General features: G+C 68.9%; 47 protein-coding genes (2 of these 47 cut by a window edge). 22 read left to right on the top strand and 25 right to left on the bottom strand.

Going from position 1 to position 56,923, the window contains the following annotated elements:
• Window positions 1-1,761, bottom strand: partial view of a DUF1800 family protein gene (locus ACG00Y_RS19670; RefSeq protein ID WP_394481780.1) — the 5' end (the start) only. The gene continues 2,229 nt to the left of window position 1, outside the view; 1,761 of the gene's 3,990 nt are visible here — the first part of the coding sequence; it begins with the start codon at window positions 1,759-1,761; its stop codon lies beyond the left edge, outside the window.
• Window positions 1,762-2,111: 350 nt separating this feature from the next.
• Here ACG00Y_RS19670 and ACG00Y_RS19675 point away from each other — a divergent pair, with 350 nt between their 5' ends.
• From ACG00Y_RS19675 to ACG00Y_RS19695, 5 genes are all read left to right on the top strand, one after another.
• On the top strand, window positions 2,112-3,119 hold the full coding sequence (locus ACG00Y_RS19675; RefSeq protein ID WP_394481782.1) for an NAD-dependent epimerase: 1,008 nt from the start codon (window positions 2,112-2,114) through the stop codon (window positions 3,117-3,119).
• 69 nt (window positions 3,120-3,188) lie between these two features.
• Complete coding sequence (locus tag ACG00Y_RS19680) at window positions 3,189-4,523, top strand: UDP-glucose dehydrogenase family protein (RefSeq protein ID WP_394481784.1); 1,335 nt, start codon at window positions 3,189-3,191, stop codon at window positions 4,521-4,523.
• 63 nt (window positions 4,524-4,586) lie between these two features.
• Complete coding sequence (locus ACG00Y_RS19685; protein ID WP_394481785.1) at window positions 4,587-5,690, top strand: nucleotidyltransferase family protein; 1,104 nt, start codon at window positions 4,587-4,589, stop codon at window positions 5,688-5,690.
• 271 nt (window positions 5,691-5,961) lie between these two features.
• A complete protein-coding gene (locus tag ACG00Y_RS19690; RefSeq protein ID WP_394481786.1) occupies window positions 5,962-6,243 on the top strand; it encodes a helix-turn-helix domain-containing protein in 282 nt (93 codons plus the stop codon).
• Between the two features lie 2 nt (window positions 6,244-6,245).
• The gene (locus ACG00Y_RS19695; RefSeq protein WP_394481788.1) at window positions 6,246-7,577 is read left to right on the top strand and encodes a type II toxin-antitoxin system HipA family toxin; all 1,332 of its coding nucleotides are present in this window, start codon (window positions 6,246-6,248) and stop codon (window positions 7,575-7,577) included.
• A gap of 80 nt (window positions 7,578-7,657) precedes the next feature.
• On the opposite strand, the gene ACG00Y_RS19700 is transcribed toward ACG00Y_RS19695, so the two are convergent.
• From ACG00Y_RS19700 to ACG00Y_RS19725, 6 genes are read right to left on the bottom strand one after another with little or no spacing between them, the layout of a single operon-like run.
• Entirely contained in the window at window positions 7,658-8,788 is a 1,131-nt protein-coding gene (locus tag ACG00Y_RS19700; protein WP_394481789.1) for an ROK family protein, read from the bottom strand.
• Window positions 8,788-9,498, bottom strand: coding sequence for a ribonuclease activity regulator RraA (locus tag ACG00Y_RS19705; protein WP_394481791.1), 711 nt, complete (start codon window positions 9,496-9,498; stop codon window positions 8,788-8,790). The genes ACG00Y_RS19700 and ACG00Y_RS19705 overlap by 1 nt, the downstream gene beginning before the upstream one ends.
• Window positions 9,499-9,522: 24 nt before the next feature.
• On the bottom strand, window positions 9,523-9,999 hold the full coding sequence (locus tag ACG00Y_RS19710) for a hypothetical protein (RefSeq protein ID WP_394481793.1): 477 nt from the start codon (window positions 9,997-9,999) through the stop codon (window positions 9,523-9,525).
• 35 nt (window positions 10,000-10,034) lie between these two features.
• A complete protein-coding gene (araD, locus tag ACG00Y_RS19715; RefSeq protein ID WP_394481794.1) occupies window positions 10,035-11,765 on the bottom strand; it encodes an L-arabinonate dehydratase in 1,731 nt (576 codons plus the stop codon).
• Window positions 11,762-13,174 carry an aldehyde dehydrogenase (NADP(+)) gene (locus tag ACG00Y_RS19720; RefSeq protein ID WP_394481796.1) on the bottom strand — a complete coding sequence of 471 codons (1,413 nt, stop codon included), beginning with the start codon at window positions 13,172-13,174 and terminating at the stop codon, window positions 11,762-11,764. The genes araD and ACG00Y_RS19720 overlap by 4 nt, the downstream gene beginning before the upstream one ends.
• A 5-nt stretch (window positions 13,175-13,179) precedes the next feature.
• Entirely contained in the window at window positions 13,180-14,331 is a 1,152-nt protein-coding gene (locus ACG00Y_RS19725; RefSeq protein WP_394481798.1) for an endo-1,4-beta-xylanase, read from the bottom strand.
• A 247-nt stretch (window positions 14,332-14,578) separates the two neighbouring features.
• Here ACG00Y_RS19725 and ACG00Y_RS19730 point away from each other — a divergent pair, with 247 nt between their 5' ends.
• On the top strand, window positions 14,579-18,256 hold the full coding sequence (locus tag ACG00Y_RS19730; RefSeq protein WP_394481799.1) for a glycosyl hydrolase family 8: 3,678 nt from the start codon (window positions 14,579-14,581) through the stop codon (window positions 18,254-18,256).
• A gap of 492 nt (window positions 18,257-18,748) precedes the next feature.
• Here ACG00Y_RS19730 and ACG00Y_RS19735 read toward each other — a convergent pair whose 3' ends face one another.
• Window positions 18,749-19,108 carry a hypothetical protein gene (locus tag ACG00Y_RS19735; RefSeq protein ID WP_394481801.1) on the bottom strand — a complete coding sequence of 120 codons (360 nt, stop codon included), beginning with the start codon at window positions 19,106-19,108 and terminating at the stop codon, window positions 18,749-18,751.
• A 125-nt stretch (window positions 19,109-19,233) separates the two neighbouring features.
• Between ACG00Y_RS19735 and ACG00Y_RS19740 the strand changes: the two genes are divergently transcribed.
• The 3 genes from ACG00Y_RS19740 to ACG00Y_RS19750 all read left to right on the top strand — a co-directional run bounded on the left by ACG00Y_RS19740 (window position 19,234) and on the right by ACG00Y_RS19750 (window position 21,878).
• Entirely contained in the window at window positions 19,234-19,521 is a 288-nt protein-coding gene (locus ACG00Y_RS19740) for a M57 family metalloprotease (protein ID WP_394481950.1), read from the top strand.
• A gap of 86 nt (window positions 19,522-19,607) precedes the next feature.
• Window positions 19,608-20,237, top strand: a complete 630-nt coding sequence (locus ACG00Y_RS19745) for a zinc-dependent metalloprotease (RefSeq protein ID WP_394481803.1) — start codon at window positions 19,608-19,610, stop codon at window positions 20,235-20,237.
• An 81-nt stretch (window positions 20,238-20,318) separates the two neighbouring features.
• On the top strand, window positions 20,319-21,878 hold the full coding sequence (locus ACG00Y_RS19750; RefSeq protein ID WP_394481805.1) for a TonB family protein: 1,560 nt from the start codon (window positions 20,319-20,321) through the stop codon (window positions 21,876-21,878).
• A 40-nt stretch (window positions 21,879-21,918) separates the two neighbouring features.
• Here ACG00Y_RS19750 and ACG00Y_RS19755 read toward each other — a convergent pair whose 3' ends face one another.
• The 9 genes from ACG00Y_RS19755 to ACG00Y_RS19795 all read right to left on the bottom strand — a co-directional run bounded on the left by ACG00Y_RS19755 (window position 21,919) and on the right by ACG00Y_RS19795 (window position 34,273).
• Entirely contained in the window at window positions 21,919-22,608 is a 690-nt protein-coding gene (locus tag ACG00Y_RS19755; protein ID WP_394481806.1) for a hypothetical protein, read from the bottom strand.
• Window positions 22,609-22,740: 132 nt separating this feature from the next.
• On the bottom strand, window positions 22,741-23,391 hold the full coding sequence (locus ACG00Y_RS19760; RefSeq protein WP_394481807.1) for a hypothetical protein: 651 nt from the start codon (window positions 23,389-23,391) through the stop codon (window positions 22,741-22,743).
• Window positions 23,392-23,494: 103 nt separating this feature from the next.
• The gene (gene tkt, locus ACG00Y_RS19765; RefSeq protein ID WP_394481809.1) at window positions 23,495-25,486 is read right to left on the bottom strand and encodes a transketolase; all 1,992 of its coding nucleotides are present in this window, start codon (window positions 25,484-25,486) and stop codon (window positions 23,495-23,497) included.
• Between the two features lie 6 nt (window positions 25,487-25,492).
• Window positions 25,493-26,443, bottom strand: coding sequence for a transaldolase (tal, locus tag ACG00Y_RS19770; protein WP_394481811.1), 951 nt, complete (start codon window positions 26,441-26,443; stop codon window positions 25,493-25,495).
• A gap of 63 nt (window positions 26,444-26,506) precedes the next feature.
• On the bottom strand, window positions 26,507-27,973 hold the full coding sequence (gene xylB / locus ACG00Y_RS19775) for a xylulokinase (RefSeq protein ID WP_394481813.1): 1,467 nt from the start codon (window positions 27,971-27,973) through the stop codon (window positions 26,507-26,509).
• 169 nt (window positions 27,974-28,142) lie between these two features.
• The gene (gene xylA / locus ACG00Y_RS19780) at window positions 28,143-29,459 is read right to left on the bottom strand and encodes a xylose isomerase (protein WP_394481815.1); all 1,317 of its coding nucleotides are present in this window, start codon (window positions 29,457-29,459) and stop codon (window positions 28,143-28,145) included.
• 43 nt (window positions 29,460-29,502) lie between these two features.
• A complete protein-coding gene (locus ACG00Y_RS19785) occupies window positions 29,503-31,020 on the bottom strand; it encodes an MFS transporter (protein WP_394481817.1) in 1,518 nt (505 codons plus the stop codon).
• Window positions 31,021-31,075: 55 nt separating this feature from the next.
• Window positions 31,076-32,731 (bottom strand): glycoside hydrolase family 43 protein, encoded by a 1,656-nt coding sequence (locus ACG00Y_RS19790; RefSeq protein ID WP_394481819.1) that lies wholly within the window; start codon window positions 32,729-32,731, stop codon window positions 31,076-31,078.
• Window positions 32,732-32,746: 15 nt separating this feature from the next.
• Window positions 32,747-34,273 (bottom strand): MFS transporter, encoded by a 1,527-nt coding sequence (locus tag ACG00Y_RS19795; RefSeq protein WP_394481821.1) that lies wholly within the window; start codon window positions 34,271-34,273, stop codon window positions 32,747-32,749.
• 233 nt (window positions 34,274-34,506) lie between these two features.
• Between ACG00Y_RS19795 and ACG00Y_RS19800 the strand changes: the two genes are divergently transcribed.
• From ACG00Y_RS19800 to ACG00Y_RS19820, 5 genes are all read left to right on the top strand, one after another.
• A complete protein-coding gene (locus ACG00Y_RS19800) occupies window positions 34,507-36,645 on the top strand; it encodes an alpha-glucuronidase family glycosyl hydrolase (protein ID WP_394481822.1) in 2,139 nt (712 codons plus the stop codon).
• A gap of 86 nt (window positions 36,646-36,731) precedes the next feature.
• Complete coding sequence (locus ACG00Y_RS19805; RefSeq protein ID WP_394481824.1) at window positions 36,732-37,814, top strand: LacI family DNA-binding transcriptional regulator; 1,083 nt, start codon at window positions 36,732-36,734, stop codon at window positions 37,812-37,814.
• 51 nt (window positions 37,815-37,865) lie between these two features.
• Window positions 37,866-38,696 (top strand): NAD-dependent epimerase/dehydratase family protein, encoded by an 831-nt coding sequence (locus tag ACG00Y_RS19810; protein WP_394481825.1) that lies wholly within the window; start codon window positions 37,866-37,868, stop codon window positions 38,694-38,696.
• A complete protein-coding gene (locus tag ACG00Y_RS19815; protein ID WP_394481827.1) occupies window positions 38,696-39,667 on the top strand; it encodes an SMP-30/gluconolactonase/LRE family protein in 972 nt (323 codons plus the stop codon). The genes ACG00Y_RS19810 and ACG00Y_RS19815 overlap by 1 nt, the downstream gene beginning before the upstream one ends.
• A complete protein-coding gene (locus ACG00Y_RS19820; protein WP_394481828.1) occupies window positions 39,664-40,728 on the top strand; it encodes an aldose epimerase family protein in 1,065 nt (354 codons plus the stop codon). The genes ACG00Y_RS19815 and ACG00Y_RS19820 overlap by 4 nt, the downstream gene beginning before the upstream one ends.
• On the opposite strand, the gene ACG00Y_RS19825 is transcribed toward ACG00Y_RS19820, so the two are convergent.
• Both ACG00Y_RS19825 and ACG00Y_RS19830 read right to left on the bottom strand, forming a co-directional pair.
• Window positions 40,718-41,395, bottom strand: a complete 678-nt coding sequence (locus ACG00Y_RS19825) for a GntR family transcriptional regulator (protein ID WP_394481830.1) — start codon at window positions 41,393-41,395, stop codon at window positions 40,718-40,720. The two genes, ACG00Y_RS19820 and ACG00Y_RS19825, sit on opposite strands and share 11 nt — an antisense overlap.
• A gap of 206 nt (window positions 41,396-41,601) precedes the next feature.
• A complete protein-coding gene (locus ACG00Y_RS19830) occupies window positions 41,602-42,786 on the bottom strand; it encodes a fumarylacetoacetate hydrolase family protein (RefSeq protein ID WP_394481832.1) in 1,185 nt (394 codons plus the stop codon).
• 227 nt (window positions 42,787-43,013) lie between these two features.
• Here ACG00Y_RS19830 and ACG00Y_RS19835 point away from each other — a divergent pair, with 227 nt between their 5' ends.
• Window positions 43,014-46,172, top strand: a complete 3,159-nt coding sequence (locus tag ACG00Y_RS19835; RefSeq protein WP_394481833.1) for a TonB-dependent receptor — start codon at window positions 43,014-43,016, stop codon at window positions 46,170-46,172.
• Between the two features lie 228 nt (window positions 46,173-46,400).
• Here the strand turns inward: ACG00Y_RS19835 and ACG00Y_RS19840 are convergent, their stop codons facing one another.
• The 4 genes from ACG00Y_RS19840 to ACG00Y_RS19855 all read right to left on the bottom strand — a co-directional run bounded on the left by ACG00Y_RS19840 (window position 46,401) and on the right by ACG00Y_RS19855 (window position 48,960).
• Window positions 46,401-46,880, bottom strand: a complete 480-nt coding sequence (locus tag ACG00Y_RS19840) for a hypothetical protein (protein ID WP_394481835.1) — start codon at window positions 46,878-46,880, stop codon at window positions 46,401-46,403.
• 79 nt (window positions 46,881-46,959) lie between these two features.
• Entirely contained in the window at window positions 46,960-48,396 is a 1,437-nt protein-coding gene (locus ACG00Y_RS19845; RefSeq protein ID WP_394481836.1) for a phospholipase D-like domain-containing protein, read from the bottom strand.
• 85 nt (window positions 48,397-48,481) lie between these two features.
• Entirely contained in the window at window positions 48,482-48,619 is a 138-nt protein-coding gene (locus ACG00Y_RS19850) for a hypothetical protein (RefSeq protein ID WP_394481838.1), read from the bottom strand.
• 116 nt (window positions 48,620-48,735) lie between these two features.
• Window positions 48,736-48,960, bottom strand: a complete 225-nt coding sequence (locus ACG00Y_RS19855; protein ID WP_394481839.1) for a hypothetical protein — start codon at window positions 48,958-48,960, stop codon at window positions 48,736-48,738.
• 186 nt (window positions 48,961-49,146) lie between these two features.
• On the opposite strand from ACG00Y_RS19855, the gene ACG00Y_RS19860 reads away from it, so the two are divergent.
• From ACG00Y_RS19860 to ACG00Y_RS19890, 7 genes are all read left to right on the top strand, one after another.
• A complete protein-coding gene (locus ACG00Y_RS19860) occupies window positions 49,147-50,601 on the top strand; it encodes a sigma-54-dependent transcriptional regulator (protein WP_394481841.1) in 1,455 nt (484 codons plus the stop codon).
• A 56-nt stretch (window positions 50,602-50,657) separates the two neighbouring features.
• On the top strand, window positions 50,658-50,885 hold the full coding sequence (locus tag ACG00Y_RS19865) for a hypothetical protein (protein ID WP_394481843.1): 228 nt from the start codon (window positions 50,658-50,660) through the stop codon (window positions 50,883-50,885).
• 13 nt (window positions 50,886-50,898) lie between these two features.
• A complete protein-coding gene (locus ACG00Y_RS19870; protein WP_394481845.1) occupies window positions 50,899-52,095 on the top strand; it encodes a zinc-binding metallopeptidase family protein in 1,197 nt (398 codons plus the stop codon).
• A 15-nt stretch (window positions 52,096-52,110) separates the two neighbouring features.
• Complete coding sequence (locus ACG00Y_RS19875; RefSeq protein ID WP_394481847.1) at window positions 52,111-52,599, top strand: hypothetical protein; 489 nt, start codon at window positions 52,111-52,113, stop codon at window positions 52,597-52,599.
• 121 nt (window positions 52,600-52,720) lie between these two features.
• Window positions 52,721-53,098 (top strand): hypothetical protein, encoded by a 378-nt coding sequence (locus ACG00Y_RS19880; RefSeq protein WP_394481848.1) that lies wholly within the window; start codon window positions 52,721-52,723, stop codon window positions 53,096-53,098.
• Window positions 53,099-53,184: 86 nt separating this feature from the next.
• Complete coding sequence (locus ACG00Y_RS19885; RefSeq protein ID WP_394481850.1) at window positions 53,185-53,598, top strand: phage holin family protein; 414 nt, start codon at window positions 53,185-53,187, stop codon at window positions 53,596-53,598.
• Window positions 53,564-54,040, top strand: coding sequence for a hypothetical protein (locus tag ACG00Y_RS19890; RefSeq protein WP_394481852.1), 477 nt, complete (start codon window positions 53,564-53,566; stop codon window positions 54,038-54,040). Before ACG00Y_RS19885 ends, ACG00Y_RS19890 begins: the two co-directional genes overlap by 35 nt.
• Window positions 54,041-54,173: 133 nt before the next feature.
• Here ACG00Y_RS19890 and ACG00Y_RS19895 read toward each other — a convergent pair whose 3' ends face one another.
• The gene (locus ACG00Y_RS19895; RefSeq protein WP_394481853.1) at window positions 54,174-54,626 is read right to left on the bottom strand and encodes a PA2169 family four-helix-bundle protein; all 453 of its coding nucleotides are present in this window, start codon (window positions 54,624-54,626) and stop codon (window positions 54,174-54,176) included.
• Window positions 54,627-54,700: 74 nt separating this feature from the next.
• A protein-coding gene (locus ACG00Y_RS19900; protein WP_394481855.1) for an ATP-binding protein crosses the window boundary here: on the bottom strand, window positions 54,701-56,923 show its 3' portion. It continues 36 nt past the right edge of the window; the window shows 2,223 of its 2,259 coding nt (coding positions 37-2,259); its start codon lies off the right edge, out of view; the stop codon is at window positions 54,701-54,703.

Consider the following 56,923-nt stretch of genomic DNA (forward strand, 5'->3'; position numbering starts at 1 on the left):
GACGTGGGTGGCGCTGACGGCCACACCGTTGACCCACAAGGTCATGAGCGCGCCAGTGTTGCCAGCCGGTGTGGCGCTGGCGCGGACCGTGACGGTGCTGGTGATGTTTGCGGCAGGCCAGTTGATGTGAAGCGCGCCGTTGGTGGTCAGGGAGTCAGAGCCGGCAACGACATCGATGCCATCAAAGGCTGTGCCATCGACGCCCCGGTCGAAGGTGTTGCCCGCAGCGGTGGGCAACAGCGCCGTGTTGGCCGTGGTCAGGTAGGCGATATAGAGGTTGCGATCGACGCCGTTGACCTGGCCGTCGTTGGTGTAGACCAGGTCGACCTTGCGGCCGGCACTCATGGGCGGCACGGCAAACTGGTAGTCGGCGTTGACGGTGGAGTTGACCTCGGCAGTGCCGACCAGGAGGTTGTCCACCAGCACCTGCATGATGGCGCCGGTGCCACCGGCTACGTCCGCGCGAGCGCGGATGTTGAGGGTGTCGGTGAGGTTGGCGGCCGGCCAGGCGTTGTTGAGGCTTCCGGCGTTGGCCAGCAATACGGTCTTGCCGGACATCGCATAGGCGACGTTCAGGCTGCGACCCGCCGCCGGATTGGTGTGCCGCACCTCGATGATTTGACCCACCTTGAGTGGCAGGGCAGGCAGGCTGATGTTGACCGGGTAGACGGCGCGGATCTCGGAGCTGCCCAGCAGGATGCCGTCGGCGAAGATCTGCACGATGGGGCCGACGTTGTCTGCCAGCGTGCCGCTGGCGCGCACGGTCAGGGTGTCGGTCATGTTGGCAGCAGGCCAGGTGCCGCGCAGCGCGCCATTGGCCGTGAGGGCCACCACGCCGCTGGACATGTTGACCCAGTCATAGGCGGCCAGGTCGGAGCCGGCATCGAACTTCACGCCGGTGTCGGTGGGGCGCAGCACGGTGGTGCCGGACCTGAGGTAGTGCACGTTGAGGGCGCGAGCCACGCCATCGGCGGTGCCGGCGTTGAGGAAGGCCACGTCCACCGTACTGCCGGCGCTGAAGGCGGGGGCGGGGTAGGTGAAATCGGTGGGGGCGGTCGCACTGACGGTGCTGGTGCCCAGGACGGTGCCGTTCACGCGCACCACCATGGTGGCGCCCGAGCCGCCGGCGGCCTGGGCGCTGGCGCGCACGGTCAATGAGCTGGTGAGATTGGGCTCTGGCCAGACCACGCGCAGGGCGGCGTTCCAGTACAGGCCGGAATCGCCTGCAACCACGTTGACGCCGTCAAAGGCGGCTGCATCCAGCCCCTTGTCGATGCTGCTGTTGTCGGGCTTGGGAACGACGGCGGTGGTCTTGTGGTTCAGCTGCACGACGTACAGGCTGCGGTCGCCGCCCGCGAGCGCGACGGAGTCGTTGCTGTAGACCACGTCCACCTTGGTGCCTGGCTTGAGTGCCGGCACAGTGACTGCATAGTCTTGCGGGACCGTGGACCTGACCTCGAACTGAGCGACCTGGATGCCATCCACAACCACGGACGTGAGGGCACCGATGCCGCCAGCCAGTTTGGCGTAGGCGCGCACGTTGAGAGTGTCGGTGAGGGTGAGCGCCGAGCCCTCACCGGCGCTGGCGGCAGACTGGAGAACCTTGCGTGCAGGTTGTTCGACCGCTGCGACGGCGACCGGAGCCGGGCCGGCGCTCGCATCGCTGCCACCACCGCCGCCACCGCAGGCCGTCAGCAGGGCGGCGGTCGCAGTTAGCAGGAGTTGTGCGCGCCGGGCGAGGCGGAAGAGCTGGGAAGGCATGGGCGGGTACTGCGGTGGATGGGGCGATTCGGGCAACGTGTCTTGCGGATGACGCCGGCCGGTGCTGGGGAGCAGCGGGCAAGCGGTTGTCCGCCTGGTGTGCTCATTGTCCGAGCGGGGCTTTTTCTTGGCTGTGAGGTATGTCGCGCCGGGCGGCGTTGCCTGGGCGTAGACCTGAAACGGATTGCAACGGTCGCGCTTGCAGTCCTGTGAATGGGCCGTTAGGTGTGCCGGCGCCAGGTCCTTCGTTGTCACCGCCTCGGTTGTAGGGGTGGGCGAAGGTTTGAGCGTGTCGCGGCTGTTGGACAATCGCGCGCACAAAGTTCACCCGCGCAGCTTAGGAACCCATCGTGAAAGTTCTTGTCACCGGCGCCGCCGGCTTCATCGGCATGCATGTCAGCCAGATCCTGCTGGCGCGCGGCGACCAGGTCGTGGGGCTGGACAACCTGAACGATTACTACAGCGTCCAGCTCAAGCATGACAGGCTGGCGCGGCTGACGGGCAAGCCGGGCTTCAGCTTCGTGAAACTGGATGTGGCGGACCGCGAGGGCATGGCCAAGCTCTTCGCCGAGGAGCGCTTCGACCGGGTGGTGCACCTGGCCGCCCAGGCCGGCGTGCGGTATTCCATAGAAAACCCGCACGCCTACATCGACAGCAACATCGTCGGTTTCACCAACATCCTGGAGGGCTGCCGCCACAGCGGCGTGCAGCATCTGGCTTATGCGTCCAGCTCCAGCGTGTACGGCGGCAACACGCTGATGCCGTTCTCCGAGCATCACAGCGTCGACCATCCCATCAGCCTCTACGCCGCGACGAAGAAGGCCAACGAGCTGATGGCGCACACCTACTCGCACCTGTTCGGGTTGCCGACGACGGGCTTGCGCTTCTTCACGGTGTACGGGCCTTGGGGCCGGCCGGACATGGCGCTGTTCCTGTTCACCAAGGCCATCATCGAAGGGCGGCCCATCAACGTGTTCAACCACGGCAAGATGATTCGCGACTTCACCTACATCGACGACATCGCTGAAGGCGTGGTGCGCGTGCTGGACCGCACGGCCACCGCCGACCCTGGCTACAACCCCGACCAGGCGGACCCGGCGCGCTCCAGCGCGCCTTATCGCATCTTCAACATTGGCAACCATGCGCCCATCCAGTTGATGAGCTTCATCGAGGCCATCGAGCAGTCGGTGGGGCGCGAGGCGGTGAAGAACTTCATGCCCATGCAGGACGGCGACGTGCCGGCAACGCATGCGGATGTGGAGGAGCTGGCGGCCTGGACGGATTTCCGGCCCGAGATGCCGGTGCCTGAGGGCATCAAGCGGTTTGTCGCCTGGTATCGGGACTACTACAAGGTTTGAGCCGGTCGCTCCGTCGGCCCGTCACGTGCTTGCGTTACAAGTGCCCGTAACGTTTTTTGAGGTCCAAGTATGAAAGTTACCGCCATCGGCACCGGCTATGTCGGCCTGGTCACCGGCGCCTGCCTGGCCGAGATGGGCAACCATGTGGTGTGCCTGGATGTGAACCCGGAGAAGATTCGCATCTTGAACGAGGGCCAGATCCCCATCCACGAGCCTGGCCTGCTGGAAGTGGTGCGCCGCAATGTGGAGGCCGGTCGCCTGCAGTTCACGACCGATGTGGACATGGCCGTGCAGCACGGCACGATGCTTTTCATCGGTGTGGGCACGCCGCCGGATGAAGATGGCTCGGCGGACCTGCAATACGTCGTTGCCGCAGCCCGCTCCATCGGCCAGCGCATGACGGACTACAAGGTCATCGTCGACAAGAGCACGGTGCCCGTGGGCACGGCCGACAAGGTGAGGGCGGCCGTCAAGGAAGAGCTGGTCAAGCGCGGCCTGGGCGACATGGCCTTCGCCGTCGTCTCCAACCCGGAGTTCCTGAAGGAAGGCGCTGCGGTCGAGGACTTTTCCAAGCCGGACCGCATCATCGTCGGCTCCGACGACGAACAGGCCACGCTGCTGATGCGCGCGCTGTACGCGCCGTTCAACCGCACGCAGGATCGCATGGTGGTCATGGACGTGCGCAGCGCCGAGTTCACCAAGTACGCGGCCAACGCGATGCTGGCAACGCGCATCAGTTTCATGAACGAGCTGGCTCTGTTGGCCGAGCGCGTGGGAGCGGACATTGAACTGGTGCGCCGCGGTATCGGCTCCGATCCGCGCATCGGCTATCAATTCCTTTACGCCGGTGCCGGCTACGGCGGCTCTTGCTTCCCGAAGGACGTGAAGGCGCTCGTCAAGGCCGCGTCCGACGCTGGCATCCCGCTCAAGGTGCTGACGGCCGTGGAAGAGGCCAACGAGCGCCAGAAGCACGTGCTGGTGGACAAGGTTGTCGCGCGCTTCGGCAGCGACCTCAAGGGCCGCCGTTTCGCGATCTGGGGCCTGGCCTTCAAGCCCAACACCGACGACATGCGTGAAGCGCCTTCCCTGGTCATCATTGACGAACTGACGAAGCGCGGTGCGACGGTGGCGGCCTATGACCCGGTCTCCATGCCCGAGACGGCCCGCGTGCTGGGGCCGCGCGACGACGTGACCTTGGTGGACCGCGCCGAAGCTGCCCTGCAGGGCGCTGATGCCTTGTTGATCGTCACCGAGTGGAAGGAGTTCCGCACGCCGGACTTCGACGCCATCAAGGGCTCGCTGAAGGCACCGGTCGTGTTCGACGGCCGCAACCTCTACGACCCCAAGCTGATGAAGGCGCTGGGCATTGAGCACTACGGCATCGGTCGCGGCGCCACGGTCTGAAGTGGGCTGGGCAGGCGCGCGGCTTGCTAGGCATTCGTTGTTGTACTGACGAGGGAAGTAGAAATGGCAAAAGCAATGATCCTGGCTGCGGGCCAGGGCACGCGGGTGCGGCCGCTGACGAAGCACACACCCAAGCCCATGGTGCCCATCCTGGGCAAGCCGGTGATGGAGTACCTGGTCGAGCATCTGGCGCGTTATGACGTGAAGCAGATCATGGTCAACGTGGCCTTCATGCACTGGAAGATCGAGAACTACTTCGGCTCCGGGCATCGCTGGGGCGTCGAGCTTGGCTACTCCTACGAAGGCGTGCGGGAGCAGGGCGAGGTGGTGTGCAAGCCGGTGGGCTCGGCCGGCGGCATGCGCAAGATCCAGGACTTCGGCGGCTTCTTCGACGAGACCTTCATCGTGCTGTGCGGTGACGCGGTGATCGATCTGGACATTGCTGCCGCCGTGGCCGAACACAAGGCCAAGGGTGCGATCGCCAGCGTGGTGACCTTCGAGGTGCCGCGCGAGCAGACCAAGAACTACGGCATCGTTGTCGCCGATGCTGAAGGCCGGGTGACGTCCTTCCAGGAAAAGCCCAAGCCCGAGGACGCCAAGAGCCTGCTGGCGTCGACGGGCATCTACATCTTCGAGCCGGCCGTGCTGGACCTGATTCCGCCGGGCGTGGAGTTCGACATCGGCAGCCAGCTGTTCCCGCTGCTGGTCGAGAAGGGCCTGCCATTCTTCGCGCAGAACCGGTCCTTCAACTGGATCGACATCGGCCGCGTGACCGACTACTGGGCTGTGACCCAGCAGGTGATGGCCGGTGGCGTGGCCCAGATGGACATGCCGGGTCGCGAGGTCAAGCCACAGGTCTGGGTTGGCCTGAACACGTCGGTGGATTGGGACAGGGTGCTGATCGAGGGGCCGGTCTATATCGGCTCCAACGTGCGTATCGAGCCCGGCGCCAAGATCATCGGCCCGACCTGGATCGGCCATGGCTCGCATGTGCGTGGCGGCGCCACTGTCGAGCGTTCGGTGCTGATCGAGCACACCCGCATCGGCGAGGGCATGACGGTGCGCGAGATGATCATTTCGCCGCATTATTGCGTCGACCGCAGCGGCCACACCAGCTATGTGGGCGACGAGGCACGGCCATTGCGCTGGGGTGATGCGCGCGCCTGACCTGGCTGGCTCCATTGAATGCACGCTCCGTGAACTGACAGGTCGATGGACGCCTTGAGGCTCTTGGCCTGACTTGCTTGACTGCCCTCGTAGACAGACCGTCTCGGGGGCTTTTTGTTGGCTGACATTTGTCCTTCAGGTCATCGGGCGCTTGAGCGGTTCGATCGTCTGATCAGTCCGAAAACATCGCCAATGGCGACGTTTGGCGCTTATCGCTGATGGCGATATATTTCGAGTATCGGTATTGGCGATATATTGGCAGCCTCGACCTATGAACCAGATCCTCTCCGTTCCCAGCCAGGTTGGTCTTGTCCTTCGAGCCGTGCGCAAAAGCGCCAAGCTCAGCCAGAAGCAGCTGGCCGCAAAACTTGGACTGAGCCAGAACCGTGTGTCCGAGTTGGAGACCGACCCGGACTCCATGCGGGTGGACCAGCTCCTTGCCGTCATGGCTGTGCTGGGCCTTGAATTGCAGGTGCAGACTCGGGTCGGCCCGCCATCTACCGGCAGCGAGGGCCGTGTGGGCGTGCCGACCGGTGGCAACGTGGAGTGGTAAGCATGGGGCGTCCAACGCACGCCAGGGCGCTATCGGTCTGGGCCAACGGCGAGCGGGTGGGCACCTGGACCATCCCTGCGCGTGGCGAGATGGAGTTCGTCTACGACCCGGGCTGGATGGCTTCGGAGGCAGGTCGCCCGCTGTCGCTGTCCATGCCCTTCACGGGCGCGCAGGCCTTGCGCGGCACGCTGGTCAACAACTACTTCGAGAACCTGCTGCCCGACAGCGAGTCCATCCGAAAGCGCTTGGCCACCCGGTTCAGAACCGACACGCTGGAGGCATTTGACCTGCTGGAGGCCATCGGGCGTGATTGCGTGGGCACCGTCCAACTGCTCGGCGCTGACGAGTCGCCGGTCAACGTCGCAACCCTTGAGGGCACGTCGCTCAGCGATGGTGAGGTGGAGGCGCTGCTGCTGGCGGCAGCGGGTTCAGGCGAGCAGTTGGGCGGAGAAGATGACGACTTTCGAATCTCGCTTGCGGGCGCCCAAGAGAAGACGGCGCTCTTGTGGCATGACGGCCAGTGGAAGCGTCCCCATGGCTCCACCCCGACCTCGCACATCCTGAAACTGCCCATCGGGCTGGTGGGTGCGCGCAAGGCCGACTTCGGCACGTCGGTGGAGAACGAGTGGCTCTGCATGGAGCTGATGCGAGAGCTCGGGCTGCCGACGGCCAAGACCGAGATTCTCCAGTTCGGGGGGCAGAAGGTTCTCTGCGTCGAGCGATTCGACCGCCAGATGCACTCCTCGGGCACGTGGCTGCTGCGCATCCCCCAGGAGGATTTCTGCCAAGTCAGTGGCACGGCGCCCCACCGCAAGTACGAGGCCGATGGCGGGCCCGGCATCGCGGACATCGCCCGTGTTCTCGCTGGCTCCGTGAACGCGCAAGCCGACCTCAGGAATTTTCTCAAGACGCAACTGCTTTTCTGGATGATGGCCGCCCCCGACGGACACGCCAAGAACTTCAGCCTGCGCATCTTGCCGCGCGGCCGCTACGCGCTCACGCCGCTCTACGACGTGATGTCCATCTGGCCCGTTGAAGGAAACGGCGCAAGCCAGTTCTCCTGGCACAAGGCCAAGCTCGCGATGGCGCTGCAGAGCAAGAACCGGCACTACAACTTCAAGGACATCCAGCGTCGCCACTTCAACGCGACGGCTGCAAAGTTCTTTCAGCGCGAAAGTGCGGAAGACGTCATCGAAGAGGTGCTGAAGGACCTCGAGGGAGCGATCACGGCCGTCGCAGCCCGACTGCCTGCCGGCTACCCGGAGAGGGTGGCGACCCCCATCTTCGCGGGCCTGCGGCGCACGGCCAAATTGCTTGCCGGCTCGGCACCCTGAGCCATGTGAGCCCAGTGGGCGGGTCATGACCCGCCGTTTGGTGGCGTCATGCCGACCGGCTTGGCGGGTCGCGACCCGCCCTACGCCAACGTCGGCTGCGTCAACCGATACCCCGCCAGCGCCGCCGCCCCCACGGCGATCGCATCCGCCCCGAAGCGGGCCACGCGCAGCGTCGGCTCGGGCAGGCGAGCCGCCTGGGCGTACTGCTGCAGCGTGGCACGCACCGGCCCCAGCAGGGCATCGCCCAACGCAACGGCCGGGCCGCCCAGCACGATGCACGCGGGGTCGTAGGCCACGGCCAGGTTCTGCAGCAGCACACCCAGGTATTGCCCAGCCTTGGCCAGGTCAGGGGCATCCCCGTCCTGTTGCATGAGGGCCCGGTTGCCGATCAACGCCTCCGCGCAGCCACGGCGGCCACAGGAGCACAGCGGGCCGTCGATCTGCAACACCATGTGGCCCACCTCGCCGGCCAGGCCGCGCGCGCCGGTCAGCAGCCGGCCGCCCACGACGAGGCCTGCGCCGACGCCTTCGCCGACAAGCACCAACAGTAGCGGGTCGGCCGAGGGCCCAGGGTTGAACTCGGTCTCGCCCAAGGCGGCAACGTCGGCGTCGTTCTGCATGAACACGGGTACGCCGGACAACGGCGTGCCCTGCAGTGCCTCCCGCAGCAGGGCGCCGAAAGGCGCCTGGTGCCAGTGCACGTGCGGTGCGAAGACGAGCTGGTCGCCAGCCTGGTCCACGCCACCGGGCAGGCCCACGCCGATGCCGATGATGCGTTGCGCCTCGCCGCACTCGGCCGCCACGTCCAGCATCGTGTGGGTCAGCTCCTGGATGCAGGCCTGAACGTCCAGGCTGGTGTCGTAGCTGGCGCTCTGGGCCTGCAGGACCTCGCCGGTCAGCGAGGTCAGCACCACGCGCACAACGCCAATGCCGACCTGGGTGCCCAGCAGCAGCAGCCGCGTCGGGTCGACGAACAGCGGCGTCGGGCGGCGGCCGATGTCGCCGGTGACGATGACGTCGCGCTCCACCAACCAGCCCTCGTCGATCAGTTCACGCGCCAGCGCACTGACGGTGGACTTGGTCAGGCCGAGGGCATGGGCCAGGTCCACGCGCGACTGACCCGGCTGCACGCGTAACTGGCGGATCAGCGCCATGCGGTTGCCGCGCTTGAGCTGGGCCTGTCCGCTGCTGCTCTCGGCTTTCATCAGCATCAACGGCCTTTGGTTTGGCGCCAGGCGGCAAAGAGGCCGGCGACGTCGGGGTCGGTGGGCGGGTACAGGCCCAGCACGCTGCGGCCGGCCATGACGGTCTCCTGCACGAAGTCCTCGAACACGGTCATCTCGACGGCTTCGTTGGCGATGTCGTCCGCCAGATGGGCCGGGATGACGATGACGCCCTCGGCATCGCCGACGACGATGTCACCTGGGAACACCGGCGCATCACCGCAGCCGATGGGTTCGTTGATGGCGATGGCCTGGTGCAGCGTCAGGTTGGTGGGCGCGCTGGGGCGCGAGTGGTAGGCCGGCATCGTGTACTTGGCGATGTCGGGGCTGTCGCGGAAGCCGCCGTCGGTGACGACACCGGCCGCGCCGCGCACCATCAGCCGCGCGACGAGGATGCCGCCTGCCGAGGCTGCGCGGGCGTCCTTGCGGCTGTCGATGACGAGCACGGCACCGGCCGGGCATTCCTCGACGGCCACGCGCTGCGGATGGGTACGGTCCTTGAAGACCTCGATGCCGTTCAAGTCCTCGCGCGCCGGCATGTAGCGCAGCGTGTAGGCGGGGCCGACCATGTTGGGCAGGCCGGGGTTCAGCGGCAGCACGCCCTGGATGAACTGGTTCTTCAGGCCGCGCTTGAACAGCGCCGTGCACAGCGTGGCGGTGCTGACGCCCATCAGCTTCTTGCGGGTATCGGGATTCATGGCGAGGTCTCTAGGAATCTTGGATCAGTGGGGCGCGCCGATGGCGCGATAAAACTGTTCGAGGTGGCGGCGCCGGGCGAGAAAGGTGTCGAGGGGCTCCAGCGTCAATTCAGCGTAGGCGATGTCCTGAACCCAGAACGTCGCGTTCATGGTGCTCGGCCGATCAACGACGCACACGCTCGCAGCCTTGAGCGCCGTGACGCTGCGTTCAGCCGGTGCCGGAGGGTTGCGAAAGCTGATCGTGCCATCGGCGGCGGCGTCCCATGCCTCGATGCGGCGCTGGAGGGTCGTGGCCACGCCGTTCTTCTCCTTCGCCCAGATCTCGAAGTGGCCCGACTTGTCGGGTTGAAGGATCAGCAGGACAGCCACACCGTCACCGAGTGCCGAGACGCCGGCCCAACTCCCCGCCAGCTGTTCGGCCTTGCAGGGCCCGACGCGCGGCGACACCGCTGCACAGGACAGGCTGGTCAACAGCAGCGACAGCCCGATGCTCGGCTTCATGGCGCTGCGATGACTGCGGCGTCGATGCATGAGGATCAGTAGATGACAGGCTCGGGCACCGGCGCGCCGAACTGGGTTTCAAGGAAGTCGAAGTCGCAGCCCTCGTGGGCCTGCAAGATATGGCGGCCGAACATCCAGCCGTAGCCGCGCTCGTAGCGCGCGGGCGGCGGCGTCCAGGCGGCGCGGCGGGCGGCGAGCTCCTCGTCGCTGACTTCGAGGTGGATGGTCCGGCCCGGCACGTCGACGGTGATGCGGTCGCCCGTCTTGACGAGTGCCAGCGGGCCGCCGACGAAGGCCTCGGGGCTGCAGTGCAGCAGGCAGCCGCCGTAGCTGGTGCCGCTCATGCGCGCGTCGGATAGGCGCAGCATGTCGGTCACGCCTTGCTTCAAGAGCTTGGTGGGGATGGGCAGCATGCCCCACTCAGGCATGCCGGCGCCCTTGGGGCCGGCGTTGCGCAGCACGAGGATGTCGTCGCCGGTAACGTCCAGGTCGGGGTCGTCGACGGCCGCTTTCAGGCTCGGGTAGTCGTCGAACACCAGCGCCCGGCCGGTGTGCTGCAGCAGGTGCGGCGCGACGGCGCTGGGCTTGATGACGACGCCGTCGGGCGCGAGGTTGCCGCGCAGCACGGCCAGCGCGCCCTCGGCGTAGATGGGCTTGTCCAGCGGGCGGATGACGTCGGCGTTGAAGACCTCGGCGCCTTCGATGTTGTCGGCGACGGTCTTGCCGTTGACGGTCCGCGCAGTGAGGTCCAGCTTGTCGCGCATGACGTTCATCATGGCCGGCAGGCCGCCGGCGTAGAAGAAGTCTTCCATCAGGTAGTGGTCGCCGCTGGGCCGGATGTTGGCGATGACGCCGACGTGGCGGCTGGCCGCGTCGAAGTCGTCCAGCGTCACGGGCAGGCCGGCGCGGCGGCTGATGGCCACCAGGTGAATGATGGCGTTGGTGCTGCAGCCCATGGCCATGGCGACGGCGATGCCGTTGGCGAAGCTGCCGGCGCTCAGCATCTTGGCGGGCGTCAGGTCGTCCCACACCATCTGCACGATGCGGCGGCCGCATTCGGCGGACATGCGCGTGTGGTTCGCGTCCGGCGCCGGGATGCTGCTGGCGCCCGGCAGCGTGAAGCCGATGGCTTCGGCGATGCCCATCATGGTCGCGGCCGTGCCCATCGTCATGCAGGTGCCGTGGCTGCGGGCGATGCCGGCTTCCATCTCCGCCCAGGCCTGGTCAGACAGGCGGCCGGCGCGGCGTTCGTCCCAATACTTGAAGGCGTCGCTGCCGCTGCCCAGCACCTGGCCACGCCAGTTGCCGCGCAGCATGGGGCCGGCGGGCAGGTAGATGCAGGGCAGCCCCATGCTGATGGCGCCCATCAGCAGGCCGGGCGTGGTCTTGTCGCAGCCGCCCATCAGCACGGCGCCGTCGACCGGATGGCTGCGCAGCAGCTCCTCGGTCTCCATCGCCAGGAAGTTGCGATACAGCATGGAGGTCGGTTTGACCATGCTCTCGCTGAGCGAGATCGCCGGCAGCTCCAGCGGCCAGCCGCCCGCCTGCAGGATGCCGCGCTTGACGTCCTCCACCCGCTGCTTGAAGTGGGTGTGGCACTGGTTGGCATCGCTCCAGGTGTTGACGATGGCGATGACCGGCTTGTTGATGAAGTCCTCGGGCCCATAGCCCATCTGCAGCACGCGGCTGCGGTGGCCGAAGGAACGGAAGTCGTCCTTGGCGAACCAGCGCGCGCTGCGCAGGTCTTCCACTTTCTTCACGCTCATGCCTGGCCTCGCGCGGCGATCAGCCAGCCCGGCGCGTCCTGCAGCGCGACGGGACGCAGGAAGCGCTCCATCGCCGCATAGCCGACGCTGGTGGTGAGCGCGTTCGTCGTCGACGGCCACGGGCCGCCGTGCTGCTGTGCGGCGGTGACGGCCACGCCGGTCGGCACGCCGGCAAACAGCACGCGGCCGGCGATGGCCTGGGCCGCGCGCACCAGCTCGCGGTTGTCGGCCGTGTCTTCGTCGGCGCCCCAGAGCGTGACGGTCAGCGTGCCCTCGACGGCATGCAGCACCTGCAGCGTCTCGGCCGCGTCGCGCACGGTGACGATGACGCAGCTGGGGCCGAAGACTTCCTCTCGCAGCACTTCATCGGCCAGGAAGCTGGCGGCATCGGTGGCGACGAGGTGGGCGCCCGGCGCCGTCTCGCGGGCGGGCAGGGCCAGCAGCGACTTCACGCCAGCGCGACCGTGCAGGCGGGCCACGCCGGCATTGAAGCCGGCGCGGATGGCGGCATTCAGCATCGCGTGCGGGTTGGCAGCGGCCAGCGCCTCGGCCAGCTGCTTGACGAAGGCCTGGCTGGCCTCGTCGTCGCGCACGATGACGACGCCGGGGCTGGTGCAGAACTGGCCGCAGCCCATGGCGATGCTGCCGGCCAGCTGAGTCGCCAGCGCCGCGCCGTTGGCAGCCAGCGCGCCGGGCAGGGCGACGACCGGGTTGATGGAACCCAGCTCGCCGTAGAACGGGATGGGCCGCGGGCGGGCATTGGCCTCGCGCCACAGCGCCACGCCGCCGCGCACGCTGCCGGTGAAGGCGGCGGCGGTGATGGCCGGGTCGCGCACCAGCGCCACGCCGACCGGGATGCCCGCGCCTTCCACCATCTGCAGCACACCGGCCGGCAGCACGGCCGTGGCCAGCTCGAACACGGCGCGCGACAGCAGCGGGTGGCCCGGATGAGCCTTGACGACGACCGTGCAGCCGGCGGCCAGCGCCGAGGCCGTGTCGCCGCCCAGCACGCTGAACGCGAACGGGAAGTTGCTGGCCGCGAACATGGCCACCGGGCCGACCGGCACGGCAATGCGTGTCAGGCGCGGGCGGCCGGCGGGTGGGGCACCGGGCACGGCGGGGTCGTCTTGCACCGGCTGGGCGCGGCCGGCCTCGATCTGGTCGGCAAAGCCGCGCAGCTGGAAGCAGGTGCGGTCCAGCTCTCCATTCAGACGCACGGTACCGAGGTGGGTTTCTTCATCGGCCAGCGGCACGAGGGCTTCGCGTGCGGACTGCAGCGAATCGGCCAGCGCCCGCAGCAGCGCGGCGCGCTGCACAACGGGCGCGGCGGCCCAGCCTGGGGCTGCCTGGGAAGCGGCTTCGCAAGCCGCGCGGATCTGGTTGGGGGAACTGTCGGTGAGCGTCGTCATGAGATTCAGCGCGCTGGCATGGCGCGCAGCGCGTCGGCCAGCGCCTGGCGCAGCGGTGTCGGGTTGAATTGGTCGTCGTAGGGCAGGCCGCGCTTGGGCAGTTTGTCATCCCTGGGCTCGAAGCCATGCAGCCAGGTGTACTTGTTGGACAAGCCCCAGCACAGGAAGCGGCGCAGGCGCGGGGCAGCCAGGGTCACGTCCAGCCAGTCGCGCGCAAAGGCGGCCACCTCGGCATCGCGCGGCGCGATGTCGGCAGGCAAGCCGCGGTCGTTGACATCGAACTCGGTGACGAGCAGGTCGAGGCCCAGCGCCTGGACGTCGTCGAGGAAGCGGCGCCATTCGGCCGCGCGCTCGGCGGGCATGTCTTTGGGCGTGCCCGGCTTGGGGTGGCCGATGTGCGCCTGCAGGCCCAGCGCCTGCACGGGCGTGCCGCGGCGCTTGAGCTCGGTCAGCAGCCGCAACACGCCGGCGCGGTGCTTGGCGCCTGCGGCGCCCCAGTCCATGTAGTCGTTGTAGACCAGCTCGGCCTTGGGCGCCTGCTCACGCGCGAGGCGGAAGGCCAGGTCGATCTGCGCCACGCCACCCTCGCTGCCACCGCCGAAGGGGGCGCTGAAGACGTTGCGGTGCATCTCGCCCGTCTCCGGGTGCACGGCCTCGTTCACCACGTCCCAACTCTCGATGCGTTCGCCATAGTGGCGGCAGGTGGCAGTGATGTGCTCGGTCAGCAGCTGCGTGGCCGCCTTGCCGTCGCCGGCGCCGTAGTTCAGCGCATTGACCCAGGCGGGCAGCCACTTCGGTTCGAACCACACCAGCGCATGGCCGCGCAGGGCCATGCCCAGCCCCTCGGCCCACGCGAACATCTCATCGGCCGCACGGAAGTCATACGGCTTGGACGGATCACGCCGCAACCACTGCCATTTCGTTTCGTTCTCGCACACGAACACGCTGCATTCGCGGCCGACAAGCTCACGGTAAGCCGTGTCGCGGAACGGGGCTCGGGGGCCGGAGTTGCCCACCGCGCTGCCGAAGCGCACCCCTTTGGCCCGGGCCAACTGGTCCAGCGTGGCCCCGCTGCTCTGTGCGGCGAGGCTGGCGAGGGGCGCAGTTCCGGTGCTAAGGGCGAGTGCCTGCACGAGGCAGCGGCGGGAGATCGTCATCTTGATTTGCGAACGTCTTTGATGATTGGTATCGCTATCATAGACTTTGGTTCGGCGATCAAATTTAGTGGTTTCCCAGGTTATATATTAGAACATCAAGCCGTTTAAACTGCCCATGTTCGCGCAACCATGAGCTGCAATGATTTCCTTTGACACCCTCCACCGCCCCGCGCGACTCGCTGTTCTCAGAGGACTCGTCGTCGGGATTCTCCTCGGCGCGGGAGCCGGTGGGGTGCTTGCCTGCACCATGCCGGCCTCGATCTGCGCCAGTGATGCCGGCCAGAGCTTCGGCCTGGTGCGTGCCGGCCAGCCGGCCGCTGTGATTGTCGAAGCCGGGGCCGACCCGGCGCTGCGCCACGTGGGCCGCAGTTTCGCCGCCGACCTCGGGCGGGTGGCCGGCCGCGAGGCGCTGCAGTTGAGCGGCCTGGCGGGCGCCGGCCGTGAGGTGGTGGTCATCGGCCAGCTGGGCCGCAGCCCGCTGGTGGACGGGCTGGTGGCCGCCGGCAGGATCAAGGCGGCCGACCTGAAAGGGCAGTGGGAAGCCTTCCGCCAGGTCGTCGTCGACAAGCCCTTCCCGGGCGTGGAGCGGGCGCTGGTCATCGCCGGCTCGGACCGCCGCGGCGCGGTGTTCGGTGCCTACGACCTGTCGGCGCGCATCGGCGTCAGCCCCTGGCACTTCTGGGCGGATGTGCCGGTCGAGAAAAAGACTGACGTGTTCGTCACGGCCGGCCAGCGCGGCGACCAGCCGCACGTCAAGTACCGCGGCATCTTCATCAACGACGAGGCGCCCGCGCTCACCACCTGGGCGCAGAAGAAGTTTGGCGGCACCAACGCCAAGATGTACACGCATGTGTTCGAGCTGCTGCTGCGCTTGAAGGCCAACTACCTGTGGCCGGCGATGTGGCCGCCGCGCGCCTTCCTGGCCGACGACCCGCAGAACATGGTGCTGGCCGACGAGATGGGCATCGTCATGGGCACCTCGCACCACGAGCCCATGAGCCGCGCGCACGACGAGTGGCAGCGCAACAAGGGCGGTGCCTGGGATTACGCCAAGAACGCGCCGCAGCTGCGCGAGTTCTGGCGCGGCGGCATCCAGCGCATGATGGGCCGGCCCGACGGCACGGCCTTCGACACGCTGGTGACGGTCGGCATGCGCGGCGACGGCGACGAGCCGATGAGCGAGCACACGGCCACCACGCTGCTGGAAGGCATCGTCAAGGATCAGCGCCAGATCATTGCCGATGTGACGAAAAAGCCTGCCGAGCAGACGCCGCAGATGTGGGCGCTCTACAAGGAAGTGCAGGACTACTACGACGCTGGGCTGAAGGTGCCCGACGACGTGCTGCTGCTGTTCGCCGACGACAACTGGGGCCAGATCCGCCGCCTGCCCGAGCCTGGGGCCAAGCGTCCCGGCGGCTACGGCGTGTACTACCACTTCGACTACGTCGGTGCGCCGCGCAACTACAAGTGGCTGAACACCAACCAGATCGAGAAGGTCTGGCAGCAGATGGACCTGGCGCGAGAGCACGGTGCCGATGCGCTGTGGATCGTCAACGTCGGTGACATCAAGCCGGTGGAGTACCCCATCCACTTTTTCCTCGACATGGCCTGGGCGCCCAAGGCCATGACGCCAGACGCGCTGAATGCCTACCCGCAGGCCTGGGCGGCGGCCACCTTTGGCACGGCCCAGGCGGCCGAGATCGCCGAGCTGGTCACGCGCTACGCCCAGTACGCCGCGCGCCGCAAGCCGGAGCTGATCGACCCGGGCACCTTCCCGCTGGGCAGCGCGACCGCCGATGCGCTGGATGGCGGCGACTTCGGCCGTCGGGTGGCCGAGTGGGATGCGCTGGAAGCGCGCGTCGCCAAGGTCAAGGCCGGGCTGCGCGCGGACCAGCTCGACGCCTACTTCCAGCTGGTCGAGCACCCCGTCATCGCGCTGGGCAATCTGTACCGGCTGTACTACGCGGCGGCCTGGAACAACAAGCTCGCCAAGGCCGGTGACCCGCGCGCCAACGTCTTCGCCGACCGCGCCGAGGCCGCCTTCGCACGCGACCGGGCCATCCGTGACCAGTACCACGCCCTCGCGGGCGGCAAGTGGGACGGCATGATGCTGCAGACCCACATCGGCTACACAAACTGGCAGCAGCCGGACAAGGACATCATGCCGGCCGTGCAGCGTGTGGCCGGCACGGCCGATGCGTCGGCGGTGCAGCGGCAGCTCACTGCCACGAAGCAGGGTGCTGCGGCTGATGGCCACGTCATCGAAGCCACGCAGTTCGCCCGCGCCAGCAGCGCCAAGGGCCTGACCTGGACCGCCATTCCCAACCTGGGCCACGGCCAGGGCGCCGTCCTCGCGCTGCCGCAGGGCCGCGCGCCCACGACGGTGGCCGACAACGTGCGCCTGGAGTACGACGTGGATCTGGCGCAGCCCGGCAGCTGGACGCTGCAGCTGCACATGCTGCCCACGCTGGACGTGCGCAAGATCGGTGGTGTCCGCGTGGCCGTGGCCATCGGCGACCGTCCCGCGCAAACGCTGACGCTGAACCTGACCCCCACGCCCAACGCCGCCGACACCAAGGAGAAGCGGGACTGGTACAGCGCCGTCATCGGCAACGGCTTCGTGCTGCGCGCCGATGCGGTCACGCTGCCGGCGGGCCGGCACGTCATCCGCGTCTGGCGGCTGGACGACAACGCGCTGCTGCAGAAGCTGGTGCTGCAGCCCGGCACGCAGCGTGGCACGGTGGCGACGGCCGGTGCTGCGGAAAGCGGCGAGTACCGCAACCTGCTGCGCGAGCTGCGGCCGGATATCAGCGAGGCCGACATCACCGCCAAGCTGGCCGGTTATTGGAAGTCGCTGTTCGAGGGCGGCAAGGACCAGCGCATCGTCTTCCCCGCCGCGCCAACGCCTGACGGCCCGGCGTCCTATGTGCTGGACGTGGGCAACGACGACGTGCGCAGCGAAGGCATGTCCTACGGGATGATGATTGCTGTGCAGATGGGCCGCAAGGCCGAGTTCGACGCGCTGTGGAACTGGACCTGGACGCACATGCGCTACCGCTCCAGCCCGCGCCAGAGCTACTTCCGCTGGCAGTGCAAGCCCGAGGGCTGTGCCGGTTTCGGCAAGAACGCCGTGCCCGCCTCCGACGGCGAGGAGTACATGGCCACCGCGCTGCTGATGGCCGCGTCGCGCTGGGGCAGCGGCACCGGCGTGTACAACTATGAGGCCCAGGCGCAGGAGATCCTGACGGCCATGCTGCACAAGGAGACGATGAACGGCGGTATCAAGGAAGGCGCGCGCTCGATGTTCTCGCCCCAGCACGGCCAGGTCGTCTTCGTGCCGGTGGGCGACGCGGCCGACTTCAGCGACCCGTCCTACCACCTGCCCGCCTTCTACGAGATCTGGGCGCGCCGCGCGGCCAAGGCCGAGGACCGTCAGCGCTGGCGCGAGATTGCCGACATCAGCCGCGCCTACTTCAACAAGGCCGCCCACCCCAAGACCGGCCTGACGCCCGACTACGCGCATTTCGACGGCCGCCCCAAGGTGCTGGAGGGCCACGAGGACTTCCGCTACGACGCCTTCCGCACGGCGGTGAACTGGAGCGTGGACCAGGCCTGGTGGGGCAAGAACTCGGCCGCTGCCGGGCTCAGCACCAAGCTGCTGAGCTTCTTCGCTGCTCAGGGGGCCGGTGGCAAGCCCTATCCCCACCTCTACACACTGGACGGCAAGCCGCTGAACGACGAGCCCTCCAAGGGGTTGATGTCCAGCAATGCCGTGGCCGCGCTGCTCGTCGACAAGTCCCTGGGCAAGCGCTTCGTCGACGACTTCTGGGCGCTGGCACCGCCCACCGGCCAGTGGCGCTACTACGACGGCCTGCTGCAGTTCATGAACCTGCTGCACATCACGGGGCGGTTCAAGGCCTGGTGAGATTCAGCTGCGCCAACGTGCAGGGCGGCGAGCCCGGGGGCAGCCTCGCGTTCGCAGTGTCACCGCCGCGCACTCGGTGCGCTCAACCGAGGGATGCCAGCAACCCATACGCCGGGGCCTCTCGCGCGGAGCGCGCATGATGCCAGATGAGCCTCCAGGAGGCTGTCGGGCCCGAAGACTGTCCTTCAAGCGTCATGCTGGTCGCCCAAGCCTGCGTCGTCGGCAAGTTCAGTGGGCGTCAGGAATGTGTTAGGGGCGCAGGCTCAATGGCGCCTACGCGCGCGAAAAATCGCTGCCGAAGCTGTTGTTGAGCTCCAGCAGCGATATCCCGGGCAGGGATTGAACGCATTGGACACGGTCCATGATCACTGCTTGCTCCGTATTGTTTTCGGAGCCTGCGCTCTCTCAGTTTACTGGCTTATGGTGCAAGCCTGCGGAGATTGCATTCTGGTTGGAGCAATGATTTGGACCGATGCCCATGGTTGGTTTGCGTTAATCCCAGCCGCCATACTGGCTAGTGTTGGGGCTGGATAGTGTGCCGTTGTTGCAGGTGAAGGTGTACTCATAACCTTGCCACGGGGCCGGTGGCTGCCAAGGGGCGGTCCAAGACATGTGCTGCACGGTTGAGGGTATGGAAACGCTCTCACCGTCGGCCAGGGCAGGGATACTCCAGTAGTAGTAGAGCGTCATATCGTCTTCAGCGTACCCGGCTTCGCGGCAGCCGCCATCCTCGTTATGCGAAGGTGCATAATAAGGTTGTGCCCCAGAGTTGGCGTAGGAGGCAATTGCCGGGATTGCTATCAAGACGTTTGCCGTGGCGGCCAACAAAAGCGAAACGAGCGATTTTTTCATCTGTCTTCCTCTTTTCTCTGAATTGAGATTGCGGGGATCAAACTTCCGATGCCGCTGGTCTCCCGGAAATGCTCTAGCATTTCGGCAGCGGCAGCCGATACTAGCGATGCCATGCGAGCGTTACAATCAACGCGATGATTGTTTCCCAAGGCGACCAACTGTCCTGCGCCGGTATCAAAAGGGGATTTTTTAGCAGCCGATCTACGGTGACACATGCTATAGGTCAGGGACTGGACGACCTGATGGGCGAGCTGATGGCCTTCGTCGTCACGCACGAAGTGGGGCACTCGCTGGGCTTCCCTCACAACATGAAGAGCAGCTCCCTGTACCCGGTGGCCAAGCTGCGCGACCTGCAGTGGCTCAAGGCCATGGGCCACACACCGTCGCTGATGGACTACAGCCGTTTCCACTAGGTGGCGCAGCCCGAGGACAAGGTCGACCCCGCGCTGCTGATCCCGAAGATCGCGCACTAGGACGTCTTCGCCACCGCTGGGGCTACATGCCCATCGCCAGCGCCAAGACGCCCGAGCGAGACCGCCAGCAGCTCAACCTGTGGGCGCGCGAGCAGGACGCGACGCAGTGGCTGCTCGACGCGGCAATAGTCCTGCGCCTGAGCCTGTCGGAGGGGTCCCAATCGCTGAGCATGGGTCAGCGCGGCCTGCTGCGCCAGCTGCTCGCCCCGTCGCGCACGCAGCGCCTGATGGCCCAGGAGGCCCAGCTTGGCGCCCGGGCCTACCGGCTGGAGGACTTGCTGGCCGACCTGCGCCGCAGCGTGTTCACCGAACTGCCCGGCGGCGCGGCTATTCCCGCAGCGCGCCGCAACCTGCAGCGCCACTATGTCGACACGCTGACTGCACGCCTCAGCATCGCCAACCCGCTGGGCCAGGACGACGGCCAGGCCGGCGTGCGGGCGGAGTTGGTCGAGCTCAAGGGCGTGGTCGGTGCCGGCGCCGCACGCGGCGACCGCACGCGGCGGGCCCACCTGCAGGGCCTGGCCGACAGCATCGCCAAGGCGCTGGACCCGCGCTTCGCGCCTTCGACCAACCCAGCGGCGACCTTGATCCGCATCGGCTACCAGGGCGATGACAGCGAGGCCCCGCACGCCTGCTGGCCCGGGCACGAGCACTGAGCACCGACGCCAGGACCCGGCTTTGAGGGGGCGGGCGCGCCCCGGCCTGCGCGCGCTGGCGCTGACAATCGCGCCGATGGCATGCAGGCAGATGGAATCAAGGCGGGAGACGGCGACGTGGGCATGAGCGTCGCCGTGGCCGGCTGGCCCCACCCGGGCCGCAGCCGGCGGCTGCCGCCGTCCGTGCTGGTGTCGCTGGTGGCGCACGGCTTGCTGCTCAGCCTCACTTTCGGCGGTGACGGCGCCGGGCGGGCGGGCCTGGGCCTGCCGTGGCAAGCCGAGGCGACAGACCTGCGCGTCGTGCTGAACGCCGACGTGGCGCCGCCCGCAGTGGCTGCACCGCCGGTGCCGGAAGTCCTCGCGCCAGCGCTGTCGCGCGAGGCCGCGAAGGCGCCGGGCGACGAGGCGCCAGAAGTCCTGCCGCCGCCGCCCCCGGTCGATGCCCCGCCCGTGCTGGCCGTCGAGCGTCCGGTCGCCGCGGCCTGGGCCGTGCCCGCCGCGTCGGCGGCATCCGCCGTGCCGCCGCCTGTCGTGGCGACCATGGCCAGCGCATCCAGCCCCGCCGTCGAACGCCTGACCCGGCCCAGGGAGCCCCGGCTGGCGCAAAGCGAGCGCGAGGCCGGCGAACACACGGCCGAGCTGGCGCGCGTGGAGGCCGAGCGCCAGCAGATCAAGGCGGCGCCATCGGTGTTCGCGGCGGCATCCGGCACGGCCGTGGAAGCGCTGCGCCGGCCCGCCCCGGCGACCCGCGCGCCGGTCGCCATCGATGCGCGCGAGCGGTCGGCGGAGCTGGCCCAGCTCGATGCCTCACGGCTGGAGATCCGTTCGGCGCCGGCGGTGCTGTCGGCCGCGTCGGCGCCGGCGGTGCAAGCGCTGCGCCGGGCCAGCGAGAGCCTGCGGCCGCGCGAGACCCGCGAACGCAGCGCCGAGCTGGCGAGCCTGGAGGCGTCGCGGCTGGATGGTGCGCAAGGCGTCCAGCAGGTCGAGGCGGCGCGCGCTGAAGGCTTGCGGCAGGAGGCGGCCCGGGCCGACGCGGCACGCCAGGATGCCGCCCGCGCCGAGGCCGCCCGCCAGGCCGCCGCGCGCCAGGAAGCAAGCCGGCTGGAGGCCGTGCGCCAGGAGGGCCTGCGCATCGAGGCCGCCAGGCTGGCAGCCGCCCAGGCGCAAGCACAAGCCCAGGCGCAGGCCGAGGAAGAGCAGCGCGAAGCCCGCAAGCGCGCCATCGGCCGCCAGCTCGACGCGGAGGCCGCCCAACGTGACGCTGACCGCAAGCGGCCCGACTGGGTGCCGGCGCGCCGCGGCCGGCTGCTGGGCCGCATCGACGCGAATGCCGAGTTGGCGGCCTACGGCGAGACCTGGGGGCGCAAGATCGAGTCCAACATCACCGTCGAGACCGCGCGCGACGTGGCCCGGCAGCCGCACACCGACGCGGTCGTCACGGTGGCGGTGCGCAGCAACGGTTCGGTGGAGAGCATCACCTTCGTGCGCTCCAGCGGCGTGCCGGCGGTGGACGAGGCCATCACGCGCATCGTGCGCAGCCAGGAGAACTACCCGGCCTTCCCGGCCGCGCTGCTGAAGGACTTCGACGTGGTCGAGATCCGCCGCACCTGGCATTTCGACATGGCGGTGCGGCTGTACTGAGGCCGCCTTGGTGTGCGGGTGGTGGCGCGCCAGCCGAGTGTCAAGCGCAGGCCGCGATGCGCCGTACCTCGATGCCCAGTAGCCCGGTGCGCACCCACACGCACCATGGGCTGCCCAGCGGCACGCGCTCGTAGCTGGCTGCGTCCACACGCACGGCGACGGTGCGCTCGGCCCCGGCGATCAGCAGCGTCGGCGACTGGCGCCGGCCGGCCAGGTATTTCTGCGCGATCGGGCCCTGATCCGCCAGCCGCGCTGCCGACAGCTGCAGCCCGTTGGCCTGCACCGCCAGGGCAGCCCCCATCACCAGCCCCAGCGCCAGGCACATCCACAGCGAGGCGCGGCGGATGCAGGCCCACAGCGTCAGGCCAAGCGCCAGCATGGCCAGCAGACTGGCCGTCAGCAGCTCCGGTCCGGCGATGACGTCGTAGGAGCCCAGCGCGCGCAGCGCCAGCCCCAGCGCGACCACCGCCACCGGGCCGAGCAGCTGGATGCGGTTGGGGTCGGGCTGGCGCAGCCGGCTTTGCAGGCGGAAGCGGTCCGGGTGGCGCGCGGCCAGCGCCGCCAGCAGCAGCATGAAGCCCAGGGCAGTGACGATCTGCGCGGCGTCCCGATCCGGGTCGGCCAGCGTCCAGGCGCCAAGGGCCAGGGCCAGCGCCCACAAGCCGGCCCGCCCCCAGCGTGCGACGGGTTCCACCGGCAGGCCGTGGCGGAGTGGCGGGCGCAGAGACATGGGTTGGAGATGCGGGCAACAACGCTGCCGCATTCTCCGGGGCAGCGAAAGTGGGGCAGCGGCCGTCGCCCGTGGTCGGGTGCCTCAACCCCGGGGAGCAGCAAGAACCCCGGCGACGTGATTCAGTCCGAACTATTCAGACGGCACATGGGGCAGGAGGTTCAGTTTGCTGATGATGGGGGTTCCGTACTTTGCCCAGTTGTCATCCCACGTTTCGACGGGACTCTCGAACGTAAAGACGTTGACGCGGTCCGTGGCGTTGTTCGCGATGATGAACTTGTGGACGATGACGGGCACCAGGCCTGGCGGCGCATCGCGATAGCGGAAGAAGGTTTGCTCAACGTCGCCCTGAGACTTCTGCTCGAACATCAAGACGTCCTCTGCCTTGTGCTTGTCAACAATTGGCTTCAGATAGCCGAGCACGAACCGTTTGGCCGGGATGCCGCGAATGCGTTGACTGCCGCTGATGAGTTCAATGGTTGCGCCGAGTTCGAAATGCTGGGTACGCGAGAAGTCCTCGGGACTCGTTGCGTAAGTGGACATCGCAACCCCTGCAAGGTCCTGCGTCATCTCACGCGCCTTCCAAGCTGCCGGCTTCAGGAAGACGACGTTCTTGTACAGCTGCCAGTTGAAGCCCTCTGGAGGTGCGAGAAGCTGAGACTTCATGGCCTCCTGCACCTGACTCTTCGTCGGCGCCGTTGTTGCGGCGGTCTGTGCAGAGGCAAGGGGCAGGCACGAAAACAGGGCAGCTGTCAGCGCGGCGAGTTTCAGTGATGAAGCCATGGTTGGATCATCCCTGAGAAACACGAGGCTGGACGCGCCTGGAACGCGTCGCAGGTTCACTTGACCAACCGGCGATAGGCAAGCTGCGGGACGACAGCCAGGCTCAACCCCCCAGGCACCGCAGCGACGCAGCGACGACGGCCTGCACCGTGATGCCGAAGTGCGCGTACAGCGCCGCCGCTGGGGCGGACTCGCCGAACGTGTCGATGCCGACGACGGCGCCCTCCAGGCCGACGTATTGCCGCCACGGCGCAGTGACACCCGCTTCGACCGCCACGCGCGGCACACCGGCGGGCAGCACGCTGCGGCGCCAGGCGGCGTCCTGCTGCTCGAAGGTGAAGCAGGACGGCAGGGACACGACACGCGCGTTGACGCCCTTGTCGGCCAGCTGGCGCTGCGCCTGCACGGCCAGGTCCAGCTCCGAGCCGGTGGCGATGAGGACGACCTGCAGTGGCTTGTCCGCCGCCTCGCGCATCAGCACATAGCCGCCGCGCTGGATGTCCGCCAGTGTCTGTTCGTCGCGTGCCTGGTGGGGCAGGTTCTGGCGCGACAGCACCAGCGCGGTCGGTGTGTTCCGGTGGCGCACGGCGGTCTGCCAGGCCACCAGCGTCTCGACCGCGTCACCCGGCCGCCACAGGTCCAGGTTGGGCACCAGGCGCAGCGTGGCGACCTGCTCGACCGGCTGGTGCGTCGGGCCGTCCTCGCCCAGGCCGATGGAGTCGTGCGTGAAGACGTAGATGGGGTTGGTGCGCATCAGCGCGGCCATGCGGATGCCGTTGCGGGCGTATTCCGAGAACATCAGGAAGGTGCCGCCAAACGGGCGATACCCGCCGTGCAGCGCAATGCCGGTCTGGATGGCGACCATCGCGAACTCGCGCACGCCGTAGTGCAGGTAGTTGCCGCCGGCGGTCGCCTTCTCGACCGAGCGGCAGCCCTTCCATTGCGTCAGGTTGGACGGCGCCAGGTCGGCCGAGCCGCCCAGCAGTTCGGGCAGCTCGGCAGCCAGCAGGTTGATGCTGTTCTGGGAGGCCTTGCGCGAGGCGATGGTCTCGGCCTTGGCGACGGTGGCGTTCAGCTGCGTGGCGGCCTGTTCATCGAAGCCGGCGGGCAGTTCGCCACGCATGCGGCGGGTGAACTCTTCGGCCCGAGGATGGCTGGCGAGCACCGCTTCCCATTCGCGCTGAGCGGCAGCGCCGCGTTCGCGCGCGTCCAGCGGCGCGCGGGCTTCGTCAGGAACGACGAAGGGCGCGTGCGGCCAGTTGAGGGCTTCACGAACAGCCGCCACTTCGGCGGCGCCCAACGGTGCGCCGTGCACGTCGTGGCCGCCGGCCTTGTTGGGCGAGCCGTGGCCGATCTGCGTCTTCGCGCAGATCAGCGTGGGCTTGCCGACGTTTTCGGTCGCGGCGTTCAGCGCCGCGTCGATGGCCGCGAAGTCATGGCCATCGACGTTGCGGATGACGCGCCAGCCATAGGCCTCGAAGCGGGCCGGTGTGTCGTCGCCGAACCAGCCTTTCACATCGCCGTCGATGGAGATGCCGTTGTCGTCGTAGATGACGACGAGCTTGCCCAAGCCCCAGGTGGCGGCCAGCGAGCAGGCCTCGTGGGAGATGCCTTCCATCAGGCAGCCGTCGCCGACGAAGACGAAGCTGCGGTGGTCCACCAGCGTGTGGTCGGCGGTGTTGAACTCGGCGGCTAGCAGTTGCTCGGCCAGCGCCATGCCGACGGCGTTGGCCAGGCCCTGGCCCAGCGGGCCGGTGGTCGTCTCCACACCCGGCGTCAGGCCCACCTCGGGGTGGCCGGGCGTCTTGCTGTGCATCTGGCGGAAGGCCTTCAGCTCTTCAATCGGCAGGTCATAGCCACTCAGATGTAGCAGGCCGTACAGCAGCATGGAGCCGTGGCCGTTGGACAGCACGAAGCGGTCACGGCCGGGCCACAGCGGGTCGGCGGGGTTGTGGCGCAGGTGCTTGCTCCACAGCACAGCCGCGATGTCGGCCATGCCCATGGGCATGCCGGGGTGGCCGGAGTTGGCCTGCTGCACCGCGTCGACGGCGAGCATGCGCAGCGCGTTGGCGGCGAGGGTAAGGTCGTGTTGCATAACTTCTCAGCCTTGGTGAGTACGAATCAGCTGTTCCAGCGTTTCCGTGTCGGCGATGAACTGCGCGATGCCTTCGGTGAGCTTGTCGCGGGCCATCGCGTCGGCGGCGAGGGCGGCATGGAACTGCGCTTCGGTCAGCGCGGGGGGAGCGGCTTCGACCTGGCCTTCGTGCGGCATCAGGCGGCGCTCGACGGGTGTGCTGGCACCGGCCAGCTCGGCCAGCAGCGCGGGGCTGATGGTCATCAGGTCGCAGCCGGCCAGCGCAATGATCTGGCCGCTGTTGCGGAAGCTCGCAGCCATCACTTCGGTCTGGATGCCGTGGCGCTTGTAGTGACGGTAGATCTCCTCGACGGAGCGCACGCCCGGGTCGTTGGGGCCGGCCATCGCGGCCTCGTTCCAGCTGTGGCCGGCGGTCTTCTTGAACCAGTCGTAGATGCGGCCCACGAAGGGCGAGATCAGCTTTACGCCGGCATCTGCGCAGGCCTGGGCCTGGGCCAGGCAGAACAGCAGCGTCAGGTTGGTGTGGATGCCTTGCCGCTCCAGTTCACGCGCGGCCTGGATGCCTTCCCACGTCGAGGCCAGCTTGATGAGCACGCGGGCGCGCGGCACGCCGGCGGCGGCGTACAGCTCGATGAGGCGCTTGGCTGTGGCGATGGATGCGGCCGTGTCGTGCGACAGGCGCGGGTCGATCTCGGTGGACACGCGGCCGGGCACGAGCTTGAGGATCTCGACGCCGAAGGCGACGAGCAGGTGCTCGGTCACCGTCGTGGCCGACGCGCCGGGATTGGCGGCGACGGCCTGCTCCAGCAGCGTGCGGTAGCGCGGCTGCTGCACGGCCTTCAGCACGAGGGACGGGTTGGTGGTCGCGTCCTGCGGCTGGAATTGCGCGAGTTGCTCGAAGTCGCCGGTATCGGCGACGACGGTGGTGTGTTGGCGGAGTTGGTCGAGGCTGTTCATCTTGGGCAAAGCGCGGCCCTGCCATCCGAAGACGGCATGAGCCTGTGGTGGTGAAGAAAGGGGTTAGACGAACTCGCTGCGCAGCGCCTCAAACAGGCGTTTGAAGCGGGCGTGGCGGGGCTGCAAGGCGGCAGCCAGCGCGGGATCGGGTTCGGCGACGCGGGCGATGTCGGGCGTCCGGCAGACCTCGTCCACCGTGCCGCCCGTGGCCAGCCAGGCCAGGCGCGCGGCGCCCAGCGCGCCACCGGCTTCGGCGCCAACGCCGTTGACGAGGCGCACGTTCAGCAGCGAGGCGAGCAGCTTGGCCCACCATTCGCTGCGCGCGCCGCCGCCAACCAGCCACAGCTGGTCGGCATGGCCGCCGCCGGCTTGCAGCGCCTGCCAGCCGTCCAGCAGCGCGAAGCCCACGCCTTCCAGCACGGCATAGCCCATCTCGGCGGCGCCGTGCTCATGCGTGAGGCCGAAGAACACGCCTTGCGCGTTGGCGTTGTTGTGCGGCGTGCGTTCGCCGCTCAGGTAGGGCAGGAAGATGGGCGCCTGCTGGCGCTGCGCGTCGGTCAGCGCGGCGGCCTTGGCGATGAGGTCGGCCTCGCCGCCGGGCATGCCCAGCATCAGCGTGGCCCAGCGAAGCGCGCTGGCGGCGCTGAGGATGACGCTCATCTGGTGCCAGGTGTCGGGCAGCGCATGGCAGAAGGCATGCACCGCACGGGCCGGGTTGGGGCTGAACGCGTCGTTGCACAGGAAGATGACGCCCGATGTGCCCAGCGACAGGAAGCCGTCGCCCGGCTTGACGACACCCATGCCGACGGCACTGGCGGCGTTGTCGCCACCGCCACCGGCGACGGGGATGCCTGTGGGCAGGCCCCAGCGCGCGGCCAGCTCGGGCTTCAGCGTGGCGCTGGCTGCGCTGCCTTCGACGAGGCGGGGCATGTGGGATTCGTTCAGGCCCGTCAGCGCCAGCGCGACGGGCGACCAGCAGCGCTTGGCGACATCCAGCCACAGCGTGCCGGCGGCGTCGCTCATTTCGCTGACGTACTCGCCGCTCAGCTGCAGGCGCAGCCAGTCCTTGGGCAGCAGCACCTTGGCGACCCGGGCGAACAGTGCGGGCTCGTGCTGGCGCATCCACGCCAGCTTGGGCGCCGTGAAGCCCGGCATCGCGAGGTTGCCGGTGATGTCGGGCAGCTCGGGGCAGGCGGCCATCATCTCGGCGCACTGCGGGCCGCTGCGGCCGTCGTTCCACAGGATGGCCGGGCGCAGCACTTGGCCGGCTGCGTCCAGCGTGACGGCGCCATGCATCTGGCCGGACAGGCCGATGGCGCGCACCTGGGCCAGCGCGGCGGCGTGGTCCTGCTTGAGTTTGGCCATGCCGGCATCGAGCGCGGCCCACCAGGCGGCGGGGTCTTGCTCGCTCCACAGCGGCTGCGGGCGCTGCACGGTGAGCGCCACGCCGGCGGTGGTGACGATGCGGTGCTGCTCGTCGAGGAGCAGCAGCTTGATCTCGGAAGTGCCGAGGTCGATGCCGAGGAACATGGTGTGTTGAATTTGGTATTGCGTTTGGGCCGAGCGCCGGGCCGCTCCCAAGCCGGCCCGTCTGGCGATGTGCTTGCGGCTCGATGCCGCAAGCATCGCCGTCCCCTCGGGGGACCGATCAGGATCGCCCGCGTTCAGCAGGCGATCCTGAGCGAGGGGTCAACAGTCCTTAGACGAAGTTGTTGACGATGTTCTCGAGGCGCTCCTGGCGACCGGAACGCGGCTGGGGCGCGATGCCCTGCGTGTGCACGATGCTGGCCAGGTCATCCAGGCTCGCACCGCCGTGGATCTTCTTGCCCAGGTCGCCTTCCCAGCCGGCGTAGCGGTCGGCGACCACCTTCTCCAGCTGGCCACTCTCGTACAGCGCAGCGGCGCTCAGGAAGGCGCGGGCCATGGTGTCCATGCCGCCGATGTGGCCTTCGAGCTGGTCGATGGGGTCGATGGACTGGCGGCGCACCTTGGCGTCGAAGTTGGTGCCGCCGGTCGTGTAGCCACCGGCGCGGATCATTTCCAGCATCGCCGGGACCAGTTGCACGTGGTTGTTGGGGAACTGGTCGGTGTCCCAGCCCAGCTGCTCGTCGCCGCGGTTGGCGTCCAGCGAGCCGAAGATGCCGAGCGCGCAGGCGGTGGCGACTTCATGCTCGAAGCTGTGGCCGGCCAGCGTGGCGTGGTTGACTTCGATGTTGACCTTGACCTCGTTCTCCAGGCCGTAGGTCTTCAGGAAGCCGTAGACCGTGGCGCTGTCGTAGTCGTACTGGTGCTTGGTGGGCTCTTGCGGCTTGGGCTCGATGAGGATGGTGCCCTTGAAGCCGATCTTGTGCTTGTGCTCGACGACCGACGACAGGAAGCGGCCGTACTGGGCCAGCTCGCGCTTGAGGTCGGTGTTCAGCAACGTCTCGTAGCCTTCACGGCCGCCCCACAGCACGTAGTTCTGGCCACCCAGGCGGTTGGTCCACTCCAGCGCGTGCTTGACCTGCGCGGCGCCGTAGGCGTAGACCTCAGGGTCGGGGTTGGTGGAGGCGCCGCTCATGAAGCGGCCGTGCGAGAACAGGTTGGCCGTGCCCCACAGCAGGCCGACCTTGCCGTCCTGCATCTTCTTGGCGGCGGCTTCGAGCAGGCCGTCGAGGATGCGGTTGGACTCGGCCAGCGTCGCGCCTTCGGGGGCCACGTCACGGTCATGGAAGCACCAGTAGGGCAGGCCGAGCTTGGCGAAGAAGTCGAACGCGGCGTCCAGCTTCATGTAGGCGGCCTTGACGGGGTCGGCCTCGTTGAACCAGCTGCGCTGGAACACGGTGTTGCCCAGGCCGAAGACGTCCTCGCCCTTCCAGCAGAAGTTGTGCCAGTAGCAGACGGCCGGGCGCAGGTGCTCGGCCAGCGTCTTGCCCAGCACGACGCGGTTGGCGTCATACCAGCGGTAGGCCAGCGGGTTGGTGGAGGAGGGGCCTTCGTATTGAACGACGGGGAGATCGGAATAGGCGGTGCTCATGGCGAGGTCCTTACTACGGGAAAAGGGGTGGTGATGGATAAGGTTAGGCGGTGGCCGGCGCGACGCCAGCCTTGCGGCGGCGCTGTTCGAGTTCGTCGGCCATCTTCAAGGTGGTCTGCTTGTCGAGCTTGTTGGCCAGCAGGCTGAGGGTGCAGCCCGCAAACAGCAGACCGACGACCCAGCTGGACATGACGCGGTAGCCCTCGATGGCGTTGGGCGCCGTGGGCATCTGCGTGTCGTAGCCGAAGAAGCCGGCCAGCATCCACAGCAGGCTGGCCGAGCCCAGCGCCAGGCCGGCCTTCAGGGAGAAGCCGATGGTGGCGAACACCATGCCGGTGAAGCGGCGGCCGGTCTGCCATTCGGAATAGTCGGCCGCGTCGGCGTACATGGACCACATGACGGCCACCGTGGGCGCGTAGACGATGGCGCCGAGGATGTGCAGGCCCATCATGGCCCAGACGGCGTCCGGCGGCAGGAAGTACAGCGCACAGGCCGTCAGCGTCGACAGGCCGAAGCACCAGACGCCGATGGCACGCCGGCCGTAGCGCGCCGACAGGCCCACGGACAGCATGATGACGATGATGGTCGTCGCCGTGCCGGCCATGTTGATGAGGCTGTTGAACACGTCGGCCACGTTGGAACTGGCGAGCTGGTCGCGCGTGCCGTGGACGATGTAGCCCAGCCAGTCGGCCAGCGTGCCCGTGCTGGCCGCGTCGGGCGTCGTCAGCCCCACGGCGGCGAGGAAGTCGAACATCGCCGCCTTGTCGGCGTAGTGGTGGTAGTAGTTGTAGTGGGCGCCACCGCGCAGGGCCAGCATGCCGAAGTGGAAGACCGTGTAGGCCACCAGCGCGATCCACGGGCCGTTCTTCAGCAGGTCCAGGAAGTCCTGCTTGGGCGAGGACTGGGTCTCCACCAGCGGCTTGATGCGCTCCTTGGTCGTGAAGAAGGTGACCAGGAAGAGGATCAGGCAGGCGACCGCCCAGATGGTCATCGTCATCTGCCAGCCGTGCGCGCGGTCGGCGCCTTGCGCGAACTTGGCCACCAGCGGCAGCGTCAGGCCGCCCACCGCGAACTGCGCGACGTTGACCGACACGAAGCGGTAGGAGTTGAGCTTGGTGCGCTCGTTCAGGTCCGACGTCATGACCCCGCTCATGGCCGAGTAGGGCATGTTGTTCATCGAATAGAGCGTCATCAGCAGCGTGTTGGTGATGCCCGCGTAGGCGATGACCATGCCGGTGCTCCAGCCCCAGGCCGGGTCGGGTGTGGTGTAGGCCAGGATCATGACGACGCACCAGGGCACCGAGGTCCACAGCACCCAGGGGCGGAACTTGCCCCAGCGGGTGTTGGTGCGGTCGGCCAGCACGCCCATGACGGGGTCGAACACGGCATCCCACAGCCGCGGCCACAGCAGGATGGCGGCAGCCGTGTTGGCCGACAGGCCGAACACGTCCGTGTAGAAGTTCAGCTGGAACAGGATCATGGACATGAAGACCAGGTTCGCAGCGGCGTCACCGCAGCTGTACCCGGCCTTCTCCATGAACGAAAGGCGCTGGTGGCTCATTTGTCTCCTCTGGTGTTTTTGAGGTCGTCGTTGCCCGTTCAGGGTCTCTTTGGAATCAGGGCTTCGCTTCGTAGGAGAGGTAGTCGAAGTCTGCCGCCTTGCGCGCGCCGGACAGGTCCTGGCAGGCGATGCCGACGAAGTTGCCGGTGAAGCCGAAGCTGCTGGCAAAGCCGTTGACGAAGCGGGTCGCGTACTCGTCGCTGAGCATCTTGGTGTCCAGCGCCGGGCCCACGGGCTGCCAGTCCTGGCCATCCTGCCGATAGTGGAACTGGTAGGTGGCGTGGCTGAACTCCAGCGCCAGGTCCACCGGGCCGTCGGCCAACGGGATGGACTCGGCCGGCGCACTGATGGCGGCGTCGCGGTTGACCGTCAGCGCCAGCACGCGCTGAGGGCCGTCCAGCTCGGTCGTCACGTGCAGGTAGGCGTGGTTGCGCGTGTTGTAGTAGGCGACCAGGCCGGCCATCTGGTGGATGTTCTCGGGCGAGAAGTCCAGCCGGGTCTCGATGCGGCAGTTGAAGTGCTGCTGGCGGCGCGCGAGCAGGCTCTGGTCGAACAGGCTCATCAGCGACTCGCGGCCGGTCAGGCGCAGGTGGCCGGGGCGGGCGCTCAGCGACACCCAGCTGTCGTCCCAGGGCTTGCGCAGCGAGTTCAGGTGGTGGTTGAGCACGCTGCCGTCGAAGTCGTCGCGCGCCGGCTCGGCGGGGAAGGGGTGGGCCGGCAGGTTGGGCGCCTCGACCATGACGCTGGGCTGCTGGCCGTTGCCGCCGACGACCTCGGGCCAGTCGTCGTCACGCCAGTGCAGGCGTTGCAATGCGGTCTCGCGGCCCAGCGGGCAGTGCAGGTCTTCGTAGCCGTTGGCGGGGTTGTTCAGGTGCGCGTGCGGGCCGCTGCGTTCCAGCGGCCGGCCGCACAGGTGGGCCATGAACCATTCGCCGCTGCCCGTCTCGACCCAGCTGGCGTGGCCGCTGCGCTGCAGGCCGTCGGTCTGCTTCTGCCAGCCAGTCAGCAGCGGGTTGCCGGGCAGCGTCTCGTAGGGGCCATCCAGCTGGCGCGAGCGGGCCAGCGTCACCGCGTGCTCGTAGTAGGTGCCGCCCTCGGCCGTCAGCAGGTAGTACCAGCCGTTGCGGCGGTAGACGTGCGGGCCTTCGACAACGCCCAACTCGGTGCCGCGGTAGATGTTCTTGACGGGGCCGACGAGCTTCTTCGCCTCGGCGTCGTACTGCTGCAGCAGGATGCCGTTGAAGTGGTTCTTGCCCGGCGTGTGGATCCACTGCTGGTTGAGCAGCCAGTGGCGGCCGTCTTCGTCATGGAACAGGCTGGGGTCGAAGCCCGAGCTGTTCAGGTAGATGGGCTCGCTCCACGGGCCGTCGATGCTGGGCGCCGTGATCAGGTAGTTGTGCGTGTCCTTGAACGCGCCGACGGTGGAGCGCACATCGGTGTAGATCAGCCAGAACTGCCCGCCCGAGTAGCTCAGGCAGGGCGCCCAGACACCGGAGGAGTCGGGGTGGCCGGTCAGGTCCAGCTGGCTGGTGCGCGTGCAGGCATAGCTGTGGTGGCGCCAGTTGACGAGATCCTTGGAGTGGTGGATGCGCACGCCCGGCCACCATTCGAAGGTGGACGTGGCGATGTAGTAGTCGTCACCGTCGGTGCCGGGCACGCGGCAGATGGAAGGGTCGGCGTGGAAGCCCGGCAGGATGGGATTGGCAATCATCTTCAGAGGAGGCGTTCAGGCAAGGGTGGAAGCAGCAGGCCGGGCATGCGACCGGCCGGCGTGGAGGAGCAGGACGCCGATGAGCACCAGGCCGCCGGCGGCGGTCAGGGCCTGGGCGGCGCCGGAGAACTTGGCGGCTGCGACGCAGGCGTCCCAGTTCGCGGTGATGAGCCAGACAAGGCCGGCGCCCAGCAGCGCGACCAGGCCACCGGCCGTCAGCAGCGGGCGGTGCGTGCGGGTCAGGTCTTGCCCGGCGTCCACATCGACGCGCTCGAAGCGGCCCTTGAACCAGAACCAGAAGATGGCCAGGCTGGTCAGGTGCATGACGCCGGCGTAGACGAAGGCCCATTGCTGGGTGCCGGTCCACTGCACGGTCAGTGCCGTCAGCAGCGCGATGAACATGCCGCCGATGCCGCCCGCCGTCGCGCCCAGGCCGATGACTGCACCGGAGACCTTGGTGGGGAAGAGATCGGTTGCCGAGGTCAGCAGATTGGCCGACCAGGCCTGGTGGCAGGCCGTGGCCAGCGTGATGAGGGCGACGCAGACGGCGAAGCTCTCCGTCGTGTACGCCAGGATGCTGCCCGGCATGCAGGCCGCGAAGATGCCCATGGTCACCATGCGCGCCTTGCCGACCGGCCAGCCGCGGTTGGTCAGGTGGCCCGACAGCCAGCCGCCGAAGATGGAGCCGACGCTGGAGCCCAGGTAGATGAGGGCGACGAGGCCGGCGCTCTTCAGCGGGTTCTGGCCGCGTTCGCGCTCCAGGTAGGACGGCAGCCAGAACAGGAAGAACCACCAGACCGGGTCGGTCAGCATCTTGCCCAGCAGGAAGGGCCAGATCTGGCGGTAGCGCAGCAGGGCCGTCCAGGGCAGGCGCACCGCCTCGGTGACCGGCGGCTGGCCGGCGCGGATGTAGGCCAGCTCCTCAGCCGACACCTTGGCATGCTGCTCGGGCGCCGCGAAGCCGCGCTGCCAGAAGATCAGCCAGATGAGGCCGGCAAAGCCGATGGCGACGAAGGCCGCCTGCCAGCCGAAGGTCAGCGCCAGCCAGACCGTCAGCGGCGACGCAATGATGCCCAGGGCCGTGCCGCTGTTGAACAGGCCAGTGGCCAGCGCGCGCTCCTGCTGCGGGAACCACATCGCCACAGCCTTGATGGCCGCAGGGAAGTGCGCCGCCTCGGCCATTCCGAGCAGGAAGCGCACGATGACCAGGCCCATGACCGTGGCAACCAGGCCGTGCGCGGCCGAGGCCAGCGACCACAGGATCAGCGCGACGGCCAGGCTGCGCTTGACGCCGAAGCGGTCGATGGCCGTGCCGATGATGGGCGGGAAGGCCGCGTAGGCGGCGGTGAAGGCGAAGGTGATCCAGCCGTAGTCGGCGTCGGTCAGCGCCAGGCCGCCTTCCTCGAAAGGCTTCTGCAGGCTGGTCTTGAGCACCGACAGCGCATTGCGGTCGATGTAGTTGATCGTCGTCGCGACAAACAGCAGCGCGCAGATCCACCAGCGCTGGCGGCCCACGGCCGCGCCTACTCCCGACCCGGTCACTGATGCACCCTGAGTTCGGTGTTAACGCTAGCGACGCCCCGGGTATACCCCTGGCGCGACGGCGGCAGGGCGAGGGTTCCGGGGGCTGGCTGTTTCAAGACGTGGTCTCCGATGGAAAAGCAGCCGGATTCATGGGTTGTCGCTGCTTGCAGGATGCAAATGTAGCGCTACCATTTGCCTTCGTGCAAGCCGGGATTTCGAGAAAGAAGCACGGTGCACCGGATGGAGACAAGATGAAAACCATGTTTGTGTGGGTGGCGCTGGCCCTGGCGCTGACCTTGGGTTCGGCCCGCGTGCAGGCCGAGGACGGCTATGACCTGTGGCTGCGTTACCGCCCCGTGCCCGCCGAAGTGCGGGGGGTGTTGCAGGCCCGTGCGCGCGCCATCGTGGCTGCCACGCCGACGACGCCAGTGCTGCAGGCGGCGGTCGCCGAACTGCAGCGCGGCGTGCAGGGCATGACCGGCAAGGCGCCCGCGCTATCGACCCGCCTGGTGCCCGGTGCGCTGGTGCTGGCGACGCCCGCACAGGCGCTGGCCGGGCTTGACGTGCCTTGGGCCGATTTGGGCCGCGAAGGCTGGCTGTTGCGAAGCCAGAAGCTGCAGGGCCGGGACGTGACCGTCATCGCCGCCAACAGCGACGCCGGCCTGCTCTACGGCAGCTTCGCCTGGCTGCGCGCCGTGCAGACCGGCGCCAACCTCGCACGGCTGGACCAGCGCTCCGTGCCCAAGGTGGGCCTGCGCCTGCTCAACCACTGGGACAACCTGGACCGCCACGTCGAGCGCGGCTACGCGGGCGCGTCGCTGTGGGACTGGTGGAAGCTGCCCGACATCCTGGATGCGCGCTACACCGACTACGCCCGCGCCAATGCCTCGCTCGGCATCAATGGCACGGTGCTGAACAACGTCAACTCCAAGGCCGATTCGCTGACCGCGCCCTATCTCGCCAAGGCGGCGGCGCTGGCCGGGGTGTTCCGGCCTTACGGCATCAAGGTCTACCTGTCGGCCCGCTTCTCGGCACCGCGCGAACTGGGCGGCCTGAAGACCTCCGACCCGCTGGACCCGGCCGTGCGCGCCTGGTGGAAGGCCAAGGCGGACGAGATCTACAAGACCATCCCGGATTTCGGTGGCTTCCTCGTCAAGGCCAACTCCGAAGGCCAGCCCGGTCCGCAGGACTACGGCCGCAACCACGCCGACGGCGCCAACATGCTGGCCGAGGCCCTGGCCCCGCACGGCGGCGTGGTGATGTGGCGGGCCTTCGTCTACGCGCCCGAGGCCAAGGACCGCGCGGCCCAGGCCTTCGACGAGTTCCAGCCGCTGGATGGCAAGTTCGCGCCCAATGTCATCGTGCAGGTGAAGAACGGCGCCATCGACTTCCAGCCGCGCGAGCCCTTTCACCCGCTGTTCGGCGCGATGCCCAAGACGCCGCTGGCGCTGGAGCTGCAGATCACCAAGGAGTACCTGGGCTTCGCGACCCACCTCGTGCACCTGGGCCCGCTGTTCGAGGAGGTGTTGCAGGCCGACACCCACCGTGGCGGCACGGTGGCCCGCGTCGTCGATGGCAGCCTGCACGGCCACAAGCTCACGGCCGTGGCCGGCGTGGCCAACATCGGCACCGACCGTAACTGGAGCGGCTCGCAGTTCGACCAGGCCAACTGGTACGCCTTCGGCCGCATGGCCTGGGACCCGGACCTGAAGGCCGCCGCAGTCGCCCGCGAATGGGCGGCGCAGACCTTCACGAACAAGGCAGCTTCTCGTGACGCCATCGTCGACTTGATGCTGGCCTCGCGCGAGGCCGTCGTCGACTACATGACGCCGCTGGGCCTGCACCACCTGATGGACACCGGCCACCACTACGGCCCCGGCCCGTGGGTCAACGACCTGGAGCGTGCCGACTGGAACCCGACCTACTTCCACCGCGCCGCGCGTGATGGCATCGGCTTCGACCGCACGCGCACCGGCAGCAACGCCGTGGCCCAGTACGCGCCCGCGCTGGCCCGGCTGTGGAGCGACCCGCGCACGACGCCGCCCGAGCTGCTACTGTGGTTCCACCACCTGCCCTGGGACCATGCCATGCCGTCGGGTCGCACGCTGTGGGCGGAGCTGATCGCCCGCTACGACGCCGGCGTCGCCAGCGTGGACGACATGGGCCGCCGCTGGGCCGGGCTGCGCGCCGACATCGACCCCGAGCGCCATGCCGAGGTCACCGCTTATCTGGCAGTGCAGGCTCGCGAGGCGCGCTGGTGGCGCGATGCTTGCATTGCCTACTTCCAGTCAGTCTCCGGCCTGCCCTTGCCGGCCGGTACGCGGCCGCCGGCGCAGGGGCTCGAGCACTACAAGAGCTTGCGCTTCGGTTTCGCACCGGGGCGCGGCTGAGGGCACGGCCATGGCCTTGGTAGAGAATTGCCACTTCGGCGGGGTTGAGCCTGACCGGCAATAACAATGAAGATTCGAGGTGCAGATTGAAGCCAAACGTGCGCCAGGCGCGCAGCACCAAGGTGGCGACCATCGCCGACGTGGCCAGCCTCGCGGGCGTGTCGCCGATGACCGTGTCCCGTGTCGTCAATGGCGAGCCCAACGTTCGCCCCGGCACGCGCGAGAAGGTGCAGGCGGCGATCGCATCGTTGAACTACGTGCCCAACCAGGCGGCGCGCCGGCTTGCGGGCTCCGAGCCCATCCGCATCGGCATGCTCTACATCGACCCGACGGCGGGTTATCTCAACGAGTTCCTCATCGGCCTGCTCAACAAGGCCAGCCTGCGCCATGTGCAGTTGATCGTGCAGCGCTGCGACGCCGCCCGTGACGGCGAGGAAAAGCCGGTGGCCGAGATGATCGCCAACGGCATCGACGGCCTCATCCTGCCGCCGCCGTTCTGCGATTCGCAGCCGCTGCTGAAGCTGGTGGCCGAGACCGACACGCCCGCTGTGGTCGTCTCCAGCGGCGTGCCACCTGAAGCCGTCTGCGCCGTCGGCATCGACGACTACCAGGCCGCCTATGAGATGACGCGCCACCTGCTGACGCTGGGCCACCACCGGCTGGGCTTCATCATCGGCGACCCCTACCAGAGCAGCAGCTCGCGGCGGCTGGCGGGCTTTCACGCCGCCATGAGCGACGCGGGCCTGAACATCGCCGAGGAGGAGGTGGTCGCCCAGGGCATGTTCACCTACCGCTCGGGGCTGGACGCGGCGGAGTTCCTGCTGTCGCAGGAGCAGCGCCCGACGGCCATCTTCGCCAGCAACGACGACATGGCCGCCGCCACCGTCGCCATCGCCCACCGCATGGGCCTGGACGTGCCCAGCGACCTGACCGTCGTGGGCTTCGACGACGCGCCACTGGCCACGACGATCTGGCCCGAACTGACCACCGTGCGCCAGCCCATCATGGAGATGGCCGGCGCGGCGGTGGACCTGCTGGTGCGCCACATCCGCGCGCGCCGCAACGGCGAGCCTCTGCCCTGCGAGCATGAGCTGCAAGACTTCGAGCTGGTCCGACGCCAGTCCGACGCCGCACCCCGCCTGCGCCCGCCACTGCGCCTGGGCGCCTGACGCTGAAGCGACGACACCTTCTTCAAGGCCCGACGCCGGGCCCACAAACCCATGCAAGAACTCACCGGACTGCGCTTCAAGCGCCTGCTGTTGACCGGCGCTGCCGGCACCCTGGGCCGCATGCTGCGCCCGCGCATGAAGCGCTACTGCGAGCTGCTCCGCGTCTCCGACCTCTCGGCGATGGACCCGGCCGGCCCGGGCGAGGAAGTCGTCGTCGCGCCGCTGGAAGACGAGGCTGCGATGTACGAGCTGCTGGACGGCGTGGACGCGGTGCTGCACTTTGGCGGCGTGTCCATCGAGAAGCCGTTTTCCACCGTGCTGCCGGCCAACATCGTCGGTGCCTACAACCTCTACGAAGCCGCGCGGCGCCGGGGCACGAAGCGCATCGTCTTCGCCAGCTCCAACCACGTGACCGGCTTCTACGGCCAGGGCGAGACGATTCCAGCGCATGTCGTGCCGCGGCCGGACACCTTCTACGGCCTGTCCAAGGCCTTCGGCGAGAACCTGGCGCAGTTCTACTTCGACCGCCACGGCCTGGAGACGGTGACCATCCGCATCGGCTCCTGCCTGCCCGAGCCGGTGGACCGCCGCCAGCTGTCCAGCTGGATCAGCCACGACGACATGGAGCGCCTGCTGGTTGCCGCGCTGACCGCGCCGGTGGTGGGCCACAGCATCGTCTACGGCGCCAGCGATAACCGCACGACCTGGTGGGACAACAGCCAGGGCAAGCATGTCGGCTACCGCCCGCAGGACAGCTCCGAGCCCTGGCGCGCGGCCATCGAGGCGAAGCAAGGCCCGGTCGACCCGACGCGACCCGAGGTGAAGTACCAGGGCGGCGCCTTCGTCGTGCTGGGCCCCTTCCCATTCGCGGGGCAGGACTGATGAGCGGCCCGCGCATCCCGTTCGAGACGGCCACGCGGCTGCCGGACGCGGCCTTCGAGATCCTGTCGCCCGCCGGCCGCGAGCTGCGGCTGTTCTCGGCCTGCGTCGAACAGCTCGCCACCGGCCTGCAATGGGCCGAGGGCCCGGTGTGGTTCGGCGATGGTCGCTACCTGCTGGTGTCCGACATTCCCAACGACCGCATCCTGCGCTGGGACGACTGCAGTGGTGCGGTCAGCGTGTTCCGCCAGCCCGCAGGCAATGCCAACGGCCATGCGCGCGACTTGGCAGGCCGCCTCGTCAGCTGCGAGCACCTGGGCCGGCGCATCACCCGCACCGAGCATGACGGCCGCATCACGGTGCTGGCCGACCGCTTCGACGGCAAACCGCTGAACTCGCCCAACGACATCACCGTCGCGGCCGACGGCGGCATCTGGTTCACCGACCCCGAGTTCGGCATCGCCAGCGACTGGGAAGGCCTGCGCGCCACGCCCGAGCAGCCGCATGGCGTCTACCGCATCGACCCGGTCAGTGGCGAACTGCAGCGCGTGCTGGACGACCTGGCCGGCCCGAACGGCCTGGCCTTCAGCCCCGACGGCAGCCGCCTCTACGTCGTCGAAAGCCGTGCCCAGCCGCACCGGCTGATCTGGAGCTACGCGGTCGACGGCAGCAGCTTGAGCGACAAGCGCCTGCTCATCGACGCCGAAGGCCCCGGCGCCTTCGACGGCATTGCGGTGGACACGGCCGGCCGCCTCTGGTGCGGCTTCGGCGGCGGCGGTCAGCCGGGTGTGGACCCGGCGACGCTGGACGGCGTGCGCGTCTACAGCGCGCAAGGCGAGCCGCTGGCCCACATCCACCTTCCCGAGCGCTGCGCCAACCTGTGCTTTGGCGGCGCCAAGGGCAACCGCCTCTTCATGGCCAGCAGCCATTCGCTGTATGCCCTCTACGTCAACGCCCGCGGAGCCGTGCTTTGAACAATGAACCCAGCGTCAGCGTGCGCGACTACGGCCGCCTGCCGGACGGCCGCACGGCCCACGAATACCGCCTCGACAACGGCCGCGGCCTCGCGCTGACGGCGCTGGATTGGGGCGGCATCGTCACCGGCCTCTGGCTGCCGGATTTTTCGGGCCGCGTTGACAACGTTGTCCTGGGCCTGGCCAGCCTGGAGGCCTACCTTGCCGGTGCCGGCTCCCACCTGGGCGTCATTGCCGGCCGCTATGCCAACCGGATCGCCGGCGCTAGCTTCGAGCTGGATGGCGAGCGTCACTCGCTCGTCGCCAACGACGGCGCCAACTGCCTGCACGGCGGCCCGGCCGGCTTCGGCGCGAAGCTGTGGCGGGGGACGCCGCAGCGGCCGGCAGCCGATGGCAGCGTCAGCCTGCTGCTGGAACTGCTGAGCCCGCACGGCGACATGGGCTTCCCCGGCAACCTGCACGTGGCCGTGCGCTACACGCTGGGTGCGGACATGACCTGGCGCGTCGACTACGAGGCCACCACGGACAGCCCGACGGTCATCAACCTCACGTCGCATGCCTACTTCAACCTGGCCGGCGCCGAGTCCGGCGCGGCGCTGGACCACCGGCTGACGCTGAACGCCAGCCGCTACACGCAGCCGGACGCGACCGGCATCCCGCTGCGCCATGTGGCCGTGGAGGGCACCCCCTTCGACTTCCGCCGCGAGCGCGTCATCGGCATGGACGTGGGCTACGACCACAACTGGCTGCTGGACCATTCGCTGGACGGCGCCCTGCACGCGGCGGCCAGCCTGAGCGACCCGGCCTCCGGCCGCCGCATGGACATCCTGACGACCGAGCCGGCCATCCAGTTCTACGCCGGCACCTGGCTGGGCGGCACGCTCACCAGCCCCGGCGGGCGGCCCTACAGGCGCGGCGCGGGCGTCTGCCTGGAAACCCAGCACAGCCCCGACTCACCCAACCGCCGCGTCGGCCCCGACTGGCCCAGCACCGTGCTGCGGCCAGGCGAGGTGTTCCACTCGGCGACGCTGCATCGCTTCCAGGCCGGCCCTAAAGAATGAGGTACTCGGGATACCGCTGCTGAATCTCGTCCACCGACGCCAGCGTGCCGGACAGGTGCTCGCGCACGGCCTGCTGCGCCGCCTCGGCGTCACCCGAGGCGATGGCGTCCAGGATGACCTCGTGCCCGTCCAGGATGGACGCCGTCTTGCCGGCAAACGGCGAGTGCAGCAGCCGCAGGCGGTCGACATGCCCCGACATGCGTACCACCACCGACCACAGCCGTGGCAGGCCGGCAGCGACGTACATGAGCCGGTGGAACTCCTTGTCGGCGGCGATGAAGCCGAGGAAGTCCTTCTTCTCGGCGAGATCCACCTGGCGCGACAGCTGCAGGCGCAGGTCCGTGATCACCGACTCTTCATGCGTGAGGGCCAGCTGGCGCGCGATTTCGATCTCGATGGAGCGGCGCAGGAAGTGGGCTTCCCGGGCGGCCGGCACGTCGATGCGGGTGACCTGGGTCGTGTACTGCGCGCGGATGAGGACCAGGCCTTCCTCGCTGAGCCGGATGAGGGCGTCTCTCACAGGCGTCTGGCTCACGCCGAAGCCTTGCGCCAGTTCGCCGCGGTCCAGGGCGATGCCGGGCGCCAGTTCCATCGAGATGATGGCGGCGCGCAGCGCCTCGACAACCTGCGGGGCGGCGTGGCGGGTGGGGTCTAGCGTGAAGTTCATCTTGGCGGGCGATTCTGGCACTGATGCGCTAATGCACTAGAGCGTTAATGCTTATGCCCGGTGGCGGCGCCGGACAGCTTTGGGCCACACCGATTGTCGTGAAACCTCGCAGGCCGGCGCGCCAGGTAAAAAAACGGCGGCTCCGCGCAGGGCGGGCCGCCGCAAGTGAAAGGACGCCCACCAGCCCGGGGCGTCCGACCAGAGATTCAGAGTTGCATGTGTTGCCTGCGCAGGTGCTTGAGCAGCGCGCCGAGGCCGTAGGTCCACGGCGGGATGGCATCGCTGCGCTGCACGGTGTTGACGAGGGCGCCTAAAGCGGGGCTGGCGATGGTGACGACATCGCCCAGTTGATGCGTGAAGCCGGCGCCCGGCGCGCCACGGTCCTGGATGGGCGAGAACATGGTGCCCAGGAACAGCATGAAGCCATCGGGGTATTGGTGGTGCGGCCCGCAGGCCTGGCCTACCAGTTCCAGTGGGGCGCGGCTGATCTCCTGCATGTGGCTGACGCCTTCCAGCACGAAGCCGTCGCTCGCGCCCGCGATGCGCAGGCTGACCGTGGCCGCGCGCACGGTGTCCAGCGTGAACCGGCCGTCGAACAGGCGCACGAAGGGGCCGATGGCGCAGGAGCCGTTGTTGTCCTTGGCCTTGCCCAGCAGCAGCGCGCTGCGGCCCTCGATGTCGCGCAGGTTGACGTCGTTGCCCAGCGTGGCGCCGACGACTTCCGCGCGGCTGTTCACGGCCAGCACGACCTCGGGCTCGGGGTTGTTCCACTGCGAGTCGGGGTGCAGGCCGACCGCGTCGCCGAAGCCCACGGCCGACATCGGCTGCGCCTTCGTGAAGACTTCGGCGTCCGGCCCCAGGCCCACTTCCAGATAGGGCGACCAGGCGCCACGGGCGACAAACTCGGCCTTGAGTCGCTGTGCCGTCGCCGAGCCGGGGCGGATGCTGGCCAGGTCGGTGCCGAGCGTGGCCGTCAGCGACTGGCGCAGGTCGTGGGCGCGCGCGGCGCTGCCACCGGCCTGGGCCTCGATGACGCGCTCCAGCAGGCTGACGGCGAAGGTCACGCCGCAGGCCTTGATGGCCTGCAGGTCGCAGGGTGCGAGCAAGCGGGGCAGGGCGGGGTCGGGCGACGCGGCCAGCGCATTGGCCAGCACGGCCTGCACCGGCGCCAGCGTCGGCCCGGGTGCGTGGCGGACGAGGTCCACCAGGTCGGGCCGGTCCAGCAGCTCGGCAAAGGTTGCGGCGTGGTGGGACAGGTCGACCAGCTCGCCACCCCGCACCGCCACCAGTGCCGGGCCGCCGATGTCGGGGCGCCACACACGGCCCACCAGGAGCGCGTCGGCCGCGTCGGCTGGCAAGCCTGAAGGAGTGGGAGCGTTGCTGGGCTGCATCGTCGGCATGGCAAGTGTTGAGCCCTATTGTGAGCGCTACCTGCCACTCTGCCAAGACGTGATACCCGCTGGCTGATTTTCTGTGTTTGACACTAATACATTAGTACACACCCTTGTTGACCCGGCATATTCGCCCGCGTAAATTTTGAATGTGCGCGCTACCAAATTGGCGCCAACCAGATCAGTCGGCCCGCCGCTACGGGCCCAGAACCACAAAGGAGACATCGATGAACACCACTCTTTCGCGGCTCAACCGCCGCGCTCGCGCCGGCCACCTTGCCTTGGGCACCACGCTGCTGGCCGGGCTGATTTCGCAGGCCTATGCGCAGACGCCTGCGGCTCCGGCCCCGGAGGCGGCCAAGCTCGACACCGTCGTCGTCACCGGCATCCGCGCCGCGCTGGAAAGCTCGGCCAACGCCAAGAAGAACGCGGTCGGCTTCATCGATGCCATCACGGCCGAGGACATGGGCAAGTTCCCAGACAGCAACATCGCCGAGTCCATCTCGCGCATCCCCGGCGTCACGTTGACGCGTGAAATCACCGGCGAAGGCCTGCAGATCCAGATCCGCGGCCTGGGCACCAATTTCACCCGCGTGCTGCTGAACGGCGCGCCGGTCGCGTCGGCCTCCACCGGCCGCACCGACACCGGCAGCGCCAACCGCGAAGTCGACATGGACTTCATGCCTGGTGAGCTGTTCAGCCGCGTCACCGTCGTCAAGAGCCCGACCGCGTCCATGCTGGAGGGCGGCGCCGCCGGCATCGTCGACATGCGCAGCGCGCGGCCTTTCGACAAGAAGGGCTTCCGTACCGCCTTCACGCTGACCGGCACCAAGAACCAGCAAGCCGAGAAGTGGGGCAACCGCGGCTCTGCGCTCGTCAGCAACACCTGGAACAACACGCTGGGCGTGCTGGCCGGCGTGGCCTGGTCGACCAACAAGGTCAAGACCACCGGCTTCGAGTCCATCGGCTGGACCAACGCCAACCTGTCCGCCACACAGGGCGCCAGCCTGGGCACGGCGCGCAACAGCACCGGCGGCGGCAACTGGACCATCCCGGGCACCGTGCCCGCCAATGCCGGCAACGGCCTGGTGACCGGCGCCACCATCGACGAGGCCTACCTGCTGTCCAAGAACCCCGGCCTGACGATCCAGCAGATCGACAACGCCATCCTGCCGCGCCTGGGCCGCGCGATGTTTGCCGAAGGCAGCCGCGACCGCCAGAACGCCATCCTGTCGGTGGAGCTGCGCCCGAGCAGCTCCGCCAAGTTCTTCCTGGACGCCATCTATGGCCACAAGAAGAACGAGTTCGAACGCGTCGACATGAACTGGGTGGGCCGCAACGGCTCCTCCATTCCCATCAACATGACGGTCGACAAGACCGACTGCGCCAACGGTTGTACCGTCACCAAGGGCACCTTCGCCAACGCCCAGTACTTCCTGGAGTACCGCCCCTACACCGAAGAGACGAAGTTCCACAGCGTCAACCCCGGCCTGAACCTGAAGATCACCGACGCGATCAGCGTCGACGTGCAGGCCAACATGACCAAGAGCAACTTTCACCGCCAGTCGCCGACGGTGCTGTTCCAGACGGCGGGCAGCTCGGGCATCACGACCGAGTACGACAACACCACTGGCGTCCCGCGCTTGACCGCCACCAACGCGGCCGGCGACAAGGACTTCCTGAACAACCCCGCCGCCTTCGGCTGGAACGGCGGCCGCTTGAACCAGCAGGACGAGATCCGCGCCATCCGCACGCACGGCCTGCGCGCCGCCGTCGACATCGACGCCGGCATCTTCGACGTTAAGTTCGGCGGCGCCTACGACAGCGTCTCGCGCCGCATCCGCACGCTGGACAACAGTGGCTACTGGGAAAACATCGCCTGCCGTCGCAACGTCAACGCCTTCCTGCCCGGCCCCAACACCGTCAACCCGGGCGCCTGCAACGGCGCCGGCGCTGCGGGCCCGGCGGCCGGCACCTATCCTGGCTACGGCACGGGCTTCACGGCCGGCGCCAACCCGGCCTCGCTGCAGTTCCTCGGCTCGACCATCCCGAACTCAGCCGTGCCCAGCTACCTGCGCCCCACGTCCAGCGGCTTCGTCACGCTGGACTGGTCCCGCTTCGCCAAGGACTCGGGCTACCAGATGGCCCGCGACGCTGCGCTGTACGGTACGGCCAACTCCAACAACAACGTGGCGCCCGGCTTCTTCCAGGAGAAGGTGACGTCCATCTTCACGGAGGTCAACGGCGACACCGAGGTGTTCGGCAACCTGCTGCGCTACAACGCCGGCGCCCGCTACGCGACGACGCAGCAGACCTTCGCCTCGCTGACGTTGCCGGCCGACCCGCGCAACGCTGCGCAGAGCCTGGCCGATGGCGGCCGCTACCCGGCGACGGTCGTCGAGAGCTACACGACGACGAACTACGGCAACTTCCTGCCCTCGGCCAGCCTGGCCTACAACCTGCGCTCCAACCTGCTGGCCCGCGCGTCCATGTCCAAGACCATCACGCGCGCCGATCCCACGCAGCTGCGCGCGCTGGCGCTGAGCTTTACCGACCCGGCGGCCCAGAACGGCCAGCTGACCAACCCCGACCTCAAGCCCTACGAGTCCAAGAACACCGATCTGGGCATCGAGTGGTACACGGGACGGGAGGGTTATGTCGCCCTGGCCTGGTTCAAGAAGGGCATCCAGGGCTTCACGGCCAACCGCACGCTGAACGTGAGCTTCGCCGACCTGAACGCCTACGGCGTCAACTGGACCCAGGGCGGCCTGACCGACACCCAGAAGCAGGGCCTCTACACCCGCGCCGGCGTGGCGCCCGTGCCGACCGACCTGGCCGCACTGCCGACGGCCTCGCAACTCGCCGCGATCAACGGGCTGGGCGTCGTGCTGACGCAGACGCAGAACACCGCCGACGAGTTGGTCATCAAGGGCCTAGAGCTGACCGTGCAGCAGCCGCTGGACCTGCTCACCTCCTACCTGAAGGGCTTCGGCGTGAGCGCCAACTACACCAAGGTCAAGCAGTCCGGCGCCAACGTGGCCACCGGTGTGCCGCCCTACACCTACAACATGGCGGCGTACTACGAAGGCCGTTTCGGCGGCTTCCGCGTGACCAAGACCTTCACCAAGGGTTCGCAGACCTCCGGCACCGGCCAGAACGGCATCACGGCGGCGGCCTTCTACGGCCTGGACTATTCGCAGGTGGACTTCACCTCGCGCGTGAACATCGGCGAGGTCATCGGCTGGAAGAAGGACTTGCAGGCGACGTTCGACGTGTTCAACGTCACGCGCTCGTCGCAGCGCACGAACTTCCAGTTCGCCAACGCGCCTTACGCCATCTACGAGCCGGGCCGCACCTACCAGATCGGCCTGCGCGCCAGCTTCTGACGGCACCACGCCGCCATGCAAAGGGGCTCCTTCGGGAGCCCTTTGTTGTCGGACCGCGCGCAAACGCGCTTGGTGAATTCGACTTGAGTACTGTATAAATACACAGATAAACCGAGGCTTCACCATGCACCGCTACTACCGCGAGAACTACACCCCCAGTCGCCCTCTGCCGCGTTGGCTGCAAAGGCTGATCAGCTGGCTCTGAGTGTCCGCAGGCCTGCCGCAGTCTCAGGCGGCGCGGGCCTGTGCAGCTGCTGCGCCGGCGGCTTGGCCAGCCGCCTGGGCGTTGGCCAGATGCGGCGCCGTGGCGAATTCTTGCCGCAGGCGTTGCAGCAAGTCTTCTCGGTCCGGCATCGGCGCGCCGCAGGAAATGCGCGAGGCGATGGCGCGGTCCAGCGCGCCCTCCAGCCCATTGCACTGCACCGAGTAAGAGGTGTGATGCGGCTGGCCCAGGCGGTCCGTCCAGGTGGCCACCACGCGCAGCACGGGCCCGCAGCTGCGCATGGCCCACTCGAAGCGGATGCCTGCCGTGCGCGTGCGGCTGCGCCGCATCAGGCGGCCCATCGTGCTGCCGCCCGGGCGACGTGGGCGCTGCAGGTTGGCGATGAGCGGTTCGTCCTGCGGGAGCAGGGCACCCCTCGTCGGAGGATCGAAACGGGAATGCGGCGAGGCGGTTGGCAGCCCTGCGGAACGACCTTCTAAAGCCATGGCTTGACTCCTTGACGGCACAGAAAGGAATGGACGCGCGGCTTCAAGGCAAACGGCGCGCCAGCCACCCGCCCGGGCGCTACAGCAGCGGCTCGACCAGGCGCGCAAAGCGCTCCATCAGCCGCTGGCCCAGGCCGCGGCGCGCCCATTGCGCCACCTCGATACGCCCGGAGACGGCCACGTCCCGGGCGAACAGCGCCTGCATCTGCGCGCCGAAGTCGTCGCCCAGCACGATGACGTCGATCTCGTTGTTGCCGACGATGCTGCGCCAGTCCAGGTTGCTGGAGCCGACGCTGGAGAACACGCCGTCGATGACCGCCGTCTTGGCATGCATGACGGCCTCGGTCATCTCGTGGACCTGCACGCCGGCCTCCAGCAGCTGCGCGTAGCGGGAGCGGGCGGCATGCAGCACCATGGTCACGTCGCTGCGGCCGGGCAGCACCAGCGCGACGGCCACACCCCGGCGGGAGGCGTCGCACAAGGCCTGGATCAGCTCGGGCCCCGGCGCGAAGTAGGCCATCGTCAGCTGCACGCTGGTCTGCGCCGCGTCGATGGCGCGCAGCAGCGCCTTGTAGGTCGGGTTGACGCCGTTCTCCGGGTCGCCCGCGACGAGCTTGATGACGCGCTGGCCCGGCGCCGCCACGCGCGGCGCCGGCGCGGCGGGCAGGGCGCCTTCGCAGCCCTGGCTGGTCCACGACTGGCTGAACACCGCCGCCAGCGCTGGTACCACCGGGCCGCGCAGCTCCACCTGCGTGTCGCGCCAGCCCTGGTTGTCGGCATCCGCGGGCGGCTTCTTGGGCCGCCGGGCGCTGCCGAACGAGCCCTCCGCGTAGACATTGCTGAGGTTGATGCCGCCGGTGAAGGCCACGTCGCTGTCGACGGCCAGCATCTTGCGGTGGTTGCGCTGCAGCAGCCCCCAGTGGCCGGGTCGCTCCAGCGGGTTGATGGGGTTGAACGCGCAGACCGCCACGCCGCCCGCGCGCAGGCGATCGAAGAAGGCGCGCTCGGTGCCCAGCGAACCGACGCTGTCGTACATCAGCGCCACGCCGACACCTTCGGCCACCTTGGCCATCAGCAGCTCGGCGATCTCGGCCGCGACGCCCTCGCCCTCGACGATGTAGAACTCCACCAGGATGCGTTGCCGGGCCGTGGCGATGGCCGCCTTCATCGCCGCGAAGGTGGCCGGGCCGTCGATCAGCAGCTTGGCCGTGTTGCCGCGCAGCAGCTGCGTGTCGCCGGCGGCGGCCAGCACGCCCAGATGCCGCTCGAACGCCGCGCCACTGCCTTCGGCGCGCACGCGCGCCAGGTCACGCGCTTCGACGCCGGCATTCACGGGGCCGCTGGCGCCCACCAGCGTCACCCGCTGGGCCGTGAGCCCGGGCGACAGCGGCCGCACATGCGCGTCGCGCTCGTTCAGGCTGGCGCAGGCGGCCAGGCCGGCCAGCCCGGCCAACGCACACAGTGCCGCCAGCGCCCGCACCCCACCGGCATGACGCCGCGCTTGCGATTGCTTCATGAGATCTTCGAGCCAGCAGCCAGGGCGGCTGCCTGGTCAAAAACGCAAGCTTCATGCCCGAACCTGGTGCCGCTCTGTTGTTTGGTTAGCCCTGTTGCGGCGGCGCGGGTGGTGCGTCGACGCTGGCGCCCGGGTCCTCCTCGCCGGCGATGGAGCTGTCGTCCGGGTGGGCGCCGGGCACGGGCAACGGGGGTGCGACTGGCGGCGTGGGCGTGGGGTTCATGCAATGCACCTGGGGTTGAACGGGGTGAGCGGCCGAAGAAGGCCGCATCAGACACCTCGTGCGGCCAGCGGGCAAGAAGGGCGCCTGGTGCAACTTGCGGTAAATCTTGCCGGTGCTCAAGTCCGCGTGGCGACGGGTGCTTGGCCGGCCTCGTGCTCGTCGGGCAATGGCCGCCCGCCTTCGCCCTCCCAGTCTTGCAAGGCGGCCGGCGCACGCGCGCAACGACCACCGCAGCGGCGCGCGTGCGTCGCGCTGCAGGCCCGCCAGGCCAGCGTCATGAGGGCGCCGAGCGTTGCCGCTGCGGCGATGTACGGCAGGTCGACGCCTGAAGGTCTGGGCATGTTGTTTCGGCAGTGCCGCTTGGCAGACGCGGTGCGCGCCCACACCGCGCGTGGCAAGGCGCGTGCCCGTCGTGGCGTGGCCGAAATCCCCCCAAGCCTTCGGCGCTTCTGTGTCGTGGCGCCCTGCGAATGTGACGACAATGCCGCTTTGTGCCAACCCAGCCAAACCGGAAGGAAGCCTCGCTGATGCCCCATGCCCTGGTGGTGGATGACGACCATGACTCAGCCGCTTCGCTGCGCGCCCTGATCGCGGGTGAGCAGTTCACGGTCGCCGTGGCGCACAACCTGCGGGATGCACGGCGCCAGATCTCGCTGCAGCAGCCCGACATCATCCTGCTGGACCTGCGCCTGCCCGATGGCAGCGGGATGGACTTGCTGGCCGACCCCAAGCTGGTGGCCAACTCCGAGGTCGTGCTGTGCACCGGCCACGCCAACCTGGAGACCTCCATCCAGGCGCTGCGCCTGGGGGCGGCCGACTACCTCATCAAGCCCGTCAACCTGACGCAGCTGCAGGGCGTGCTGTCGCGCATCATGAAGCCGGCGGCGCTGCAGGCCGAGGTGGAAGACCTGACGGCCAACCTGGCGCAGTCCGGCCATTTCGGGCACCTGTGGGGGCGCAGTGCGCCCATGCAGCGTATCTACCAGCAGATCTCGCGCGTGGCCGGCACCAGCGTGTCGGTGTTCATCACCGGCGAGTCGGGCACCGGCAAGGAGGTGGTCGCGCAGACCGTGCACGACCTCAGCCGCCGCCGCAAGCGGCCCTTCCTGGCCGTCAACTGCGGCGCCATCAGCCCCAACCTGATCGAGAGCGAGATCTTTGGCCACGAGAAGGGCAGCTTCACCGGCGCCGAGCGCCAGCACCAGGGCTTCTTCGAGCGCGCCAGCGGCGGCACGCTGTTCCTGGACGAGATCACCGAGATGCCGCTGGAGCTGCAGGTCAAGCTGCTGCGGGTGCTGGAGACCGGCCGCTTCATGCGCGTGGGCAGCACGACCAGCCAGGAGACCGACGTGCGCATCATCGCCGCCACCAACCGCGCGCCCTACCAGGCGGTGGCGACGGGCAAGCTGCGCGAGGACCTGCTGTACCGCCTCAACATCTTCCCCATCGAGCTGCCGCCGCTGCGCGACCGCGCGTCCGATGTGCCGCTGCTGGCCAACCATTTCCTGGCCGCCATCTGCGAGCAGGAGGGCGAGGCGCGGCGCTTCACGCCGGCGGCCCTGACGGCGCTGGTCGAGTACCCCTGGCCGGGCAATGTGCGCGAACTGCGCAACGCCGTGCAGCGGGCCTATGTGATGGCCCAGGACGAGTTCATCGACGAGGCCTGGCTGCCCAGCGTGGGCAGCGGCGGCATGCTGTCGGGCTGGGGTTCGCTGGGTGCGGTGCCGGAGTCCGCCCCGGCGCCGCTGCTGCCGGTGCCCGCGGCCGCCGATGCCGGCGTGCCCAGCGTCACCTTGCCCATCGGCTCCAGCGTCGCCGACGCCGAGCGCATCCTGATGCTGGCCACCTTGCGTCATTTCAACCATCACAAGGAGCGCACGGCGGCGGCGCTGGGCATCAGCCTGAAGACGCTCTACAACCGGTTGAAGGAGTACGCCGCCGAAGGCGTCACGGCCGAGGCGCCGTTGTCGCGCCGGGAGTAGCGGGCGCGCCGATTGCCACGGTTGCTGACCCCCCCCACTTTCCAGGAGTCAGCACCATGGGTCATTCCGATCAATACCTGCAGCAGGTCGAGACCGCCGCGCGCCGCGGCCTGGGCCAGATTGCCGATGGCGTCCACACCGTGCGCTCGCAGGTCGCCCGCGCGACGGACCGCACCGTCGGCTATGTGCACGACGCGCCCGTGCGCTCGGCGCTGGTGGTGTTGGCCGTGGGCACGCTGGTGTTTGCCGCCGTGCGGCTGCTGAGAGCGCGCAACCCGCGCTGACCGGGGCGGCCTGATGGTGCCGCTCGTGCCGCCGCCGCCGCGCATGGCGCTCGCAGCGACGACCCCGCGCGCCTTCAGCTGCGCCTGCGGGCGCCCGGTCTTCTTCAGGAACAGCCAGTGCCTGGGCTGCCTGCGACCGCTGGGTTATGACCCCGAGCGCCGCCTGTTGCTGGCCTTGGAGCGCGTGCGTCCCAATGGCTGGCGCGAGGCGGGCGTGCCGGTGCGCCGTGCGCGCCGCTACCTGCGCTGCGCCAACCTCGGCAGCGCGGCCGCCTGCAACTGGCTGCTGGACGCGGCCGAGGCACAGGCCGGCTTTACGCTGTGCCGCTGTTGCCGGCTCACTCGCACCCTGCCGGACCTGTCGCAGCCCAACGCCGGCCTGTGGTGGTTGCGCATCGAGCAGGCCAAGCGCCGGTTGGTGTCGTCGCTGATCGGCTTGAACCTGCCGGTGCAGCCCAAGGCCGAGGACCCGCAGGGCGGCCTGGCCTTCGACCTGCTGCTGGCGCCGCCCGGCGGGCCGGCTGTCATCACCGGCCATGCGGACGGGCTCATCACGCTGGACGCGTCCGAGGCCGACGACGCCAACCGCGAGGCGCGCCGGGGTCAGCTGGGCGAGCCCTACCGCACGCTGCTGGGCCATCTGCGCCACGAGACCGGCCATCACTACTGGCAGCGGCTGGTCGGGCCGACGCATTGGCTGGAGCCCTTTCGCGCGCTGTTCGGCGACGAGCGCGAGGACTACGCCGCCGCACTGCAGCGCCACTACAGCGCCGGCCCGCCGGCCGACTGGGGGCAGCACTTCGTCAGCGCCTATGCCAGCTCGCACCCCTGGGAGGACTGGGCCGAGACCTGGGCGCACTACCTGCATCTCGTCGACACGCTGGACACGGCGCGCAGCTTCGGGCTGGACGGCGAGCGCGTGGAGCTGAGCTACGAGCGCTTCTCGCCCGAACTGCTGGCCGACACCGGCGATGTGCAGGCCGCAGGCTTCCTGGGCCTCATCAACGGCTGGATGGAGCTGACGGGCGTGCTCAACGAGTTGTCGCGCAGCATGGGCGTCGCGGACTTCTATCCCTTCGTGCTGTCGGCGCCGGCGGTGCGCAAGCTGCATCTGGTGCACCGCGTCGTCCACGGCGCGGCGCAGGCGCCACCCGCCTTGGCGAGCGTGCGGCCGGGCATGCCCCTTGCCCCAGCCGTGCACCGTCACTGATAGCAAGGAGCCCCCATGTCCAAGGAAGAGCAACACAGCTTCGGCGTCTTCAAGCCGGTCGGCCATGTGGTCATCTCGTTGCCCGGTGCCGAGGCGGCCAACCGCGCCGCGCAGGCGCTGCGCAAGCTCGGCCTGGCCGACGACGCCGTGCACCGCTACACCGACACCGAGATGACGCGCCGCATCGACGAGGACATCGCCAATGCCAGCCCGCTCGCGTCCATCGGTCAGGAGATGAACCTCATCCTCGCCCACCGCGTGCTGGCCGTGCGCGGCTACCACTGGCTGGTGGTGCGCGCGGCCGACGATGAGCAAGCCGTCCAGATCGCCCGTGCCGCTGAAGGCGAAGGGGCCGAGCGCGCGCAGCACTACGGCCACTTCATCATCGAGGAACTCATCGAGCCGGGCAGCGAGCCGCAAGTGGCCGAGTCGCCCGACCGCGGGCTGGACGCCCAGACGCCCTCCGGCAAGGAGAGCGAGTCCGTCATGGCCGTGCCGCGCTGACCTTCTTGCTGCAGCCCATACCGCGGGCAGCGGCCCACTCGCCGCTGGCGCGCAGGGCCGGCAGGCACACCGCTTGCCTTGACGGTCCGCCTGTCTTCCCCCACCCCCTTCGAGGATCACCATGACCACCACCACCCCGTTCCCCACCTCCTCCAGTTCGCCCGCCACGCCGGCCACCGCCGCCGTCAATGACATCGCGGTCAAGGCCGATGACGCCATCGACAAGGGCGCCGCCGCCGGCCACGAGGCGCTCAACCGCGTCGTGCAGGGTGCCCACCACGCCATCGACCGCCTGGCGGACACCGCCGGCCCGGCCGTGCAGCGCGTACAGAGCGGCGTGCACGCCGCCAGCGAAGCCATCACGCAACGCGCCCACGACGCCCGCGATCTGGGTGACGAATGGGCCGAGAGCGTTCGCACGACGGTGCGGGAGAACCCGCTCGCTGCCGTCGCCACGGCGCTCGCCGTCGGCGTGCTGATCGCCCGCCTCACCCGGTAAGCGCCTTGGCCGACGCCGCCACTGAAACGCCGGCCCCCGGCACGCCCGACCCAGGCGTGCCTGGGTGCGGCGCAACGCCCGCCTCATTGCTTGACCAGGTCAAGAGCCTGGCCTGTGAACTGCCCGGCCTGCTCAGCGACCGGGTCGAGCTGCTGGCGCTGGAGGTGCAGCGTGCGGCGCAGGCATTGATGCAGATGGTCGCGCTGGTGGTGGCGATTGCCATCCTCGGCGTGACGGTCTGGCTGGCGCTGTGGGTCGCGTTGGTCAACGTGCTGATGCAGGCCGGCGTGCCGCTGCTCGGCGCGCTGCTGCTGGCCATCGCGCTGAACGGCAGCGTCATCGTGCTGGCCGTGGCGCGCGTGCGCCGCCTGCTGCCGCGACTCGGCCTGCCCGCCACGCGCCGGCATCTGACGGTGCCGCCCAACCCCAGTCCTTCGCCCGAGACCCGACCCGATGAATGCTCCGTTGCCCCAGTTGCCAGCCAGCCCGCCGCGCACTGACGCGGCGCCTGCGGCCGACATCGATGCCCGCATCCTGCAGGCCGAGCAGCGTCTCCTCGCCCGCGAGGCGCGTCTGCGTCGCGGCGTCACGTCCTTCAGCCACCAGCTCGGCGCGACGATGCAGCCGCGCCGGCTGCTGAAGCCGGCGCTGATCGCTGCCGCAGGTCTCGGCCTGCTGATGATGCTGCGGCGCCGGGCACCGCGCCACGCCGCGCCGGCTGGCGCCGTCGCGTCCGCAGCGTCGGCCGCCACCCGCCCGGCCGTGTTCGCGCTGCTGTCCGCGCTGCCGTGGACACGCGTCGTCGGCATGGCCTGGCCACATGTGCCCGAACGCTGGCGGCGCGGCATCAGCCTGGCCACGGTCACCGACATGGTGTCGTTAGGCCTGCCCTTACTGGGCAGCCTGTTCACGCCGAAGCCGCGAGTGCGTGGCGACAGCTGATCGCCACCCCCTCGGGGGCTGAGGCCGGACACGGCAAGTCCGGTGACTTGCCGTCCCTGCCGAAGGGCAGCCGCTCTGTCGGCTGCGCGGTCTGCAAGACCGGCCAGGTACTCCTGGCCGACGAGGGGCGCCGTCAAGCCGCCAGTCGCGCCCGGTCGCGCAGCGTGCGCACCTGCAGGTGGTTGCGCTTGACGCCCTCGTACTGGCGTTCCACCACCGGGCGCACGTCCGGCGGCAGGGTGTGCTCCAGCGCATTGCGGTAGGACGCCAGCGCCACGTCCTCGCCGCGCTCGGTTTCCTCCAGGATGGCCTTGTCGGTGTAGCCGGCCAGCGTGCCCTTCACGGCCACCCAGCCGCGATGCAGGGCACCTGCGGCGCTGCCGCCGTCCTCGGCCTTGCCGCCGAAGCGCACCACCAGTTGCTGCAGTTCGGCAGCCGCCTGGCGGCATTCCTCGGCGCGGGTCGTGAAGCTCTGCTTCAGTACCGGGTCCTTCAGGTACTCGGCCGAAGTGTGGAAGCCGTACTCACCGTCCTTGGCGGTTTCGATCAAGTCGTTCAGCGTGTCGATGATGTCGTCGTTGCTCATGGCGGGGTTCCTTGTCGGAAGTCAGGGGAGCCCTTGCATGGCAGATCGCGTGCCCGCCGCGCGGCCAGCCAGGGCTAACCCTGTTTCTGAGCGGCTGACGGGCGCGCGGCGGCCAGCGCGCCCTGCAGCGCCGTCAGCAGCACGGCGGGCGCGCAGGGCTTGCGCAGCACCGTGAACTCGCCCTCGGCCATGCGCGTGTTGCTGTAGCCGGTGATCAGCACGACCGGCAGCTCCGGGCGTTGCTCGCGCAGCCGCCGCGCCAGGCCCACACCATCCAGCTCACCGGGCATGACGATGTCGCTGAGCACGATGTCCACGCCCGCGCCGGCGTCCAGCAGCCGCAACGCGGCATCGGCATGGCCGGCGCGCATGACGCGGGCGCCATGTGCCATCAGCAGCGCGGCGGTCACGTCGCCCAGGGACTCCTCGTCCTCCACCAGCAGCACCGTCGCGCCGGCCACGCTGAGCGTCAGCGCCGGCGCGAACGCCGCCTGCGGGCGCGCGCCATCCGTGCGCGCCACCGGCAGCAGCAGCGATACCGTCGTGCCCAGGCCCGGTGTGCTGGCCAGCCGCGCCGTGCCGCCCGCCTGCGTGGCGAAGCCGTAGACCTGGCTCAGCCCCAGGCCGCTGCCCTGGCCGACCGGCTTGGTCGTGAAGAAGGGCTCGAAGGCATGCTCGGCCATGTCGGCGTCCATGCCGGCGCCGTCGTCGCTCACGGTCAGCAGCACGTAGTCGCCGGGGGGCAGCTCGTGCACGCCGTCCAGGTCCTCGGCGCTGGCCCTGGCCGCACGCAGGCGCAGCTCGCCGCCCGAGGGCATGGCGTCAAGCGCGTTCAGGGCCAGGTTCACCAGCGCCAGGTCCAGCTCGCTCGAATCCACGCGCACGGGGCCGGCATCGGCCGCCACCTTGACCTGGATCTCGATGTGCCGGCCCAGCACGCTGCGCAGCAACTCCTGCACCTCGGGCAGGTAGCGGGCCAGCGCCAGCGTCTGCAGCCGCGTGGCCGCACGCCGGCCGGAGAAGCGCAGCAGGTGCTGCGTCAGCTGGCTGCCTTTGTCGACGGCGCGCTGCGTGGCGGCCAGCGGCGCCTGCAGCTCGGCTGCGGCCGGGTGGCGCTGCACCAGGTGCATGCTGTTGCTGATGATGCCCAGCAGGTTGTTGAACTCGTGCGCCACGCCGCCGGTCAGGCGGCCCAGCGCCTCCACGCGCTGGCTCTGCGCGCCACGCTGTTCCACCAGCCGCGTGCGCTCCACGGCCTGGGCCACGCTGCGTTCCAGCTCGCTGCGCGAACCGGCCATCGCGCGGCCGGCGGTGGCCAGCGCATCGGCCACCTCGTCGCACTCCGTGATGCCGGTGGGCTGCACCGGCACCGGGCGGCCGGCCTGCAGGTCTTGCGCGGCGGCCTTGAGCGTGCGGATCGGGCCCTCGATGCGCCGCGACACCCAGATCGCGCCGGCCACGGCCAAGGCCAGCAGCGCCAGTGCGCCGCCGACGAGGCGCGCCACCGCAGCCGGCAGCCGGCCGGTGAAGACCTCGCGCGGCATCGCGCTGACGTAGGTCCAGCCCTGAGGCGACGTGCTGAAGTAGCCCACGGTGGGCACGCCATCCAGCGACACCGACCTGAAGCCGCCTTCACGAGACGCGGCCATGTGGCCGCGCACGTCCGCACCGACGACGCGGCCGGCGTAGGCGCCGCCGCCCGGCTGGCGCGCGACGACGCGTCCCGTGCCGTCCACCACGGTGCCTATCCAGCCCGGGTTGGCCTGGTTCTGCACGATGCGCTGCAGCTCCGACGGTCGCACCGTGACGACGATGTTGTAGACCAACTGGCCATCGCGCCGCACCGGCTCCACCCAGGCGGCGTACAGCTCGTCGCCCTGGCCCGCCATGCCGGCGGGAGGCTGCAGCGACTGCATGGCCGCCGTGGGGCTGAGCGCGGCCGGGCCGGGCAGCTCGGCGGGGGCACCGTAGGCGCCGGGCGGCTGCCGCGTGCTCAGCAGCACACGGCCCGGCGCGCGCAACTCCACCCAGCCGTCCAGCCCCTGCATCGTGCGCCGCGCCTGTTGCTCGAACGCCAGGCGCCGCGCCAGGTCTGGCGGCACGGTCCCGTCCAGGTCCGGCGACTGCGACAGCACATGGGCGATGGTGGCGCGCCGCGACAGCTCGCCGTCCACCAGCATGGACATTGCCCGCGCCGTGTCGCGCAGGTTGCGCTGATGCGCGTCGCGTTCGGCCTCGTAGGTGCTGCCGATCAGCCAGCCCACGCCCAGCATGCCCGGCAGCAGCACGGCCAGGAC

It is taken from the genome of Pelomonas parva (genome assembly GCF_043555835.1).
Taxonomy (GTDB): domain Bacteria; phylum Pseudomonadota; class Gammaproteobacteria; order Burkholderiales; family Burkholderiaceae_C; genus Pelomonas; species Pelomonas parva.

What these genes read in the sequence shown, in the direction of transcription:
- ACG00Y_RS19680 (WP_394481784.1), top strand. Translation starts at nt 3,189, where the DNA reads ATGAAAGTTACCGCCATCGGCACCGGCTATGTCGGCCTGGTCACCGGC.
- ACG00Y_RS19685 (WP_394481785.1), top strand. Translation starts at nt 4,587, where the DNA reads ATGGCAAAAGCAATGATCCTGGCTGCGGGCCAGGGCACGCGGGTGCGG.
- ACG00Y_RS19690 (WP_394481786.1), top strand. Translation starts at nt 5,962, where the DNA reads ATGAACCAGATCCTCTCCGTTCCCAGCCAGGTTGGTCTTGTCCTTCGA.
- ACG00Y_RS19695 (WP_394481788.1), top strand. Translation starts at nt 6,246, where the DNA reads ATGGGGCGTCCAACGCACGCCAGGGCGCTATCGGTCTGGGCCAACGGC.
- ACG00Y_RS19700 (WP_394481789.1), bottom strand. Translation starts at nt 8,788, where the DNA reads ATGCTGATGAAAGCCGAGAGCAGCAGCGGACAGGCCCAGCTCAAGCGC.
- ACG00Y_RS19705 (WP_394481791.1), bottom strand. Translation starts at nt 9,498, where the DNA reads ATGAATCCCGATACCCGCAAGAAGCTGATGGGCGTCAGCACCGCCACG.
- ACG00Y_RS19710 (WP_394481793.1), bottom strand. Translation starts at nt 9,999, where the DNA reads ATGAAGCCGAGCATCGGGCTGTCGCTGCTGTTGACCAGCCTGTCCTGT.
- araD (WP_394481794.1), bottom strand. Translation starts at nt 11,765, where the DNA reads ATGAGCGTGAAGAAAGTGGAAGACCTGCGCAGCGCGCGCTGGTTCGCC.
- ACG00Y_RS19720 (WP_394481796.1), bottom strand. Translation starts at nt 13,174, where the DNA reads ATGACGACGCTCACCGACAGTTCCCCCAACCAGATCCGCGCGGCTTGC.
- ACG00Y_RS19725 (WP_394481798.1), bottom strand. Translation starts at nt 14,331, where the DNA reads ATGACGATCTCCCGCCGCTGCCTCGTGCAGGCACTCGCCCTTAGCACC.
- ACG00Y_RS19730 (WP_394481799.1), top strand. Translation starts at nt 14,579, where the DNA reads ATGCCGGCCTCGATCTGCGCCAGTGATGCCGGCCAGAGCTTCGGCCTG.
- ACG00Y_RS19735 (WP_394481801.1), bottom strand. Translation starts at nt 19,108, where the DNA reads ATGAAAAAATCGCTCGTTTCGCTTTTGTTGGCCGCCACGGCAAACGTC.
- ACG00Y_RS19745 (WP_394481803.1), top strand. Translation starts at nt 19,608, where the DNA reads ATGCCCATCGCCAGCGCCAAGACGCCCGAGCGAGACCGCCAGCAGCTC.
- ACG00Y_RS19750 (WP_394481805.1), top strand. Translation starts at nt 20,319, where the DNA reads ATGCAGGCAGATGGAATCAAGGCGGGAGACGGCGACGTGGGCATGAGC.
- ACG00Y_RS19755 (WP_394481806.1), bottom strand. Translation starts at nt 22,608, where the DNA reads ATGTCTCTGCGCCCGCCACTCCGCCACGGCCTGCCGGTGGAACCCGTC.
- ACG00Y_RS19760 (WP_394481807.1), bottom strand. Translation starts at nt 23,391, where the DNA reads ATGGCTTCATCACTGAAACTCGCCGCGCTGACAGCTGCCCTGTTTTCG.
- tkt (WP_394481809.1), bottom strand. Translation starts at nt 25,486, where the DNA reads ATGCAACACGACCTTACCCTCGCCGCCAACGCGCTGCGCATGCTCGCC.
- tal (WP_394481811.1), bottom strand. Translation starts at nt 26,443, where the DNA reads ATGAACAGCCTCGACCAACTCCGCCAACACACCACCGTCGTCGCCGAT.
- xylB (WP_394481813.1), bottom strand. Translation starts at nt 27,973, where the DNA reads ATGTTCCTCGGCATCGACCTCGGCACTTCCGAGATCAAGCTGCTGCTC.
- xylA (WP_394481815.1), bottom strand. Translation starts at nt 29,459, where the DNA reads ATGAGCACCGCCTATTCCGATCTCCCCGTCGTTCAATACGAAGGCCCC.
- ACG00Y_RS19785 (WP_394481817.1), bottom strand. Translation starts at nt 31,020, where the DNA reads ATGAGCCACCAGCGCCTTTCGTTCATGGAGAAGGCCGGGTACAGCTGC.
- ACG00Y_RS19790 (WP_394481819.1), bottom strand. Translation starts at nt 32,731, where the DNA reads ATGATTGCCAATCCCATCCTGCCGGGCTTCCACGCCGACCCTTCCATC.
- ACG00Y_RS19800 (WP_394481822.1), top strand. Translation starts at nt 34,507, where the DNA reads ATGAAAACCATGTTTGTGTGGGTGGCGCTGGCCCTGGCGCTGACCTTG.
- ACG00Y_RS19810 (WP_394481825.1), top strand. Translation starts at nt 37,866, where the DNA reads ATGCAAGAACTCACCGGACTGCGCTTCAAGCGCCTGCTGTTGACCGGC.
- ACG00Y_RS19815 (WP_394481827.1), top strand. Translation starts at nt 38,696, where the DNA reads ATGAGCGGCCCGCGCATCCCGTTCGAGACGGCCACGCGGCTGCCGGAC.
- ACG00Y_RS19825 (WP_394481830.1), bottom strand. Translation starts at nt 41,395, where the DNA reads ATGAACTTCACGCTAGACCCCACCCGCCACGCCGCCCCGCAGGTTGTC.
- ACG00Y_RS19830 (WP_394481832.1), bottom strand. Translation starts at nt 42,786, where the DNA reads ATGCAGCCCAGCAACGCTCCCACTCCTTCAGGCTTGCCAGCCGACGCG.
- ACG00Y_RS19835 (WP_394481833.1), top strand. Translation starts at nt 43,014, where the DNA reads ATGAACACCACTCTTTCGCGGCTCAACCGCCGCGCTCGCGCCGGCCAC.
- ACG00Y_RS19840 (WP_394481835.1), bottom strand. Translation starts at nt 46,880, where the DNA reads ATGGCTTTAGAAGGTCGTTCCGCAGGGCTGCCAACCGCCTCGCCGCAT.
- ACG00Y_RS19845 (WP_394481836.1), bottom strand. Translation starts at nt 48,396, where the DNA reads ATGAAGCAATCGCAAGCGCGGCGTCATGCCGGTGGGGTGCGGGCGCTG.
- ACG00Y_RS19850 (WP_394481838.1), bottom strand. Translation starts at nt 48,619, where the DNA reads ATGAACCCCACGCCCACGCCGCCAGTCGCACCCCCGTTGCCCGTGCCC.
- ACG00Y_RS19855 (WP_394481839.1), bottom strand. Translation starts at nt 48,960, where the DNA reads ATGCCCAGACCTTCAGGCGTCGACCTGCCGTACATCGCCGCAGCGGCA.
- ACG00Y_RS19860 (WP_394481841.1), top strand. Translation starts at nt 49,147, where the DNA reads ATGCCCCATGCCCTGGTGGTGGATGACGACCATGACTCAGCCGCTTCG.
- ACG00Y_RS19865 (WP_394481843.1), top strand. Translation starts at nt 50,658, where the DNA reads ATGGGTCATTCCGATCAATACCTGCAGCAGGTCGAGACCGCCGCGCGC.
- ACG00Y_RS19870 (WP_394481845.1), top strand. Translation starts at nt 50,899, where the DNA reads ATGGTGCCGCTCGTGCCGCCGCCGCCGCGCATGGCGCTCGCAGCGACG.
- ACG00Y_RS19875 (WP_394481847.1), top strand. Translation starts at nt 52,111, where the DNA reads ATGTCCAAGGAAGAGCAACACAGCTTCGGCGTCTTCAAGCCGGTCGGC.
- ACG00Y_RS19880 (WP_394481848.1), top strand. Translation starts at nt 52,721, where the DNA reads ATGACCACCACCACCCCGTTCCCCACCTCCTCCAGTTCGCCCGCCACG.
- ACG00Y_RS19895 (WP_394481853.1), bottom strand. Translation starts at nt 54,626, where the DNA reads ATGAGCAACGACGACATCATCGACACGCTGAACGACTTGATCGAAACC.